This is a genomic window from Pseudomonas sp. PB120, assembly GCF_009761815.1.
Taxonomy (GTDB): Bacteria; Pseudomonadota; Gammaproteobacteria; order Pseudomonadales; family Pseudomonadaceae; genus Aquipseudomonas.
Genome location: NZ_RWIN01000001.1, coordinates 1 through 47,224 on the forward strand (window position 1 = coordinate 1; position 47,224 = coordinate 47,224).

Below are 47,224 nucleotides of genomic sequence, written 5' to 3' on the forward strand. Positions count from 1 at the left end.
CGCGCACCGCCGCCAGCAGGCTGACGCCGCTGGTGGTGCCATGGGCGGCGTACAGTCGTTGCGGGTCGACGGGCAGTGTCAGCGGTCGGACCTGATGGCCGAGTTCGCGCAGCATCTCGACCGTCTGCTCCAGCACCGCCGCAATCTCCGGGTGCAGCGCTGCGCCGGTCATGTCGGCACTGACCACGCCGATGCGCAGCGCACCGGGGGCACGTCGTACCTCTTCGCTGAACGGGCGCGCCGGTTCGGCCAGCCAGTAAGGACTGCCGCGTTCATGGCCATGGCTCACGTCCAGCAACAGCGCCGAATCGCGCACGCTGCGCGACACCACGTGGCCACAACTGGCGCCGAACCAGCCTTCGAAACTGGCCGGGCCCTGAGGGTTTCTGTAGCGCGTAGGCTTCAGGCCGAACACGCCGCAGTAAGAGGCCGGGATACGAATCGAACCGCCGCCATCGGTGGCATGGGCCACCGGCACGATGCCGGCCGCTACGGCGGCGGCCGCACCCCCCGACGAACCACCGGCGCTGAAGTCCAGGTTCCAGGGGTTCATCGTGCGCCCCCATTGGGCGGATTCGGTGGTGGTGGTCATGCCGAACTCGGGGCTGGCGGTCTTGCCGAACACCAGCGTGCCGGCGTTCAGGTAGCGGTCCACCAGGGTGCTGTTGACGCTGGCGGGCGGGGTGTCGGCCAACAAACGCGAACCGTTGGTAGTGACGGTGCCTGCCAGATAGGTGTTCAGGTCCTTGAGCAGGAACGGTACGCCGGCCAGCGCGCCCTGGCGTTCGGTGCCGGCGGCCTGGCGGGCACGCAGCTGGGCAAAGGCAATCTCGTCATGGCGCATCACCACGGCGTTGACCTGCGGGTCGAGTTGGTCGCAGCGCTCAAGGGCGGCGCGCAGCAAGGCTTCGGGCGCCAGGGTGCCGTTGCGCACGCCTTCGGCCATGGCGGTGGCATCCAGCGCCAGATAGTCGGCCTGGGACAGAAAAAGACTTGCGTCAGTGGTCATTATTATTTCCTCGGGTTGCAGTTGCCCGTTCCAGAGAACCATGAGGCTGGAAACAGGGGGCTTGAGTCAAAGGGATGTGACGTGCGGCGGTACTCAGAACAGGAAGTTCAGCGACTCCTGCAGCAACAGCGCGTCACTGTGCACCGGGGTGAATACCGGGTTGTGCGTGTAGGTCAGGCCGCTGATCAAATAGATGCCGGGGGTCAACCGTGCCGCGTACGAGGCCGTCGCTGCCAGCGTGTAGCCAGCGGTGTCCATGTGGTAGCCGGCGTACACGTCGCGCAGTTCCTTGCTGTAGTAACTCTTGGTCACGCCGAACGCGAGCATGTCGGCCGGCCGGGTGACAAAGGGCCCGACGTTGAACGCGGTAGCCTGCACGGCCTTGTTGATGGCGTTGACCGAATCCGGCGAATAGTCGAACTTGCTGTCCAGGTACCAGCCCCGCGCATCGCCCCAGGGTTTGCTGACCTGCACGGTGCCGGCCAGGTACATTCCGTAGTTGTTGTCGGATTTCTCGCGGGTCTTGAACTCAGTGTATTGGGTGGTGTTGTACAACGCGCCGGCACGAAACCACGCGGCATTCTCGGTGGCGCTGGCGGCGCGCTTGTAGCCGAGCTCGTCGATGAACAAGGCCTTGGCATCCGGCACATTCAGGCGGAAACCGCTGGGGTTGTCCTTCACATCCTGGGCGATACCGCCGGGGCTCACGCTGCGTGTCACCGCCAGGCTGTTGTAGAAGCGCAGCGATTTGTCTCGCACAATCACGTCCAAAGTGGGCGTGGGTTCGGTGGCTGACATGCCCACCTGGAACGGCACCACGCTGCTTGGACCGAGGGCCGCCGTCGAGGCGTTGCCCCCCAGCGCGATGCCGTAGAACAGGCGCACGCCGGTGATGTAGCCGTATTCGAGCTCAAGCTGGTGATTGAAGAACGACTGGTTGATCGCAAACACGGTCATGGTGGTGACACGCGGGTTGGCCGGCGTGTAGTTGGCGCCCACCCACTGCGCGGCCAGCGTGAACTGCGCGTCGTTGGCAAAGCCAATGCGGGTCAGGTCGTAAGTCAGATAGGTATTAAGGGACGCGTTGTAGCTGGGGTTCTGCCCGTTGTACACCTGCGGATTGTCATTGTGCCCAAGCACGTCGTAGGTGTAGCCATTGTAGGACGTCGCAGTAAAGCCAAAGCCGTGCTCGGCCAGTGCTTCACGCAGGCCGCCAAGTTCCGGGCTGATACGGCCGCAGATCGGCACGGCCTTGATCACGATTTCAGCGCGGGTCAGGTATTGGTCGTAGTTCATGCAGGTGGGCTTGCCGGGTGCAACGGTCGGGCTGTCGCCGCTGGCGGCGTGCGCGCTGGCACAACCGGCCCAGGTCAACGCCATCAGGCAGGCTTTCATCGTGTACGGCATGGATCGCATCTTCAACATTTCCCCATCCTGTATCAGTCAAGTAGGACGACACCCGACAGTCTTCGCCGCCGGGTTGCAGCACGAGTATCTGTGCATATTCGTCACCAGCGCATGGCGCCAACGGGATCTATCGATGGGGCCAGTGAAAGCCACGTTTTATAAGGGGAAGAGGTGAGTGCAAGGGTCGTTGGATCGCTCCCGGCGATTAGGGAAATGGCGACTTGCGCGGGAATGGTGCGACGCGCTGGGGTGATGCGTTTGGATAGAGCGCACACGACGATTTATAGGCCCGATAACAGATGGGAGAGACATGTGATAAACACGCGGGACTCGGTATACCACTGGTCGATGTCCAGTGCACCTAACCCTTTTTCCTATGCGATGCTGAACCAACAGTCCCTGATCAGGGCCTCAATCAGCTATAGTTGTCAGACACTGACATTAGGGTGCCGAGTATGGAAAAGCTGAGTTTGCAGACCAAGAAAGCGTGGTTCGCCAAGCACCGTAAAGCCAACTTTGCGGCCAGCCTGCGGTTGGAGGGCTTCGTGCCATCACCCAGTGACGGCGAGATCAAGTTGCCCACTCGAGAAGCCGCTCTGAAAGCTGTCCGGCTCGTTAAAGCTTGAATCGCGACAAATACGGTACTGATCAAGCCCCGGATTGCTATCCGGGCACAGATGTACTTATTAATCTTCTTGACCTACGTGACGCCGATGACCTTGACGAGGCTGAGCGTTACCTTAACGAAGTCGCTGCTACGCGGTTAGAGTTCGTCGCGCCGCCCTATAGTGTGATCACCCTTAAGGAGATACACCGCACGTTGTTCGGCAAGGTCTACGGTTGGGCTGGGGAAATCCGAACCCTGGCGATCAGCAAAAGCAACACGCGGTTTTGCAGCCCAGAGTTCATTGAGTCGCAAATCGATAGAGGGTTTTTTTTAAGATCGCCAATGTGGGTTGGTTTGAAGGCTATTCGCGTGACCAGCTTGTTTCGGCTATCGCCGAGTCTTATGGCACGCTCAACGTTGCGCATCCGTTCAGGGAAGGCACGGTCGAACTCAACGCATCCTTTTCGAATGGATCATCCTCAACGCAGGCTACTCAATCGACTGGCAAGCCGTTGGCCGTCAGGAGTGGGTCGACGCCTGTATCTACTCTTACCATGTAGATGACAAGCCTCTCGCCGGTATTTTTGATCGATGCATCGGAACAAAGATCCAAGAAGAAATGGATGTTTGATCGAAGCAAAAAAATCAATGCTCTTCATTAGGGCCCTTGGAGGAATCTCCAAGACGCCAGCTATTAACGCTCGATTTTCTTCAGCGTTTCCACCGCAACCAATGCGCCCTGATCACCCGGCTCAATTCTTCGATGCCGGGGACGATGGCGTCCATGGCGATCGAGCCGAAACCCAGGCGAATCGACGGATTGCTCACCCAGGCGGCGGGGTCCAGATAGAACGCCGTGCAAGGGTCGAACAGCACGCCTTTCGCCTGGCCTTCCATGTACAACTGCGTCAGGTCGTGGCAATGGGGCAAGCGCAACCATAAGGTGGCGCCGCCGGTGGGGACTGTGAAATCCGCCTCGGGCAAATAATCACGCAGCGCCTGGGTGATCAGCGCGACGCGCTGGCCGAGCCGTTCCCGGGCTTGCTGCAATAAACGGTCGTAGTGACCTTGCTCGATGAACAGTGCTGCGGCCACCTGGTTATTGCCGGGGATCTGCCGGATCATCAGCCGTTGCAGCTGGCGCAGTTGTTCGATGACCGGGGCCGGGGCGACGATGTAGCCGATGCACAAACCCGGCGACAGCAATTTGGACAGGCTGCTGAGGTAGATCACCCGGTCGTTGCGGTCTTGCGCTTTGAGCGCCGGTAGCGCGTGGCCGTCGTACTGGGTTTCCGGGTCGTCATCGTCTTCGATGATCACCTGGTCATATTGCGCGGCCATGGCCAGCAACGTCGCGCGCCGTGCCGGGCTCAGGGTGACACCGGTCGGGCACTGGTAGCCGGGTGTGCAATACAGGTAGTCGCAGTGCTCGTAGTCAGCCGTCGGCACTACGCCATGTTCGTCGACCGGCAGCGGCACCACGTGAGCACCGTTGTAGGCGAATACATTGCGCGGGTCCATGAACCCTGGGTCTTCGAAGCCGATACGCGCACCGTCGCGCACCAACAGCCGGGCCAGCAGGTAAAAGCTTTGTTGGCGGCCGAGGGTCAGCATCACCTGGTCGCGGGTGGCGGCGATGCCCCGGCGCGGCAATACCCGGCGAATCAATTGATCGATCAGTTGCGCACTACCGGCATCCTCGCCCTCCAGCCACCAGCGGTCGACGGCCTTCAGTTCATTGGCCTGACGCGTGCACTGACGCCATTGCGACAACGGAAACTGGCGGGGTTCGAACTGGCCGTAAACGAAGGGGTAGCGCACCCGTCGCCAGATGTTCGGACGGTCGGCCCAAGGCACCACTTCGCATTGGGCTTTCAGGCGCTGGTTCCAGTCGGGCTGGGCGCTGGAGGCGGGCAGCTGTTCTTCGGCGATCTGGGTGGGCGGGATGTCGCCGCAGACAAAAAAACCGTCGCGCAACCGCGATTCGATATAGCCCTCGGCGCTCAGCCGTTCATAGACCAGTACCGCCGTGTTGCGCGACACGCCGGTCAACTTGGCCAGGTCTCGACCCGACGGCAGCCGCGCACCCGCAGGCAGTCGCCCGTCGAGTATGGCGGTGACGAATGCCGTGCACAGTTGCACCTGCAGGGGCTCGTCATTGCGGCGGGCCTTGGGGAGCAATTGGCGCCACATCAAGTCATGCTTGCCGGCGCGGGTCAGAGTCGGGGTCAAGGGGTTCGGGTCAACAGCGGTGGCGATGCTTGCCACCCTAACCCAAGACTCTTGTGCAGCGCTACGTAGTCCTTGAGCAATTGCGCCTGGCGCTGGATCAGGTCCTGTTGGGCGCTGTAGCGCGTCCGTTCGGCGTCCAGCCAACCCAGCGCGGTGCTGGTGCCGGCGCGGTAACGTTGTTGGGTCAGGGTCGCGGCGCGGCTGGCCGATGCTTCGACCTGAGCCTGGGCGACGATGTTCTGCCGGTCGATGCCAAACCGCGAAAGCGCCACGTTGGCGTCGCGCAGGGCGGCCAGCACGACGCCGGCGTAATGGGCCTGGGCTTCATCGCGGCGCGCTTCGGCCTGATTGACCCGGGCGGCGTTGCGGCCAAAATCCAGCACGTCCCATTGCAGGTAGGGCACGCCCAGCCAGGCGAGGTTGTCCTTGCGCAGCAGCGAGCCGCCGTCGGTGGCGGCCAGGCTCAGGCTGCCAAACAGGCTGACCTTGGGAAAGGCGCCTGCCCGCTGCTGGCCGATGTTGGCGGTGTAGCCCGCCAGCTCACGTTCGGCGGCGCGAATGTCGGGGCGTTGGCGCAGCAGTTGCGCGGGGTCGCCGATGGCCAGGTTGGCCGGCAAGCCGGGCAAGGGTTGCGGAATGCTCAGTTGGACGTCGAGGGCCGCCGGCGCCTGGCCGCACAGCAGCGCCAGTTGATCGAGGGATTCGAGCACCTGGCCGTCCAGCGTGATGATCGCCGCGCGAATGGTTTGCACCTGAGTCTGGATGCGCTCAACGTCCAGTTGCGAGGCGGTACCGCCGGCACGTCGCTGCTCGGTGAGCACCAAAGTCTGTTCTTCCAGCGCCTCGGACTGGCGGGCGAGGGCGGCGCGTTGTTGCTGGTCGCGCAGGCCGAGGTAATTGAGCGCCACTTCGGCGCTCAGTTGCACCTGGGCATCGGCCACGTCGTGTTGTGCCGCTTGCGCCTGGGCCTCGGCGCCTTCGACGGCGCGGCGGTTGGCGCCGAACAGGTCCAGCTCCCAACTGGCGTCGAACGCACCCAAGGTCAAGTCGGTGTCGGCGCTGTCACCCGCGGAACCGGCATGCAGATACGCGGCGCTCGCGCCTGCCTTGGGCATCCCCTGACCGCGTTGCAACGCTGCACCGGCGCGGGCCTGGCGCAGTTTGGCGAGCGTCACTTGCAGCGTCGGACTGTCGCGCAGGGCGGTGTCGATCAATGCATCAAGCGTCTTGTCGTTCAGGCTTCGCCACCAGGCACTGGCCTGGGGTTGTGCGTTCGACAAGTCGGCGGGGGCGCGGGCGAAGCCTTGTTTGAGTGCCGCCGGGGCGACACTGTCTGGGCCATGATAATCGGGGCCCAATGTGCAGCCGGCCAGAAGCAGGCAGCCGAGGGTGAGGCAGGTCGCGGCGTTGATGGAGGTCATGGTGTCAGTGCCCTGCCGTCGGGGTGCCCGGGGTCGGCATTTTCAAAAGAAGCGCCAAAGGAATGCACAGCAGCAGCAACAGGCTGAGCACATGGAAGGTTTCCGAGTAGGTCATCACCAGCGCTTGCTGGGCGATCTGGTTGGCGAATTGCGCCAATGCCTGCATACCCGCGTGAGCCGCATCGCCGTGCTGGGCAAAAAAGCCCTGGGCCATGTCGGCAACGTACGCCTGGCCCGATTGCGAATTGGCCGTCACGGCTTCGCGCAGACGGTCATCGTGGAGTGCGTTGCGCTGTTCGATAAAGGTGCCCATCAACGCCAGCCCCACGGAGCCACCGAGGTTGCGGGCCATGTTGTACAGGCCGGCGGCATCGGCGATCTCTTCGCGCGGCACCGCACCCATCGATGCGCGATTGAGCGGCATCATCGCCATGATCTGGCCAAGTCCCAGCAGCAATTGCGAGCGGGTAAAGTCATGGCCGACACTGGCGGCGGTCAGGCTGCTGGCAATGACGCAACTGATCGCCAGACAACCGAGGCCCGTGATCACCAACAGGCGAGCATCGACCCGACCCAGCAGGCGCGGCAGGACCGGGATCATCAGGAACGCCGGCAACCCGGACATCAGCATCACCGCACCGGATTGCTGGGCGTTGTAGCCCGGCACCAGGGCCAGAAACTGCGGCAACAGATAAGCCACGCCGTACAACCCGCCGCCAATCACGAACACAATCACGATCACACTGGCAAACGCCGGGTTCAGCATGAGCCGCAGGCACACAATCGGTTGTTTGGCGAGCTTCTGCCCGAACAGCAACATGACTGCGCCCGCCACGGCCAACAGGCTCAGTTCGATGATCAGCATCGACTCGAACCAGCGCTCGCGGTGGCCTTCTTCCAGCACCACGGTCAGCGCACTCAGGCCCAGGGTCAGGCCGATGATGCCCAGCCAGTCCGCGTTGAAAAACGCCGGCCAATGCACGCGCACTTTGGGCAAGCCAAGGTTGAGCAATACCAGCAACACCGCGCACGGCCCCAGGTTGACGAAGAAGCACCAGCGCCAGTCGAGGTTTTCGGTCAGCCAGCCGCCGAGCACCGGGCCCAGCAACGGGCCGAGCAACACGATCAGGCCGAACACCGTCATGCCGATGGGCATCTGGTGGGGTGGCAGGCGCGTGGCGACGAGGACTTGTGCGGTGGGGATCATCGCGCCGCCGGTGAAGCCTTGGCCCAATCGGCCGATGATCATCTGCGGCAGGCTTTGCGATAGCCCGCACAACACCGAGAACAGGGTAAACAACACGGCATTGCCGATCAGGAAATTACGCAGACCGAACACCCGGCTCAACCAGGCGGCGAGGGGGATCATGACGATTTCGGACATCAGGTACGCCGTCGAGATCCAGGTGCCCTCGGTGCCGGTTGCGCCAATCTGCCCCTGAATCTGCGGCAACGCGGCGTTGGTGATGGAGATGTCCAGCGTCGCCATCAGGGCGCCAAGGGCGCCGGCGGCGACGGCAATCCAGTCACTGCTGCTGGCTTTGGCGGCGGGTGCCGCCGACGCGTTAGTCACGGGTGTCGACTTCGACGGTGAGCGACAAGCCCGGCATCAGGCTGTCGCGCCATTGCGGGTCGGCTTGCAGCTGGATTCGCACCGGCACCCGCTGCACGATCTTGGTGAAGTTGCCGGTGGCGTTCTGCGGCGGCAACAAGGCGAACTGCGAGCCCGTCCCCGGCGCCAGGCTGTCGACGCTGCCGTGCAGCACCACGCCGGGCAGGGCATCGACCCTGATCGACACCGATTGGCCCGGACGCATGGCGCCGATTTGCGTTTCCTTGAAATTGGCGGTGATGTACAGCTGGTCAAGCGGCACCACGGTCATCAGTCGAGTCCCCGGTTGCACGTACTGACCGACGCGAACGCTGCGGTCCGCCACTCGCCCGGCCAGGCTGCTGCGCACGATGGTGTCTTGCAGGTCCAGTTGCGACTGGCGCTGTTTGGCGTCCGCGCCTTCGAACTGCGCGCGGGCCTGCTGGAGGGTCGCCTGCAACGTGGCCAGGCGCCGTTCTGCCACCTGAACCTGGGCGGCTCGGGCGTTGCGGCTGGTGGTCGCCTGCTGCCATGAATTGCGCAATTGCTCCATGCGTTCCTCGGTTTCGGCACCGGTGCGGGTCAGTGGTTCATAGCGTTTTATTTGCGCGGCGGCATACGCCTGGTTGGCGATTTCACCTTGCAGCTGCGCCTGGGCCTGGACGATGTCGGCGCGCTGTTGCGCCAGTTCGGCCTCGCCACGGGTGATGTCGGCCTTGCGGGCGGCCAGGGCGGCGGCGGACTGATCTTGCGCAGCCTGGAAGGTGCGGCTGTCAATGCGCACCAGCCGCTGGCCGACGCTGACGGTCTGGTTATCGGTGACGTAGACCTCGACCACCGAACCGCCGACCCGGGGCACCGCGGCCATGCTGTCGGCCTGCAGGTAGGCGTCATTGGTGCTCTCGATGAAGCGCCCGGTGGTCCACCAGTGCGCGCCCCACAGCACCAGGCCGATGACGGCGGTGGAGCCGGCGAGCCAGACCCACTGGCGTTTGCGGGTGCGCTGGGGCGGGGTGGCCAGCGCTGTTTCGTCAACAGCCAGTATCGCGGTCATGTGAACCTCAATTTTTATCAGTTGATATAATTATTACGGTCGGTAAAATTATGTCAACTGATATATTTTCAGGCACACTGCCGTTCTGTCTTGCCCAGGAGTCGTCCATGACCAACACCCCCCGGCGCCGCCCCACCAGTGAAGGTGGGTATTCGTGCGGTGATGAAACCAGCGCCCGGATTATCGACGCGGCCCTCAGCCTGTTCGGCGAGAAGGGCTTCGAAGGCGCGTCCACCCGTGACATCGCCGAGCGTGCCGGGGTCAATGCCCCGGCGCTCAATTACTATTTCAAGAACAAGGAAGGGGTTTACCTGGCGTGCACCGAACACATGGTCGCGTGCATCTGGGCCCATCTCGCCGAAACGGTTGAGCGCGCCCAAGCGGTGCTGGAGAGCGAGTCCGATGCGCCGACGCTGATCGAGGCGTTTTGGTCCATCCAGCTGCGCGCCGCCGAATACATGCTGATGTCCACCGAAGCCCGGCCATGGCGGCAACTGTACGCCCGCGAACAGGCGGGCCTGGGGCCGACCTCCGGCATGGAACGGGTCAGCGAACGCATCGGCAAACCGATCATGGCGGTCAACACGGCGATCATCGCCCGGCTGCTGGGGCGCACGACGGTTGACGACGAATGCGCGATCCGTGCCGTCACCCTGCATGGTCAGGTGCTGCCGTTCCATCAGACCCGTCGCAGCACGATGGACGCGATGGGCTGGAAAACCATGGACCGGGAACGCTTCACTTGCCTGATGAACATCGTGCGCGAGCAGACGTTCAACCAGCTCGCAGCGTTGCGCCCGGACTGACTTCAGGTCTTCCCTTTCCAGGGCACCAGGCGCCGTTCCAGCCAGCGCATGCCGAGGTCGAACAGCAGGGCCATGGCGCCGATCACCAGGATGCCCATGATCACCACGTCGGTGGCCATGAACTTGGACGCGGTCAGCACCATGAAGCCCAGGCCGGCGGTGGCCGCGACCATTTCGGCGGCCACCAGGGTGGTCCAGCCGAAGCCGATGGCGATGCGCATGCCGGTCAGTACTTCCGGCAACGCCGCCGGCATGATCACGTGGCGCAGCACCTGACCGCGACTGGCGCCCATGGAATAGGCCGCGTGAATCTGCTCAATGGCCACCGACTTGACCCCGGCCCGAGCGCTGAGCGCCAGCGGGGCGAACATCGCCAGGTAAATCAGCAACACCTTGGAACCCTCGCCGATGCCCATCCAGATCACCACCAATGGCAGATACGCCAACGGCGGCAGTGGCCGGTAAAACTCCACCAGCGGATCGAAAATCCCCCGGGCTACGCGGTTCACGCCCATCAGGATGCCCACCGGGATGGCCGTCAGCACCGCCAGCACGAACGCACCGAAGACCCGCAACGCACTCCAGCCGATGTGGTTGAGCAAGGTCGCGTCGGCGAAACCGTCGCGGGCCACGTCCAGCAATTGGGCCCAGACCGCTTGGGGCGAGGGCAGGAACAGCGGTTTGACCCAACCCGCGTTGGTCGCGGCGTACCAGATCGCGAACGTCAGCACCACGGTGACCAGGCTCAGGACCATGCTCGAACCGTTGCCTGGCGCCCCGTACTGCTCTCCCGGACGGGCCGGCGCGGCGCGGCGCAATTCGTTGAGGGCGCGCAGCACGGCGTTGCGTTGTTTCTCGTCCAACAGGCTCATGCGGCCTCCTCATCACCGTGGATAATGCTCAGCACCTGTTCGCGCAGGGCAATGAAGTCCGCACTGGATTTCACGGTGCGGGCGTCCTGGCCGGCGAGAAAACGTCGGCCGAAATCAATCGAAAACTCGTGAGTGATGCGCCCCGGACGCGGCGACATGATGATCAGGCGGGTGGCCATGAACAGCGCCTCCTCAACATCGTGGGTAATGAAAAACATCATTTTCGCGGTGCGCTCCCAGATCTGCAGGATCAGTTCCTGCAAGCGTTCGCGGGTCAGGGCATCGAGGGCGCCGAGCGGCTCGTCGAGCAACAGCATCTGCGGATCATTGGTCAGTGCCCGGGCGATTCCGACCCGTTGCTGCATGCCGCCGGACAACTGGTACACCGCGTGACCGGCAAAATCGGCCAGGCCCGTGAGTTGCAGGAAGTACCGGGCGCGTTCCTCACGCTCAGCCCGGGCCACGCCGCGCAACTTGAGGCCGAAGGCGACGTTGTCGAGCACATTCAGCCAGGGCAGCAACGCGTGTTTCTGGAACACCACGCCGCGTTCGGACCCTGGCCCGGTGACCTGATCGCGCAGTTGTGCCACCGCTGAGGTCTGTTGCGGTACCTGGCCGTGAAAATCGCCCAAGGTGATCAAGCCGCTGCTGGGCTGGATGAAACCGGCCATCAGGTTGAGCAGTGTGGTCTTGCCACAACCGGATGCGCCCAGGGCGACCACAAAATCGCCGCTGGCGATGTCCAGGTTGACCCCGGCGAGGGCGGTCACTCGCTGGCCCTTTTGCTGGCCGGGGTAGTGCACCGACACGTCATGGATTTTCAGGCTCAGGCCCATGGCTTTTTCCTCGTGATGGGGCGGCGCGTACCGCCCGTGGCTGGGGTTACTGCGCGGCCTGGACGAAGCCCGGGTTGACCGCGACGCTGTAGTCGGGCAGCAGCGCCGGGATCTTTTTCTGCTCTTTCAAGAACGCGGCGGTGGCCGCCAACGCCTTGGCCGCGCCGCCGTCCTTGCCGGCGCCCAGCCAGGTGGCACCCGCCTGTTCACCGGCCAACGGGAACTGGTAGAGGGCCAACACCGGCGGTACTTCGTCAGGCTTGGCACCGGACTGACGCGCCACGTTGATCACCTGCGGCGAGGCGGCGGTCCAGCTGCCGGGCGCTTTCACGTAGTCGGCGGTGCTGGCCTGCAACACCTTGGTCAGGGCGAGCATGCCGGCACTGTGATCGGCGGCGAACTTGCGGTCGACCACGATGCCGTCAAAGGTGGCTTTGCCCCATTGGGTCAACTGCCCGGAGGTCAGCAACACGTGGCCGCTTTGTTTGAGACGACCCAGGGCCGGGTCCCAGATGAATGCCGCGTCGATGTCGCCGCGCTCCCAGGCGGCCGGAATGTCTGAAGGCTGCAAGTTGATGACCTTGACCTTGCCGCTCAGGCCGAATTGCTCCAGAGCAAACAGCGCATGAAAGTGCGTGGTGGAAACAAAGGGCACGGCCAGGGTTTTTCCCGCCAGGTCTTGCGGCGCGACGATGCCGCTGCCGTTGCGCACCACCAACGCTTCGGCGTCATTGATGTTGTCCAGGATCCAGAACAACTGCGCGTCCACGCCGCGGCTCACCGCAGCGGCAATCGGACTGCTGCCGGCCACGCCGATCTGCACGTCACCGGAGGCCATCGCCAGCATCACATCGCCGCCGCTGTCGAAGTTGCGCCATTGGATGTCCCAGCCGGTCGCTTTCTCGAATGCTTTCTCGGCGATGGCGTTTTTCCACGGGGCGAACATGCTTTGCACGCCGATGGTCACCGTTTCCGCCTGGGCCGCGGTGGCGAGGCCCAGGGTCAGCGCGGCGGCGGGTAACAGCAGGGAGCGTCGAATCCATTGGTGCAGGGGCTTGAGCATGGTGTGGCTCCTAAGGTTGAAGGCGTTGTTTGGCACCACTCGATCTTAGGGTCGGCCCGTTGCTTGCTTTAGATCCAGTTGCGCCGGGCTTTGGTACCAGCCATCCCGCCAGACCTTGGTGGATAAGGCGTTCAGCGCATCGGGTGCGCCATCGGGGTGCGTCGCAGGAGGAGTCGGAACCATGTTGGAGCGTTATTTTCGTCCGTTCGAGGCCGGGCGCGGTTTGCAGGAGCAACTTCGCGAGAGCCTGCTCAATGCCATCCTCGATGGCGCGTTGCCGCCCGGCGACGCCATGCCGTCGTCGCGCAAGCTGTGCCAGTTGCTCAAAGTGTCGCGTAACACCGTGGTGCTGGTCTATGAGCAACTGGTGCAGGACGGTTACCTCACACCCTCGGACCGTCGCGGTTATTTCATCAACGAAAAGTATTTGCGCCAGCAACTCAACGTCAGCCTGCGCCCCAAATCCCCGGCGCTGTTCGAGCGGCCCGATCATGCGCCGGACTGGGAGCGTCGGCTGCAAACCGAATCGGCGCAGATGCGCGCGATCGTCAAGCCGCGCAACTGGCGTGAATACCGTTACCCGTTTATCTACGGCCAGATCGAGGACGACGAACAGACCGCCGCCCGCTGGCGCGATTGCGCACGGATCGCCGCCACGGGCGCGCACATGCGCAGTTGGGTCGACGATCAGGTGATGCTCGACGACCCGCTGCTGGTGGAGCAGATCATCCAGCGGGTGTTGCCCAAACGCGGCATCCAGGCGCGACCGGAGCAGCTGCTGGTCACCATCGGCACGCAAAATTCCCTGTACATGATCGCGCGCCTGCTGGGTCGCCCGGGCCTGGTGATGGGGCTGGAGGAACCCGGCTATGTCGATGCGCGGAACATTTTCAGCCTCACTGGCTGCACGCTGCGTCCCCTGCGCATCGACCGCCAAGGGCTGGTGGTGGACGAGCAAATGCGCGATTGTGAAATGCTGTTCTGCACGCCCAGCCACCAGTCGCCGACCGGGGTGACGATGCCGCTGTACCGGCGTCTTGAGCTATTGGCCAGTGCCCGTGAACACGACTTCCTGATCATCGAGGACGACTACGAAAGCGAGCAGAACTTCCTGGGCAGCAACCACCCGGCGCTCAAGAGCTTCGACGACAGTGGCCGGGTCATTTACCTCGGCAGCCTGACCAAAAGCCTGTTGCCGGGCGTGCGCTTGGGGTTCATTGCCGCCGATGCCGAGTTGATCCACGAATTGCGCGCACTGCGCCGCTACATGTACCGCCATCCGCCGTCGAACAACCAACGCATTCTCGCGCTGTTCCTGGCCATGGGGCATTACGACGCCCATGCCCGGCGCCTGCGTGACCGGCTGGCGCGCAAATGGCGGGTGATCAGCCGCGCCCTGGCCGAGCACTTGCCCGAATGTCACGCCAGTGGCATGGCTGGAGGTTCATCGATCTGGGTCAGCGGCCCGCCAGCGGTGGATGCCTGGGCCTTGCAGCGTCGGGTGGCCCGGCGCGGCGTGTTGATCGAGCCGGGGGACATTCACTTTCTGGGGGAGGGGCGCACGGGCTGTTACTTCCGCCTGGGCTTTGGTGCGATTGCCGAGTCGTTGATCGAGCCGGGCATCGAAGCGCTGGGCAAGGCCTGGCGCGAGTTGCGCCAGGCACAACCGGCCTAGAGGTTTTCCTGGGAGAGGGTGTTCTTGAGGATCTCGAACATCGCATCCACGTCGCTGCGGCTGGCCACTAGCGCCGGGGCGAAGATGATTGCGTCGCCCGTGGTCTTCACGTGCAGGCCCGCGTCGTACAAGGCGCGTTGCACCCGCGCGCCCTTGGCGCCCGGCGCGGCCCCCGGGGTCAGCTGGATGCCGCTGAGCAGGCCGTAGCCGCGCAGGTCGCTGACTTGGGGTAATCCGCGCAGGCCGCTCAGCGATTCCATGAAGTACGGCGCCAGTTGTCGACCGCGACCGAACAAATCCTCGTCACGGTAGATGTCCAATGAGGCCAGTGCGGCAGCGCACGCAGCCGGGTGCCCGGAGTAGGTGTAGCCGTGGAACAGTTCCGGCCCCTGGCCCTGGCTGGCACCGACCACGGTGTCGTAGATCGATTCATCGACGGCCACCGCGCCCATGGGGATGGCGCCGTTGGTCAAGGCCTTCGCCATGGTGATGATGTCCGGCTTGACCGCGAAACTCTGCGCGGCGAAAACCTCGCCGGTGCGGCCGAAACCGGTGATGACTTCGTCGAACACCAGCAGGATGCCATGGCGGTCGCAGATGTCGCGCAGGCGTTGCAGGTAACCGGCCGGTGGCACGTAGACACCGATGGAACCGGCGATGGGCTCGACAAAGCATGCGGCGATGCTGTCGGCGCCGTGGGTGGCGATGATGCGTTCAAGGTCGCTGGCCAGGTCCGCGCCCTGGGTCGGTTCGCCCAATTGATAGCGCTGTTCTTCCTGCCAGGTGTGGCGCATGTGGCTGACGTGGGGCAGGCCGCCGACGGCGAAGGCCTGACGGTTGCGCATCATGCCCGACAGGGCCACGCCGCCGAAGTTGACCCCGTGATAGGCCCACTCACGGGAAACGAAACGGGTGCGCTGGGGCTGGCCTTTGGCGCGGTGGTACGCCAGGGCGATTTTCATAGCGCTGTCGACCGACTCGGAACCGGAGTTGGTAAAGAACAGCTTGTTCAGGCCGGCTGGCAGCAGCTCGCTCAGGCGCTCGGCCAGTTCGAAGGACAACGGCGAAGCGCGCTGGAAATGCGGGGTGAAATCCAGGGTCAGCAATTGCTTGCACACCGCCTCGGCGATTTCAGTACGGCCATGCCCGGCCGCGCAACAGAACAGCCCCGAGCTGCCGTCGAGCAGCTCGCGACCTTCGTTGGTCCAGTAGCGCACGCCCTCGGCGCGGACAAACAATTGGGGGGCGCGCTGGAACTCCCGGTTGTCGGTGAAGGGCATCCATTGGTGGTTGAGGTTCGTTGCCATGGGGTTACTCCTGAGGGCGGGCACGGATCGGCCGGTTGCCCCGCAGCCTAGCCATGCGGCCTCGGCACGCTTAGATCCAGTCGGGCTTTTCGATGGAGCCAGATCGCCCGCCACTGGACCCATTGAAAAGCCCGTCTGGCTCTAAAGCAGCGGTCACTGCCTGACTAGAGTGGCGCCACTGTCAAAGGAGCGCGCCGTGACCCCGGAATTGAATTGGACCTTGAGTGCCTTGTGCGTGCTGGTTGCCGCTGTCGTGCGTGGCCTCACCGGTTTCGGCTTCGCCGCCATCGCCGTCGTCGGTCTGGCGATGCTCGGCTCCTTGCGCGATGCCGTGCCCCTGGTGCTGTGCCTCGAGGTGGCGTCCAGCCTGATGCTGCTGCGCGACGCCTGGGCCGAGGCCGATTACCCGTTGTTGCGCCGGGTTCTGTTCGCGGCGGCGGTCGGTGTGCCCTGTGGCATCTGGCTGTTGACCGGGCTCGACAGTGACTGGCTAAGCCTGGGCGTGTACGTGCTGGTGGCGACGCTGGCCTTGCTGGGGCTGGCACGGGTGGCGTTGCCTATGGGACGCGGGCCTTGGGCGGCGTGGCTGGTGGGCGGCAGTAGCGGGGCGTTGATCGCCGCTTTTTCCATCGGCGGGCCACTGGTGGTCGCCTGGCTCAGCCATTGCGGGCTGCGTGCCCGGGCCCTGCGCGCCACCCTGATCATGTTCTTTTTCGCAGTCGATCTTGCGGCGCTGGCCGGGCTGGCGTTGGCCAAGGCCATCGGCCCGCAAGTCCCACATCAAGCCCTGACACTGTTGTTACCGCTGCTGGCAGGCCTGTGGATCGGCCAGCGGCTGTTCCTGCACATTCGCGCCGAACACGCGGCGCGACTCACCCAATGGCTATTGCTGGCCTTGGCGGGCTTCGGTCTGCTGGGCCGGTCGTGGTCCTGATCCCTGGAGTTTGATCATGCAACCTACTGTGTTTATCACCGGCGCCACCTCCGGTTTCGGCGAAGCCTGCGCCCGACGTTTTGCCCGGGCGGGCTGGTCGATGGTCCTCACGGGCCGACGGAAAGAACGCTTGCTGAAGCTGGCCAACGAACTCGGCGAGCAGTGCGACGTGTTGCCCCTGGTCCTGGACGTGCGCGACCGTACTGCCATGCAAACAGCGATTGAGCAATTGCCGGAGCGGTTCGCGACCTTGCGCGGGTTGATCAACAACGCCGGCCTGGCCCTGGGCACGGAAGCGGCACAGGCCTGTTCGCTGGATGACTGGGAGACCATGGTCGACACCAACATCAAGGGTCTTCTCTACAGCACTCGCCTGTTGTTGCCGCGGTTGATTGGCCACGGTGCCGGTGCGAGCATCGTCAACCTGGGTTCCATTGCCGGCAACTGGCCTTATCCCGGGAGCCATGTGTATGGCGCGACCAAGGCGTTTGTGCGGCAGTTTTCGTTGAATTTGCGTTGTGATTTGCAAGGTACCGGGGTGAGGGTTACCAACCTGGAACCCGGTTTGTGTGAAAGCGAATTTTCGCTGGTGCGTTTTGCGGGCGATACGCAGAAGTACAACGCGGTGTATGCCAATGCCCAGCCGTTGCAGCCGGCTGATATCGCCGAGACGATTTTCTGGTTGATGAACCAGCCGGCGCATATCAACGTTAATAGTCTGGAGGTGATGCCGGTGACTCAGGCTTGGGGGAATTTTGTGGTTGAGCGGGGTGGGGTGGTTTGAGGGTTTTCTGTGGCGGTGTGTATATCCTTTTCTTTGGTCACGGCGGCTAATGGTTTCGCCCTTACGGCGAGTCACTTTGGAAAAGCCCCAAAGTAACCAAAGGGCTCTTGCCCCTTTCGTTCGGTGCCTCGCCTAGGCTCGGCATGCCCTCGCTCCGGTCCCGCTCCGTGGGCCCGCCGCCATCGGCCATCCATGGCCGGGGGCGGCTAACCCGGCATCCATGCCGGGTTGCCCACTGCGCAGAACCTCCACTCGGCCTCTCGAGGCGGCAAGAAAATCAAAAGCAAAAGCAAAAGCAAGGCGGCCTGACAGCCGACCTGATTCTTCTCGCGTACACATTCCACCTGTGGGAGCCAGCCTGCTGGCGATGAGGGCCTGACAGTCGATTAATCTCTCTCAGGTACACCCCAATCCAATGTGGGAGCCAGCCTGCTGGCGATGGACACCCAGACACCGCGATCATCCAGACAGGGCGCGTTATCGTTGACGACCATCGCCAGCAGGCTGGCTCCCACATTTTTGAACCGGGCACATCCACAAAAAAACCAGGTCGGCTTTCAGGCCGCCTCGCTTTGCTTTTGATTGAGGCGCCCCGTTAACCACGATGGCCGGAGTGAGGGCATGCCGAGCCCTAGCGAGGCACCAAGTGGTGGGGCAAGAGCATTTGGTTACTTTGTGCCGGGCCGCGCAGGCTTTTCAAAGTGACTCGCCGTAAGGGCGAAACCATTACCAGCAGCTACCGAAACAACGGATATGTACTCAAGGCAAATCACAAAACCGAAGCCACATGCCGATACCCACTCCTGGACGCATAGCCAGCCGTCCGCACCAGCAACACCACCGCCCCCAACCCCGGCAAGCTCACCAACATCAACGCATACCGCAGCGACTCCTGACCATAAACCGGCAGCAGCAAATCGCTAAAAAGCCCAACAATCAAAGGCCCGACGCCCACGCCCAGCAACGTACTCACGATGGTTTGCAACGCCATGGCACTCCCACGTCGCCCCGGCGACACCAGCTGCGTCACCAGGTTGAACGACGGCGCCACCCACCACACCGCGAAAAACGAATACAGCGCACACCACAGCATCGCCGTAGGAACCGGCACATCGCCAACACGAATCAGCACCCCATCGGACCAGAGCAAGTACGGCATCAACGCGGACAGTGCCGTCAAATGACCCAGCACCGGAATGGAAATCTGCCAATGCGGATGACGCCGGCACAAACGATCACTCAACCAACCGCTGAACAACCCGCCGATCCCCGCCGAAATCCCACAGATCACCCCGGCCAACAACCCCGCGTGCTGCAGTGACAACCCGTGGGAGCGCACCAGGAAACTGGTGTTCCACATCCCGACGGCGTAGGAACTCAGCGTCGCCAGGCCGCCCGCGAGGATCAGGCACCGATAAGCCGGTGTGGCCCAGAGCTGACGCGCTTCGGCCCTCATCCCCAGTAGCGGGGAGGGCACATGAGCATGAGGCGTGAGGTCCCAGCGACCGCGTTGCGGATCGCGCACGACAAAGGCCAGCAGGAGGCTAAACAGCAATGCCGGCGCGCCAAGGGCAATAAACCCGCTGCGCCACCCATAGTGCTCCACCACCCAGGCGCCGATGCTCAAACCGATGATCGAAGAAAAGGTCGGCGCGGACGTGAAGCAACTGATCGCGAATGAACGCCGATGAGGGGGATAAAGGTCTGCGATCACCGACAACGAGGCCGAAGTGGTCGGCGACTCACTGATCGCCACCAGCATCCGCGCAATGGCCAATGCCCAGAAACCGCCCGCCCACCCGCAGGCCATGGTCGCCCCCGCCCAGAGCAGGCACGACATGGCCAGCAAGCGTGTTCGCGGCATGCGGTCCACCAGGCGTCCCGCCGGCAACCCCATGACGGCATACACCGCCGCGAACGCCAGGCCCGAGATCAAGCCCATGGCGGTATCGCTGACGCCGAACTCGGATTTGATCGGTTCGATCATCACCGCGAGTATCTGCCGCCCGACAAAGTTGTCGGCGAACACCATGGCCAGCAGCAACAGCAGGCCATGGCTGCCCCAGCCGACGCGGGTCGGCGGCAGCGTGCCCGGGCCCGCGTTCATCGTGGTGCCCAGAGGTCCGGCAAGCCAGGGTCACTCACCACAATCAGGCGCTTGAGCAAGACCTTCAGGGCTTGGGCGTCGGCGGGGCCGAGCTTGGCCGAAAGGTCTTCTTCCACGGCCTTGGCCAGCGCCAATTGGTGCAGCGACACCTCCCGGCCCTGGGCCGTGAGGACAAAACGCAGCGCATCAGACGAGCCTTCAATTGCCACCAGACGCTGGTGCTCGAGGAACCGCATGCTGGCCAAGGTCACTTCGCGGCCGGTGTAACTGACGAAGGTGTTGATCTCTTCAAGGGTCAGGTTGTCGCGGATGCACAGGATCGACAGGATAAAAAACGCCATTTCGTCCAGTTGCTGATTGCTCAGCATCTGGCGCAGCGCATTGAGCACCTGATAGTGACCGCGCCCCAACAGGTACCCGAGCAAGTCTTCGGTATAGCTGCATTCCGGAGGGGGTGGCGTGGTGGCCAGGCGCAGCTCACTGCGGGGCTTGCGGGTCGCCAGCGCGTATTGGCCGCTCTGGAACGCCAGCGGTGCACGGTCGCTGTGATCGAACGCGAGCACTTCGCCGACAAAGATCACATGGTCGCCGCCCTCATACTGGAACGCCGTGCGGCATTGAAAGCGTGCGGTGCAGTCTTGCAGCAGCGGGGCTCCGCTGACGCCACTGTCCAGCTGGATCTCGGAAAATTTGTCCTCGCCCTGGGTGGCGAAACGGCCCGACAGGGTTTCCTGTTCGGTGGACAGCACGTGGACGTTCCAGTGCTTGCCGCTGGTGAACACCGGCAGGCTGCGGGCCTGCTTGGACAGGCTCCAGAGCACCAGCGGCGGGTTGAGCGACACCGAGTTGAAACTGTTGGCGGTAATCCCGACCGGCGAGCCGTCTTCGGATTGGGTGGTGATGATCGTGACCCCGGTGGTAAAGGTGCCGAGTGCGGCACGAAAAGCCTGGGGATCGAAACTGGCGTTTGGCATTGCCATGACTGGCCTCATGGAGTGAGATTTTCGTAGGGCCAGTATTGGTCGCAACACGCGGCTGAACATCGTCTCAACGGACTAACAGATTTGCGCGTACCTCGTCCGATCGGACGAGGCGTGGCGGGGGGAGGCGAGGCTAGGGTAGAGCCAAGCGCATCGGGCGCTTCACGGCCATTGGGCCAGTACCTGAAAGGGGCCACGAATGAGTTCTGCCACATCATCCGTCCAAGGACTTGCCAGCCTGTTATCCCGACAAAAAAGCGCATTCGCCAGCGCCGGTGCGGTGAGCGCCGATACTCGCCGACGTCGACTCCAGCAAGTGATCGATCTGTTGGTCCGCCACCACGGGGTGTTGACCGACGCCATCGACCTGGATTTTGGCGGCCGGCCGGCCGGTTTTTCGTTGATGAATGATGTGGTCGGCTCGCTGGCTTCGCTCAAACATGCGCGGGATCACGTGCAGGACTGGATGCACGATGAACCGCGTGCCCCATTCGCGCCTTACGATCAGCTCGGTGCCACGGCCTGGGTCATGCACCAGCCCAAGGGCACGGTGGGCATTCTCGGTACGTGGAACGCGCCGTTGTACACCTTGTTCAGCCCATTGGCCTCGGTACTGGCCGCGGGTAACCGGGCCATCCTCCGGCCGTCGGACGTGGTACCGCGGACCGCCGAATTGCTCGCGCAATTGTGCGCCGAACATCTCGAACCGCTGGAGATCGCCGTCGTCACCGGCGACGTCGAACTGGCCGAAGCGTTCAGTGCCCAGCCATTCGACCACCTGGTGTACACCGGCAGCACCGCGACCGGGCGCCTGGTGATGCGCAACGCGGCACTCAACCTGGTGCCGGTGACGCTGGAGCTGGGCGGCAAGTCGCCCGTCATCGTCAGCGCCAGCGCCGACCTGAAAAAAGCCGCGTTCAGTATTGCCGTGGGCAAAGCCTGCAACGGCGGGCAGATCTGCATCAACCCGGACCTGGTCTACGTGCCCAAGGCCCTGCTCGAATCTTTCCTTGATGCAGTGCGCACCACCTACACAGAACTCAACCCGACGGTGGCCGGCAACCCGGATGTGGTGGCGGTGGTCAATCAACGACACCTGGACCGCGTCGAAGGTTACGTGGCGGATGCCCAGGAACGAGGCGCCCGTGTCGAGAGCGTGCCGGAAGCCTTGGCCGTGAATCCACAGGACCGGCGTCGTCCCCTGCGCGTGGTCGTCGACCCGGCGCCGGACAGCCTGATCATGCGCGAAGAAATCTTTGGCCCGGCCATGGTGGTGCTCACCTACGAGGCGCTCAACGACGTCATTGACGACATCAATGCGCGGCCACGCCCGTTGGCCTTGTATTACTTCGGCGAAGACCTGGAAGAGCAGCAATACGTGCTGGATCGCACGGTGTCCGGCGGGGTGACCGTCAACGACGTGATGATGCACCCGGCGATGCACGATGCGCCGTTCGGCGGCGTCGGCGCCTCGGGCATGGGCCATTACCACGGCCGCGAAGGCTTCCTCGAGTTCAGCCACCAGCGCACGGTGTTCAAGGCGCCGGAGTTTGATCCGCGTCGCCAGTGGGGCCTGCTGCCGCCGTACAGCGAGCACTTCCTGGCGGCCATGCTGGCCAGCGTGACTGCCGACTGACCTGGCGCGGGGCGCATCCCGCGCCCCGCCCGTTGCACGAGACAAGCCATTGTTTATGTTCAACACAATCACTATCGCTCAGCGCTTGTGGCTCTGGGCGCTGCTGGCCACGTTGTTGTTTGTACTGGCGGTCGGTTTTGGCGCCCATGGCCTGCAGCAGGCACGCGACAGCCTGCGCGACATCAACGAGGACAACCTGGCGACGCTGCTGATGTTCGGCGACGTCCAGCACCGTCTCGATGAAAGTCGACGTCAGGTCTTGCTCGCCATCCAGCAAGACCCTGAAGGCCCGTTGGTGGCGGCCTTCGACCGTCCCGTCGAAGCCACCCTGAGCACCATCGAATCCAACAATCAGGCGCTTGAAGAGCGCTGGGCAACCTACCGTCAACGCGCCCTGAGCCCTGAAGAACAACAGGCCGCTGATGCATTCACCGAGCATTACCAGGCCTGGAAGGACGAGCTGCAGATCCTGCTTGAAACCTTTCGCGCCGGGGACTTCAGACTGCCCGGCATCCTGTCATTCCTGCGCATGGCTGAGCCGCAAGGCGATGCGGCCGTGCTTGAACTGGGCAAGTTGCAAGCGATCCAGCAGACCGCGGCAGAACACGCCTATGAAACAGCGCAACAGCGTTATCGCTCGACGCTGATGGCGTATCTGGGACTGGCGGTGGTGGGCGTGCTCGCGGGCAGCCTGACCGCGTTTTCCACCCTGACCCGGCTCAAGCGGGCCTTCGCCCAGGCGGGAGCCAGTGTCCGCGCCATTGCCGGCGGCGACTTGTCCCAAGCCATCGAGGTCAAGGGGCATGACGAATTTGCGCTGATGCTGCGTGACATCGCGGCGATGCGCGAAAGCCTGCACGGGCTGATCTCGCAAATGCGCGCGCTGGTCAAACGCGTCAGCAGCGAAGCGGTGCACATGGCCGAATCGGCGGAGCTGGCCTCACTCGCCACCCAACAGCAGGCGGATGCGGTGCGTGGTATTTCCAGTGCGGTCGAGCACCTGTCGGGCTCTATCGACGAAGTGGAAAACCACGTCGGCGTGTCGCGCAGCATCACTCAACACTCGGCGGGGCGTTCGGGCAAAAGCGAAGGCTTTATCCGCGACATGGCGCAGGAGATGAACCGCATCAGCGATGTGATCAGCGATACCGCCGTGCACATTCGCGAACTGGAAGGTTTTTCCGGCGAGATCAGCCACGTGCTCAACGTCATTCGCAACATTGCCGAGCAGACCAACCTGCTGGCCCTGAACGCCGCCATCGAGGCGGCGCGGGCCGGCGAACAAGGGCGCGGGTTTGCGGTGGTCGCCGACGAGGTCCGGATGTTGGCGCAACGCACCGCCAGTTCGATCGGCGAGATCGACCTCACGGTGCAACGCATTCAGGAAGGCACGCTGGCCGTGGTCGACGGCATGGGCCGGGTGGTCAGCCGCGTGCGTGACGGGGTAAGCCTGGCGCATGAGGCCGGCGACTCGGTGGCGCAGATTCGCACCGGCACCGATGACGTGATCCGCTGTGTGGACACCATCGCTACGGTGATCACCGAGCAGGTGCGCGTGACGCGAGAAATGGTCACGCGGGTCGACAGCGTCTCGGCGGGCACCGGCGCGTTGTCGGCCAGTGCCGGCCGGAGTGCGGTGGCCGCGTCGGATCTGGAACAACTGGCACGAGAGCTGGATCAGCTGTCGGCTCGCTTCAATGTGGTTTGAAGCGACCACTGAAAAATAACACCGTACAAAAAACCCTCATAACAATAAATGACAGGGCGCGAGATGATCATGCAAAACAACGAGCAACGATTTTTAACTGCCGAAACACCTACTCTTACTGACGCAACGCAAAGCGGCTGGCTGCGACGCAGCGTGCTCAAGGCCGGTGCCGTGGCTGCGGGTGTCGGGCTCCTCGGGCGATTCGGCGATGCCCGGGCGGCGGCGCTGTCGGACAGCGATTACCAGGGGCTGGACGCCTGGGCGATGAGCCAGGCCATACGCAATGGCGAGCTGCAATCGGCCGACCTGCTGGCGGCGGCGTTGGCGCGGTGCCAGGCGGTCAACCCCCGGGTCAAAGCGGTGAACATGCTGCACGAGGACTACGCCCATGCGCTGCTTTCCCAGCGGCGTGCTGCCGGCACTGAAAAGCAGGGCGCACTGGCCGGCGTGCCGGTGTTGATCAAGGACCTCAATACCTATCTGAAAGGGACCCCGACCACTAACGGTTGCCGGCTGTTCAAAGACGCTCCGCCCGCCGACCAGACCAGCACCCTGATCAGCCGCTACGAGCGTGCCGGGGCGGTACCTTTCGGCAAGACCACCAGTCCCGAGTTCGGCTTGACCACCACCACCGAATCCATGCTGTGGGGGCAGACGTGCAACCCGTGGAACCTGGCCATGAGCGCGGGTGGTTCCTCCGGTGGTTCGGCCGCCGCCGTGGCGGCCGGGATCGTGCCGGTCGCCCATGCCACCGATGGCGGCGGCTCGATCCGCATTCCCGCGTCGTATTGCGGTTTGGTCGGCCTCAAGCCTAGCCGCTATCGCACGCCAAGCGGGCCGAAGCATTTCGAAGGCAGCTTTGGCGCCAGTGTCGCCAACGTCATCTCGCGCACGGTGCGCGATACGGCGCTGTTTCTCGACGCCGGCCAGGGACGGGAAGCGGGCAGCGCCTATTGGAGCCCGCCGCTGGTGCGTTCATATGTCGAAGAGCTGCAGCGCGACCCGGGTAAATTGCGCGTCGCTGTGGTTCGCCACTCGTTGACCGGTGCAGCGCTGGAGCCGGCGATTGCAACCACCCTGGAACAGACCATCAAGCAATTGCTGGGGCTGGGGCATGAAGTCGAAGAGCTGACGCTGAACATCGATCCCCGCCAACTGTTCGGTGTTCACGGTACCGTGCTCGGCACCGGTTTGCGCACTGCGATCCAGGACCGCGAGCAGGCGTTGGGGCGGGTCGCCACGGCGCAGGACCTGGAGAAAGTGACGCTGGTCAATCTGCAGCGCGCCCAGGCCACCACCGGTGAGGACCTGTATCGCGCCCGTCAGGCGTTCGAAACCATCGGTGCAATCATGGAGCAGCCGTTCGAACGCTTCGACGTGATCCTGTCGCCGGTCACCGCCAGCCTGACCCCGCAACTGGGTCTGCTGTCGCTGGATCAACCCTGGGACAGCTACGCGCATCAGGCCATGGGCAGCGCCGGTTTTACCGTGCTGGCCAACGTCAGCGGGCAGCCGGCGATTTCGCTGCCGCTGGGCCAAAGCGACAACGGCTTGCCAGTGGGCATGATGTTCACCGCGCGCCTGGGCGGCGAAGACGGGCTGCTGCGACTGGCCAGCCAGCTGGAGCAAGACCGCCCCTGGGCGGCCAGACGCGCTGTCCTCTAACTACGCAAACTGACTGTGGCGAGGGAGCTCGCTCCCGCTGGGCTGCGCAGCGGCCCCAAAATCCTGTGAGCGCTGCGCACTCAAGCGGGACGGTGCGGCGATCCGACAAGCTCCCTCGCCACAAAGGTCTCTCTTGCAACAGCAATTTCCATAGCCACAAGAATCTTCTTTACCCCAAGCGTTTCCTTCGCCACAGACCGTGACACATCCCTAGTCCGCTTTGACGATGAGCGCGGCCGGTGCAGCCCCGATCATGGGCTGCACTCCGCCCGCAGTCGCGCAGCGTCGTCGGCGGTTATTTCTGACCTCAGCTAATGGCATAACAAAAAATGACGGCTCAAGATCAGTCTCAGACCCGCTACGACGTGATCGTCGTTGGTTCGGGCGCAGGTGCAATGACATCGGCAGTGTTCCTCGCCGACCAGGGTTTCAGCGTGCTCGTCGTGGAAAAGAGCGACAAGTACGGCGGCACGTCGGCCATTTCCGGCGGTGGGATCTGGATCCCCAACAACCACTATTTCGCCCGCCTGAACGGCAACGACGATTACGACACCGCCCTGCGCTACCTGAAAGCAGCGGCGGGTGAGCATGTCGATGAAACCCGACTGCGCACCTACCTGGACAATGCACCGAAGATGATCAAGGAGCTGGCCAAGACCAGCCGCGTGCGCTACGCGGTGGCCGCCAAATACCCCGATTATTACCCGCACTTGCCGGGCGCGTTGGCGGGTGGCCGGACCCTCGATCCGGAGTTCTTCGACACCAGCCTGTTGGGTGACGAACTGGCCAACCTGCGCAAGCCGTCGCCGTCGACCTTGCTCATGGGTTGCATCGCCTGGACCGCCCGCGATGCGCACAAGGTCATGGCGCGCAGTTTCGGCTGGCGCCTGCTGATCATGGGCCTGATGCTGCGTTACAAACTGGACTTCAAATGGCGCCGTAAAAGCAAGATCGACCGCCGTGCTTCGCTGGGCAGTTCGCTGGTGGCCGCGTTGCGACGTTCGTTGATGGACCGCAACGTACCGCTGTGGCTTAACACCGATTTTTCCGGGTTGCTCAGCGAGGGCGGGCGGATCAACGGCATCACCGTGCGCCGTGACGGCGCCGACGTGAACTTGTACGCCCGTCACGGGGTGATTCTGGCGTCCGGTGGGTTTGAACAAAACCAGGTACTGCGTGAAAAATACCTGCCGCAACCGACCCGCATGGGCTGGAGCGCAACCCCGCCGGGGAACAACACCGGCGCGGCACTGGAAGCCGGGCTGGCCCAGGGCGCAGCTACCGCGTTGATGGATTGGGCCTGGTGGGCGCCGACCATCGCGGTACCGGGCGAGGAAAAGCCCCGGGGGATCTTTGCCGAGCGTGCCTTCCCGGGCGCCATCGTGGTCAACAGCCTGGGGCAGCGCTTCGTCAACGAGGCTGCGCCGTACCTGGAATTCGTCGACGCCATGTACCGAGACAACGGCCTCACCGCCGGCAAATCCGTGCCGGCCTGGGTGATTTTCGACGGGCATTTCCGCTACAACTACGCGATGGGACCGTTGATGCCGGCGCAGATCATGCCCGACAGCCGCTTGCGCAAGGAATGGCTGAACACCCTGTACTGGAAGGATGATTCGTTGACCGGGCTGGCCAAGCAGATCGGCGTCGACCCCGTCGGCCTTGAAGCCACCGTGGTCAAGGTCAACGACTATGCACGCACGGGCAAGGACACGGACTTCGGGCGCGGCGGCAATGTGTTCGACCGTTACTACGGCGACACCAACGTCAAACCCAACCCGTGCCTGGCGCCGTTGCGCAAAGGCCCGTACTACGCGATGCGCCTGGATGCCGGGGACATCGGCACCAAGGGCGGCCTGCTGACCAACGAACATGCGCAAGTGGTCCGTGAGGATGGCGAACCTATTGCCGGCCTGTATGCGATCGGCAACTGTTCGGCCTCGGTGATGGGCACCAGTTACCCGGGTGCCGGCGGTACGTTGGGCCCGGCGATGACCTTCGCCTATGTCGCCGCCAATCACCTGGCCCGCGAACGATAGGAGGTGGTATGGCAACCGTCGAAGACAGCTTCTGCACGCCGGTTCAGACCCCTTTGCAAGTCGCCGACAGCGGCGCGCTGGTGTGGGATGAACATTGCGACGTGCTGATTATCGGCTGGGGCGCCGCCGGGGCTTGCGCGGCGCTGGAGGCTCGGGCCCAGGGCGCCGATGTGTTGATTGCCGACCGCTTTACCGGCGGCGGCGCCAGTGCCAAGAGTGGCGGGGTGGTCTACGCCGGTGGCGGCACCCGTCATCAGCAGGCGGCGGGTTTCAGTGACACCCCCGAAGCCATGTTTGACTACCTCAAGCATGAAACCCAAAGCGTGGTCAGTGACGACACGCTGCGGCGTTTCTGTGCCGACAGCGTCAGCAATCTCGACTGGCTGGAAAGTCACGGCGCGCCTTACGGCAGCCGGATGCCACCGGGCGGTAAAACCTCGTATCCGCCGGACGGTTATTTTCTCTACTACTCCGGCAACGAACTGGTCCCGCAGCACGGCGGTCCTCTGCCGCCCGCACCCCGTGGCCATCGCACTGTCGGCAAAGGCCAGTGCGGCGCGGTGTTGTATGGACACTTGAAGAGCGCGTGCCTGCGTGCGGGGGCTCGTCCTTTGCTGCAAGCGGCGGCCAAGCGCCTGGTGGTCGATGCTCAGGGGCGGGTGGTCGGTGCCGAGATCTGGTGCATGCCGCCCGGCAGCCGGGAAGCGAAGTTGCATGCACGCCTGGCCGATCGTGCCGAGCGCTTGCAGAATTTCGCGCCGGGGTACTGCGCGAAGCTGCGTGAGCGGGTCGGCCAGCTCGAGCGGGAGTTCGCCCGGCCACGTCTGGTCCGCGCCCGTAACGGCGTGATCCTCAGCACGGGCGGGTTCATTTTTAATCGCGAACTGATCAAGCGCCATGCGCCTAAGTTCCAGCGCAATTTCAAGGTGGGGGCCACCGGTTGCGACGGCAGCGGCTTGCGCCTGGGCACCAGCGTCGGTGGTCAGGGCGCGGGGCTGGAACGGGTGTCGGCGTGGCGTTTTATCAATCCGCCGTACAGTTGGCACAAGGGCATTGTGGTCAATCGCGAAGGCCGGCGTTTCTGCAACGAAGAAGTCTACGGCGCGACCCTGGGTCAGCCCTTGATGGAAGAACAGGGCGGCAGGGCCTGGCTGGTGCTGGATGCGCCGTTGCGCAAGAAAGCCATCCGCGAGGCCTTGTTTGGCGGTTACTGGTGGTTCCAAAGCTTCCCGGCCCTGGCGCTGATGCTGTTCAAAGTGCGCAAGGGCCAGCACCTGAGCGAGCTGGCCGCCACCACCGGGATGAATTCGGCGGTGTTGCGCGAATCAGTGCTGGCCGCCAATGCCGCCGCCCGTGGCGAGGCGCCGGAGCCGTTCGGTAAATCCGAGAAGGGCCGTCAGGTGCTCGATCAGGGGCCGTTTTACGCCTGCGACATTTCCGTCTCCAACCCGGTTTTTCCGCTGGGGGCCTTGACCCTCGGCGGGCTGCGCGTGGACGAAGGCAACGGCGCGGTGCTCGACGGGCAGGGGCAGCCAATCCAGGGCCTGTTTGCCGCCGGGCGCACCGCGCTGGGCATTCCTTCGCACCTCTACATCAGCGGTTTATCCCTGGCGGACTGTGTGTTCTCCGGACGGCGCGCGGGCGCGGCCGTCTCCCGGCTCCTGACTCAACAGCTTCATCCGACCACCGCACAAGAGACGACATGATGACGAACAACCACAACAACAAAAACGGCCGGGTACACGGCAAGGTTGCACTGGTAACCGGCGGGGCCAAGGGTATCGGCCGGGCGAGTGTGCGCCTGTTGGCGGCGGAAGGCGCCCAGGTACTGATCAGCGACGTGGACGTTGCGGCGGGCGAGGCACTGGCCGCTGAAATCGGCCCGGCCGCAACGTTTATCCGGCATGACGCCAGCAGCGAGAGCGATTGGCGCCACGTCATGGCCCATTTGCGCGAGCACCATGGCCGGCTGGATATCCTGCTGAACAACGCCGGCATCCTGCTCCCTGGCAGCATCGAGGACGCGACCCTGGAGGAGTGGCACACGATCATGCGGGTGAACGCCGACAGCGTGTTTATCGGGTGTCGCGAAGGCATCGCGCTGATGAAGGAAACCGGCGGTTCGATCATCAACCTGTCGTCGATCGCGGCCCTCGCCGGGCGCGACGACTACTTGGCCTACAGCGCCTCGAAAGGCGCGGTGGCGGCGTTGTCGCGTTCCGTGGCCGCGTTCTGCCGGCGTCGAAAATACCGGATCCGCTGCAACACGTTGCACCCGGATGGCGTGCTTACGGATATGACCAGCGCCAGCTTGCCCGAGGGGCTCGACCCGACACGCCTGACCATCGACACCGACCCGATGAACCGCATGTGCCTGCCCGAAGATGTCGCGGGCAGCGTGCTGTTTCTGGCCAGCAACGAATCGCGGGCGATCAATGGTGTCGAGTTGCGTATCGACAGCGGGCAGATGGTGATGTGTATCTAACCCGTCGTATTTACGTGGGGAGACAGAAACCTGTGGCGAGGGAGCTTGCTCCCGCTTGAGTGCGTAGCACTCACAAAAATTAGAGTGACTGCCGGATTTTTGGGGCCGCTGCGCAGCCCAGCGCGAGCAAGCTCGCTCGCCACAGGGAGTACGAAGTTGCTAATCCAGTGGGGCGGAGGATTGCTGCTTCATTCCCCCGTAAACTCTGCCGGGCGTTTTTCGATAAACGCTTGCATGCCTTCCTTCTGATCACGCGAGGCGAACAACAGCGCGTTGGCCTTGCGCTCCAGGGCCAGGCCAGCTTCCAGTGGCGCGTCCATGCCCGCCAGGATCACTTCCTTTATTTGCTCTGCCGCCAGGGCCGGCATGGCCGCGATCACGCGCGCCAGTTCCAGGGCGTGGGCCTGCACCTGGTCATCGTCCACCAGGTCGCTGACCAGTCCGGACACCCAGGCTTCCTCGGCACTGATCGGCTGGCCGGTAAGCGCCATGCGCATCGCCTTGACCTTGCCCACCGCACGCACCAGCCGCTGGGTGCCGCCGATGCCGGGCATGATGCCGATGCGGATCTCAGGCTGGCAGAAGCGCGCGCTGCGTCCGGCCACAATCAGGTCGGCGTGCATCGCCAGTTCGCAGCCCCCGCCATAGGCGTAACCGCAGACCGCCGCGATCACCGGCTTGGGGCAATGCTGGATCGGCCCCCAGACCCGCTCGGTGTGACGCTTGTAAATATCGATGGCGCCGACCCCGGCCATGCTGGTGATGTCGCCGCCGGCGGCGAACACCTTGTCACCGCCCGTCAGCACGATGCAGCGCACCTCGGGATCGACCGCCAGTTCACTGAAATAACGCGACAGCAGCGCCTGCAATTCCAGGCTCAAGGCATTGGTCGCCTGCGGCCGGTTGAGCCGCAACAGCGCCACGCCCGGCAGAGGACGTTCGAGCAGAACCGGTGCAACGGATGAATCGGACATGGGCATCCTCAAGGACCAGGCAACGTGTGAATTCCCGTCAGTGTCCTGTTCGCAGCGTTTGATTTTCATCGTCCGTTCAGACGTAGTTTGGCCCCGGGTTCGTCCCTAGAGTGATCCTTGTCAGTAGAAAAGGAGCACATGATGGAGCTGCATTCAGGTCTTGATTACAGCGGCAAGGTGGTGCTGGTCACCGGTGGCACCAAAGGCATCGGCGCGGGTATCGCGCTGGGTTTCCTGGCCGCGAACGCACGGGTGATCGTCTGTGCTCGGCGCGAGCCTGAACAGGTGCCGTCGCACGGTGGCAAGAGCGCGACGTTCGTTGCCGCCGATGTGCGTGACCACGATTCCCTGCAACGACTGTTCGCCACCATCGAACGCGACTTCGGCCGCCTCGATGTGGTGATCAACAACGCCGGCGGCAGCCCCAACGCCGATGCAGCCACGGCGTCGCCGAGGTTTCATGAAAGCATCATCGGCCTGAACCTGATCGCACCGCTCAACGTTGCCCAGCACGCCAACCGGCTGATGCAGGCACAAGTCCAGGGCGGTTGCATCGTCTTCATCGGCAGCATCAGCGCACTGCGTTCCTCGCCAGGTACCGCCGCCTATGGCGCGGCCAAGGCCGGGGTGTTGGCGCTGGTGCAATCGCTGGCGGTGGAGTGGGGGCCCAAGGTCCGGGTGGTCACGGTCAGCCCGGGCCTGGTGCTGACCGAACAGGCCCATCTGCACTACGGCTCCGAAGCCGGTATTGCCGCCGTTGCTGCGGGCATTCCGGCGGCACGCATGGCGGTCGCCGAAGACATTGCCAACGCCTGTCTGTACATCGCATCGCCGCTGGCCAGTTACGCCAGCGGTTGCAACCTGTTGCTGCATGGCGGTGGTGAACGTCCGGCCTTTCTCGGGGCGGCCGCGCAGGTTCTGCCCACCTGATCGACCCGTGGCGGCGGCCGGGTCCGGTCGCCGCCTTCAATTTAAAGGAGACGACTTTGGCTGATCCACAATTGCTATCCGACGCGCGCGCCCTGGTGGGGCGCCAATACGGCCGCGTGTACGCCTGGGATGAGGTCAACGCACCGATGGTCCGCCAATGGTGCGAGATCATGGGCGTGGACAACCCCGTCTATACCGACCCTGCGTTCGCCCTCGGCACCCGGCATGAAGGGCTGATCGCCCCGCCGGGCATGTTGCAGGTCTGGACCATGGAAGGTTTGCACGCCAACAACTATCCGCCGGGCTCGACCGATGAGAACCCCTATGAGGTGCTCAAGATCATGGAGGCGCATGGCTTCATGTCCACCGTGGCGGTCAACTCCGAACTGACCTTCAACCGGCCGCTGCGGATGGGCGAAAAGCTCTACTACACGACGCGCCTGGAGTCGGTCAGCGATGAAAAAACCACGGCCCTTGGCACCGGTTTTTTCGTCACGCTGGTCATGAACCATTTCGTGGAAAAAGCCGGCGGCGATGAACCGGTCGGCGAGTTGTTGTTCCGCGTCTTCAAATTCCGCCCGGCCAATGCCCAGGCCCCCGCAAAAGTAGAGGCCGCACCGGCCAAACCCAAGCGTCCATTGCCGGGCATGAGCGATGACACGCGCTTTTTCTGGGAAGGCTGCGAGAAGGGCCAGCTGCTGATCCAGCGTTGCACGGCGTGCAAGACCCTGCGTCATCCACCGGCGCCGGTGTGCATCGAGTGCCACAGCTTCGACTGGGACACCGTGCAAGCCAGCGGCCGCGCCACGCTGTATTCGTTCGTGGTCATGCATTACCCCGAAGTTCCGCCGTTCGACTACCCCAACCCTATCGGGCTGATCGAACTGGAGGAGGGCGTGCGCCTGATCGCCGGACTGGTCGGTGTCACACGCGAGCAAATCCAGATCGGCCAGCGCTTGCAGGTCGAGTTCCAGCACTTCGATGACCAGCAGACCCTGCCTATGTTCCGGCCGGTAGACGCCTAGGAGCCAGTCACATGGATTTCGAATTAAGTGAAGATCAGCGCGCCATCGCGCAGATGGCGGACGGCCTGTTCGTCGACCATTGCAATGAAGACTACATGCGCCAGTGGGACACCAGCGGCGAGCCGATGATGGCGCCGCTGTGGAAGCTGTGCATCGAGACCGGCCTGCAAGCGCTGGCCATTCCCGAAGAACACGGCGGCAGCGGCCTGGGCATGACCGAGCTGATGCTGGTGTTGCAGGCCCAGGGCAAGGCGCTGGCCCAGGTGCCGTTGTGGCGCCATCAACTGGCGGCCGCGACACTGGCCCGTTTCGGCGCCAGTGACAATAACGGCTGGATCGCCAAGGCCGCCACCGGCGAGGCGCTGTTCAGCGTGTCGCTCGACGGGTTGAACAGCGCGCTGGGGATTGAGCTGCAAGCCAGTGCCAGTGCCGACGGCTGGTTGATCAACGGCCGGGTGGCGGCCCTTTCCCTGGCCGATCAGGCCCACGCCGCGCTGGTGGTGGTGCTGGCCGAAGGTAAACCACGTTTGTTGCTGCTGGACTTGTCAGCGCCCGAGATTCAACGGGTGTCGGGCGTGTTGACCCACGGCGAAGCGGTGGCCGACCTGCACATCGAAGGCTTGACCGTGAGCGCGAACGCGCTGTTACCCGCCGAGGCGGTTGACTGGCTGGAACTGCGCAGCGTGGCCGCGTTGGCCGCCTTGCAACTGGGCGTCAGCGAAGAGCAGATCCGCCGCACCGTGATCTACGTCGGCGAGCGCCAGCAGTTCGAACGCGCCATTGGCAGCTTCCAGTCGGTGCAGATGACCATGGCCGACACGCACATCGCCGTCGAAGCCTTGCGCACCGCGCTGTGGCAACTGGCGTATCGCATCGATGCTGGCTTGCGGGCGCCTTCCGAATCCCTGGCCACCGCGTGGCTGGCCTGTGAAGCGGGCCACCGAATCGGTCACACCGCACAGCACGTGCACGGCGGGATTGGCGTCGACCTGACGTACCCGATCCACCGTTTCCTGTACTGGAGTCGCGGCATCACCGTGGCCCTCGGCGGTTCGGCGGCAAACCTGGAACGCCTGGGCGACTGGCTCAACGATAACGACAAGCTGGGATGGAAATATGACCTCCAAGAACACCAAGCGCTTTGAAGACGTGCGCCCCGGCGAAGCACTGCCGGAACTGGCGGTCCCGGTCACGGTGACCCTGATCAATGGCGGCGCGATTGCCACCCGTGACTATTTTCCCGGTCACCACGACGCGGACGCCGCGCGTGAACTGGGGTCGCCCCATGTGTTCATGAACATCCTCACCACCAACGGGTTGGTGCAGCGGTTCATCGAGCAATGGGCCGGGCCGCTGGTGGAGTTCCGCTCGCTGAAAATCAAGCTCGGCGCACCGAACTATCCCGGTGACTGCATGACCTTCAGCGGCAGCGTCACGCGCCTCGACGCCGACACCCGCACGGTGGAAATCACCCTCGGCGGCAAAAATTCCATGGGCAACCACGTGACCGGTACGGTCGCGGTAGTCCTGCCCTGACAGCCGGAGAGACACAGATGACTGATTCATCGATTTCCGGGCGCGCCGCGATCGTTGGCTTGGGCGCAACCGAATTTTCCAAGAACTCCGGACGCACCGAATTGCGCCTGGCCATGGAGGCCACCTTGAGCGCGCTCAAGGACGCCGGCATCGACCCGAGCGAAGTGGACGGTTTCAGCTCCTATTCCGTGGACAAGGTCCCGGAATACGAAATCGCCCGTTTGCTCGGTTGCAAGGACGTGAAGTTTTTCTCGCAAGTGCCCCATGGGGGCGGTGCGGCCTGCGGACCGGTGATGCACGCGGCCATGGCCGTGGCCACTGGCGTGGCGAAAACCGTGGTGGTGTATCGCGCCATGAACGAACGCTCCTGGTACCGCTTCGGCACCGGTAGCTACGGTTTCGCCGCGACGCCGACCTTCGACAACGTCAACTACGGCTGGTACATGCCCCACGGCTTCCACACGCCGGCGGCCTGGGTCGGGATGTTCGCCCAGCGCTACATGCACACCTACGGCGCGACCTCCGAGGACTTCGGCCGGATCGCCGTGGCGGCGCGGGATTTTGCCGCGACCAACCCCCAGGCGTTTTTCCATGGCAAGCCGATCACCCTGGAAGAACACCAGGCGTCGCGCTGGATCTGTGAACCGTTGCACTTGCTCGACTGCTGCCAGGAATCCGATGGCGCCGTCGCGATGGTCATCACTTCCGTCGAGCGTGCCCGTGACCTGCGGCAGAAACCGGTGACGATCAAGGCCGGCTCCCAAGGCATTAGCCACGGCCAGCAGAGCATGACCTCGTTCTACCGCGACGACATCACCGGGCTGCCGGAGATGGGCGTGGTCGCCCGCGAACTGTATCGCCAGTCGGGCCTGGGCCCGGAGTCGTTCCAGACCGCCGTGATCTACGACCACTTCACCCCGTTCGTGCTGCCGCAGCTGGAGGAATTCGGCTTCGTCAAACGTGGCGAAGCCAAGGAGTTCATCCGCGCCGGGCACCACGCCCGTGGCGGCAAACTGCCGATCAACACCCACGGCGGGCAACTGGGCGAAGCCTACATCCACGGCATGAACGGCATCGCCGAAGCCGTGCGTCAGGTGCGCGGCACAGCGGTCAACCAAGTGGCGGATGTGCAGAACGTGCTGGTCACGGCCGGCACCGGCGTACCCACCAGCGGCCTGATTCTCGGCGCAGCGTAAGGAGCAGCATATGTTCGTTGACCTCACTCCCGAACAACATGCCCTGCGCCACAAGGTGCGGGACTATTTCCAGGCCCTGATGACCCCGGACATGCGCGACCAGTTGCGCGGCCAGGAAGGCGGCGAACTCTATCGCCAGACCATCCGCCAGATGGGGCGCGACGGCTGGCTGGCCGTCGGCTGGCCCAAGGCCCATGGCGGCCAGGGCTATGCCGCCACCGAACAGTTGATCTTTTTTGAAGAAGCCAACATCGCCGGGGCGCCGCTGCCGTTCGTGACCATCAGCACCGTCGGCCCGGCCTTGATGGCCCACGGCAGCGAGTTGCAAAAAGAACGTTTCCTGCCCGGCATTGCCGCCGGCGAAATCATGTTCGCCATCGGTTACTCCGAACCCGGCGCCGGCAGCGACCTGGCGGTGCTGAAAACCAGCGCCCGCCAGGACGATGAAGGCTTCGTGGTCAATGGCAACAAGTTGTGGACCTCGGGCGCCGAGGCCGCTGACTTCGTCTGGCTGGCGGCCCGTACCGATCCGACCCAGGCGCGGCACAAAGGCATTTCGCTGCTGATCGTCGACACCCTGACCCCGGGTTTTTCTCACACGGTGATTCCGACCACCAGCATTCCGACCACGGCCACCTACTACGACAACGTGCGGGTGCCCAAAGAAATGCTGGTCGGGGAGTTGAACGGCGGCTGGAAGCTGATCACCTCGCAACTGAACCACGAACGTCTTGGCCTCGGCACCTGGTCGGACAAGGTGGTGGCGCTGTTCCGCCGGGTTTACCTCTGGGCGCGTGCTCGTGACGAGCAGGGCCGCCGGGCGATGGACAAGGCCTGGGTGCGCAGCTCGCTGGCCGAGTGTTATGCCCGCCTGGAAGCAATGCGCCTGATCAACATGCGCATCGCTTCTGACCTGGAACATGACCGCCTGAGCGTGGCGCTGAGTTCGACCACCAAGGTGTTCGGTTCGGAGTCGGCCATTGAAATCCTGCGCAAGCTGGCGGCGATCGTCGGGGCGAATGGCTCGATGCGCAGCGGCTCGGCGGCCACCTTGCTGCAAGGCGAACTGGAATTCGAGTTGCGCTGCGTGACGACACTGACCTTCGGCGGCGGTACCAATGAAATCCAGCGCGAACTGATCGCTCAGTTTGGCCTCGGCATGCCGCGCGCCCCACGCTGACGCTCGTCCATCAAAAACAAAAACCGTACTCGCCCCTCAACCGGGGCGGGTTGAAGGGGACTTTCATGAGCACTATCGAGCAATTCCGGCACGACACCCGTGCCTGGCTGGAAGCCAACTGCCCGCCGTCGATGCGCACCGGCATGGCTGAAGGCGATGTGGTGTGGGGCAGCCAGAACCCGCAATTTCCTTGCGAAGACGCACGCCTGTGGTTCGAACGCATGCGCGACAAGCGCTGGTTCTGCCCGGAGTGGCCGGTGGAATACGGCGGCGCAGGCCTGAGCGACGAAGAACTGTCCGTGCTGGAAAGCGAAATGCGCCGGATCAAATGCCGTCCGCCGCAAATCAACCTGGGCATCTGGATGCTCGGGCCGGTGTTGCTGGCGTTTGGCAGCGAAGAGCAGAAACGTGACCTGTTGCCGCCGATTGCCCGGGGCGAAGTGCGCTGGTGCCAGGGCTTCTCCGAGCCGAACGCCGGTTCCGACCTGGCCAGCCTGAAAATGGCGGCCCGGGATGCCGGTGATCATTTCGTGGTGGATGGCAGCAAGATCTGGACCTCCTACGGCGACAAGTCCGACTGGATGTACGCGCTGGTGCGCACCGACTTCAGCGCCGCCAAGCACGAAGGCATCAGCCTGATCGTGCTGGACATGCGCAGCCCCGGCGTCAAGCCGCAGCCGATCGATTTGATCAGCGGCAAATCGGCGTTCTGCCAAGTGTTCTTCGATGGCGTCAAGGTGCCCAAGAGCCAGTTGATCGGGCCGTTGAACGGCGGCTGGAACCTGGCCAAGTACCTGTTGCAGCACGAACGCAAGGCGATGTCGAAATTCGGCGAGTTCAGCCTGCCGTCGCACTTCGACCTGCTGGCCTTGATGCGTGAATACGTACCGGCACCCCAGAGCCAAAGCGAGTACGCGTTGCAGGCGCGGGCCACGGCCTGTGCGATGAACGAGCACGCCTACAACCTGACCGTGCAGCGCATGGGTGAAGAGGCTAGGGCCGGCGATGACATCGGCGGCCTGATGTCGATCATGAAGCTGGTGCACACCGAGCAGGAGCGCGACAAGTTCGAAGTCTTGCTCGATGCCATGGCCGGGCATGCCTTCGGTTGGGACAACCCCGCGTTCAGCGAGCAACAACTGGCGATTACCCGCGCCTGGCTCAACAGCTACGCGCTGACCATCTCGGGCGGCGCCTCGGAAATCCAGCTCAACGTCATCGCCAAGCGCGTGCTTGGTTTGCCTGAAGCGAAGAAGTCTGCCGTGAAAACAGGAGCACCGTCATGAGCCTGCGTTATAGCGATGAACACCGTTTGCTGGCCGACAGTGCGCGGGACTTTCTTGCGGCCCGCAGCCCGGTCAGCGCCCAGCGTCGACTGCGCGATGACGCGGTGGAATTGGGCTTCGATGCGCAGCTGTGGCGGGACGCCGTGGACCTGGGCTGGAGTGCAATACCGTTTCCGGAAGCGCTCGGCGGTCTGGATTTTGGCTGCAAGGGCCTTGGGCCGATCTTCGAATCCATCGGTCGCAACCTGTCTTCCACGCCGTTGCTCTCCAGCGTGGTGCTGGGCGGCTCGTTGCTGCACCTGGCGGGCAACTCGGCACAGCAGGCGCAATGGTTGCAAGCGGTGATCGGCGGTGCACAGCGCGTGGCCCTGGCCGTGGATGAGCGTTCGCGCCATGCACCGAACCACGTCGCCCTTGAAGCGAAAGCCGAAGGGCAGGGCTATCGCCTGCACGGCGACAAGTTCTGGGTGGTCGACGGCCTGGGCGCTGATGCCTATGTAGTGGCGGCGCGCACGTCCGGGCAGCCGGGCGACACGCAGGGCATCAGCCTGTTTTTGGTGCCTGCCAATACGCCGGGCCTGACGGTGAGCGCCTTGCCGCTGATCGATTCGCGCAACAGCGCACGCCTGCAATTGAACGGCGTGCAACTGGGAAGCGATGCGCTGCTCGGTGCGTTGGGCGAAGGCTGGGCTGCACTGGAAACGGCGCTGGACCGGGGGCGCACCTGCCTGGCCGCCGAGCTGTTGGGGATGGCCGAGCAATTGTTCGAAACCACCTTGGAATACCTCAAGACCCGCGTGCAGTTCGACACGGCGATTGGCACCTTCCAGGTCCTGCAACATCGCGCCGCGCAAATGTACATCGACCTGGCCCTGAGCCGCAGCGCCCTGATGGCCGCGCTGGCGACCCTCGATGACGCCGGCCACGACGCCCGCACTCGCGCGCGACTGGTCAGCCTGGCGAAATGGAAGGCCGGCGACACGGCCATCAAGGTCGCCAACGAAGCGGTGCAGATGCACGGCGGCATTGGCGTCACCGACGAGCTGGATGTCGGCCTCTACCTCAAGCGCGCGCGCGTTGCGCAGAGTTGCCTGGGTGACCGGGACTTCCACTGCGAACGGTATTCGGCCCACGCGTAAACCCCTGTAGGAGCGAGCCTGCTCGCGATGGCGGCGTGTCAGGCGATGAAGATGTTGAATGTGCCGGCCTCATCGCGAGCAGGCTCGCTCCTACAGGGAATCGAGGGGAGCCCGGCATTTGGGTACGACGCATCACCCTTGTAGGAGCGAGCTTGCTCGCGATGGCGGAGTGTCAGGCAACGAGGATGTTGAAGCTGCCGGCCCCATCGCGAGCAGGCTCGCTCCTACAGGGAATCGAGGGGAGCCCGGTATTTGAGTACGACGCATCACCCTTGTAGGAGCGAGCTTGCTCGCGATGGCGGCGTGTCAGGCAACGAGGATGTTGAAGCTGCCGGCCCCATCGCGAGCAGGCTCACTCCCACAGGTAACCGAGGGGAGCCCGGCATTTGGGTACGACGCATCACCCTTGTAGGAGCGAGCTTGCTCGCGATGGCGGCGTGTCAGGCAACGAGGATGTTGAAGCTGCCGGCCTCATCGTGAGCAGGCTCACTCCCACAGGTAACCGAGGTGAGCCCGGTATTTGGGTACGACGCATCACCCTTGTAGGAGCGAGCTTGCTCGCGATGGCGGAGTGTCAGGCAACGAGGATGTTGAAGCTGCCGGCCCCATCGCGAGCAGGCTCACTCCTACAGGGAATCGAGGTGAGCCCGGCATTTGGGTACGACGCATCACCCTTGTAGGAGCGAGCTTGCTCGCGATGGCGGAGTGTCAGGCAACGAGGATGTTGAAGCTGCCGGCCTCATCGCGAGCAGGCTCACTCCCACAGGTAACCGAGGGGAGCCCGGTATTTGAGTACGACACAAGTCCCCTGTGGGAGCGAGCCTGCTCGCGATGGCGGCGTGTCAGGCGATGAAGGTGCAGGCCACTCCCACAAGTCTTTCAGCTGTTCTGGAGAAAACAATAATGAGCATTGAACGCTGGCAAACGGCGTGGCGCCAACTGATCGCCCCCGGTTCACCTTTTGAAGTGGTGACACCGGAAGATGGCGCGCCGCGCTACTTCCGAAACGCCGCACATGACCTGCTGCAGATGATTGATGCGGGTCGTGTCCACGGTGATCGTGAGTTTCTGGTCTGGCAATCGCAACGCCTGACCTTCAATCAGTATTACGACCAGGTTGATCGCCTGGCCGGGCAGATGGTCGCCCGCTTTGGCCTCAAACCCGGTGAGCGGGTGGCAATTGCCATGCGTAACCAGCCGGCGTGGCTGGTGGCCTTCGCCGCGATCCTGCGCTGCGGCGCGGTGTGTGTACCGCTCAACAGTTGGGGCCTGCGTGATGAGTTGCAATACGCGTTGCAGGACAGCGGCTCGCGCTTGCTGCTGTGCGACGAGTCGCGCCTCGACACCCTGCGCGAAGACCTGGCCCGTGAGCAGCGGGCAACCATCGTCGTCGGTACCCAAAGCGCTGTGCCCGAATACTGCCTGCGTTACGAAGACCTGATCAGCGCACCGCCAGCCCCGGTGCCTGCGCTGCAAGTCGACCCCGATGCACCGGCGATGATTCTCTACACCTCCGGCACCACCAGCCGCGCCAAGGGTGCGTTGTCCAGCCATCGGGCGATCTGCCAGGCACTGACCGCGCTGGATTTCCAGGGCGCGTTTTGCGCCATGAGCTCGCCCGAACGCATCGGCGTGGTGATCAACAGCGGCTTTGCGCCCACCACGTTGTCGGCAGTTCCCCTGTTCCATGTCAGCGGCCTGCACGCGCAGTTTCTGTCGGCCTTGCGGGGCGGTCGGCGCCTGGTGCTGATGTACAAATGGGACGTCGAACGCGCCATCGACCTGATTCGCGATGAGCGTTGCACCCAGTTCAACGGGGCGCCGGTGATGATGCAGCAGTTGCTCGCCTCGCCGCGTTTCGGCAGTGAGCACACCGCCAGCCTGTTCGGCCTGGGCCTGGGCGGCGGCGCATCGTCCGCGAACGTGCTCAACGACATGCTCAGGATCAAGCCTGACGCCATTGGCGGCGCCGGCTTCGGCCTGACCGAAAGCAACGGCATTGGCGCAGCGATTGGTGGCGATCAGTTCGTCTACAAGCCGGCGACGGCGGGGTGGGCGTTGCCGATTGTCGATATTCGCATCGGTGACAGTCCCGACCAGCCGCAGTCGGCCGGCACGCGCGGGGTGATCTGGCTGCGCTCGCCGACGTTGATGAGCGCTTACTGGAACCTGCCCGAAGCCACCGCACACAGCCTGCGCGATGGCTGGCTCGACACCGGCGACATCGGTTACCTCGACGATGAGGGATTCCTCAGCATCACCGGTCGGGTCAAGGAATTGATCAACCGTGGTGGCGAGAAAATCTCGGCCGCTGAAGTCGAGACCTGCATCCTCGACATGCCCGGCGTGCTCGAAGCAGCGGCGTTCGCCATTGCCGACCCGCTGATGGGGGAAACCGTAGGGCTGGCCGTGCATGGCCAGGCCTCGACGCTGCCCCATGAAGCACAAGTCTGCGCATTCATCGCCGAGCGTCTGGCGGCTTACAAAGTGCCCACTCACGTCTTCCGGGTGCTCGCGCCGTTGCCGCGCAATGCCACCGGCAAAGTGCTCAAGGCGCAACTGCAAGAAAGTTTGGGCGCATGACGCCTGCGTAGTCTTTCCGGACGATGTTCGGGCCGGCAGAACACGAACAATGGGTCCCATACCACACAGCCTTATCAGCGAAGGAGGCAACACATGAAAATAACAAGAACAGGTCTCATGCTCGCGGTCGCAGTCACAGCCAATAGCGGGTTTATTGGTTTTGCGCACGCCGAGGTGTCACCTCAGGAAGCCGCCAAGCTGGGCAAGGAGCTGACCTGCGTCGGCGCCGAGCAAGCCGGGAATGCCGAGGGCACGATTCCGCCGTTCTCCGGCAAATACCTGGGTGAAGTGCCAGGCTGGAATCACGTGAAGTTCTCTGGCGACCAACCGGTTGACCCGTACGCGGCAGAGAAACCGATCCTGGTGATCACCGCGCAGAACATGAGTCAGTACGAGTCGAAGCTGACCGAAGGCCAGAAAGCGCTGCTGAAGAAATACCCGACCACCTACAAGATGAACATCTATCCGGGCCATCGGGATTTCCGTTACCCCGACTACATCTGCCGCCGCGCGATGGACAACGCACTGCATGCCAAGATCGTCAACGACGGCGCCGGCTTCACCGGGATCGGCCTGATCCCGTTCCCGATCCCGAAAAACGGCATGGAACTGCTGTGGAACCATCAACTGTCGGCAAAAGCCTACACCGAGGAAAAAACCACTGACCTGGCGTCGGTCCTGCCCAACGGCAGTATCGGTTGGGGCCGTGCCTACGCACGCAACATGGCGATGGGCAGCTCACCGACCGTCGACTCGAAAAGCGAAGACCTGATTGTTTCCTATAGCAACAACATGACCCTGAAGCCCGCCCGGGACAACGGCACCATGAGCATCTCCCACGAACCGTACAACTTTGGCACCGGCACGCGTCAGGCCTGGTCTTACAGCCCGTCGACCCGACGCGTTCGGCAACTGCCGGGGTTTGGTTTCGATCAGCCGATGATCGGTACCAACGGCACCATGACCATCGACGAAGACCGCATGTTCAACGGTTCGCCGGAGCGCTTCACCTGGAAGCTGATCGGCAAGCGCGAGATCTACGCCCCGGCCAACGCTTACAAGCCCAACACGGCTTCCGTCAAATACGCGGACATCCTGACGCCTAACCATCCCAACCCGGAGTACATGCGATATGAGTTGCGTCGCGTGTGGGTGCTCGAAGGCGACCTGAAGGACGGTTATCGCCATGTCTACAGCAAACGCGTGCTGTTCCTCGATGAGGACTTCTGGAACGCGGTTCTGGCTGACAACTACGATGCCCGCGGGCAGCTCTGGAAACATGCCATGGCCAACTACTACTACCACCCGGACATGAGCGGCTGGCAAGTGGGTTCGCAGTTCTTCATGGACTTGAACTCCGGCCAGTACACCGGCTACGGCATGACCAACGAAGCTAAAAAGGGCCCGATTCTCAACGAAGGCAAGTTCTCCCCGGATCAGTACACCGCCGACGCTGCGCGTGCGATAGGTCGCTAAAACCTCAGCAACACGAACGACACGTGAAGGCCTCGCCGGACAACGGCGGGGCTTGTTGCCCACCTGATGTTTAAGGAAAGACGTTATGCCTATTACAGCTGTCAGCGGTTCTGCTTCCGGTATGGGGGCGGCGGTCTGCGCAGTGCTGCGCGCGGCCGGGCACCAGATCATTGGCATCGACCGCGCCAACGCCGAAGTCATTGCTGATTTGTCCAGCCCGTCCGGCCGGCAAGCGGCCATCGCCAGCGTGCTCGAACAGAGTGGCGGCGTGCTGGACGGTTTGATTTGCTGTGCCGGGGTCGGTGTCACGGCGCCTTCGCCCGGCATCATCCTGTCGGTCAATTATTTTGGTGTCAGCGAGTTGCTCGACGGCCTGGTCGATGCCCTGGCCAAAGGCAAGCAGCCGGCGGCGTTGGTCATTGGTTCTGTAGCTGCCACGCTGGCCAATCCCGATCAGCCCATGGTCGCGGCCATGTTGGCCGGGGACGAAGCCCAGGCCCTGGAACTGGCCAACGCCCTCGGGCAGCCACAGACCGCTTATGCCTGCTCCAAGTACGCGGTCACCTGCAGCACCCGGCAGAAGTCCGTGGCCTGGGGCAAGCAGGGCATTCGCTTGAATGTGGTGGCGCCGGGCAACGTGGAAACGCCTCTGTATCAAGCGTCCCTGGACGATGCGCGGTTCGGTCAGGCGGTGCGCGATTTCGTCGCGCCGTTGAAGCATTTTGCCCAACCTGAAGAAATCGCCGCGCTGGTGGCCTTCGTGCAATCGCCCCAGGCCAGTTTCATCCATGGCAGCGTGATCTTTGCCGATGGCGGTATGGACGCGATGGTTCGTCCAACGCGCTTCTGAACACAGGCGTATCTGGAGCGGGCGTATGCCCGCTTTTTGGAGACTGAAGATGTACAAGTGCATCGCCTTGCTGAAAAAAAGAGCTGATCTGAGCCGCGATCAACTGATTGATTACTATGAAAATAATCACGCGCCTCTGATCAAGAGCCTGTTCCCGGGCATCAAGGAGTATCGCCGCAATTTCCTGGACCTGGAGGGGGCTTTTCTGTCGCAAACGGCGTCCATCGATTTTGATGTGGTAACGGAAATCTGGTTCGAAGACCGCGCTGCGTATGACGTCTTTATTGCCGAGAACAGGAAGCCCGATGTCGCGCGCCGCATCGCTGAAGACGAACTGAATGTGTTCGATCGCAACGCAACACGCATGTTCGTCGTGGAAGAAAAGTCCAGCCCCAAGACCTGACGGACAAGCGACAAGTCAAGCGCAGGCCCATCAACCGCACAATAAAAAGAAGGATGGCAGCATGATTGATTTCACAGGCAAGACAGTTCTCGTCACCGGGGGTGGCGTGGGAATAGGCCGGGCAATCGTCGAGGCCTTCGGCCGCGCGGGGGCTCGCCTGGTGGTGGCCGAAGTCGATGCCGAACGTGCCGCGCAAGTGCGCGACTGGCTGGACACCGCCGGGGTCGATTCGCTGGTGGTGGAGGGTGACATCACGCGCAAGGATCGGGTGGACGCCTTGGCCGAACAGGTTGAGGCGCGATTCGGCGGGCTCGACGTGCTGGTGAACAACGTCGGCGATTCGCTGATGATCTTCAAGCCCTTTGATGGCTACACCGACGAGGACATTGATCGCCTGTACGCCGTCAACCTGCAGCATATTTTCCGGGTCACCCGGGCCATGTTGCCGTTGCTGCGCCGCCAAGGTGCCGGTAGCAGCATCATCAGCCTGTCGTCGATCGAAGGCTTCCGCGGCATCCCTAACTGCAGCGTGTACGCCGCGTTCAAATCCGCCATTGGCGGTTTCACCAAAAGCCTGGCGCTGGAGTTGGGCCCGGTGGGTATTCGCGTCAACCAGATCGCCCCCGAAACCACCGAGACGCCACAAGTGCCATTGGCCGTGATGATTGCTGCCGAGCACCGCGAGCAGATCCCGAACTGGGTACCCCTGGGCCGCTTCGGCAAGGTCGAGGACATGGCCGGCGCGGCGCTTTACCTGGCCAGCCCGTTGGCCGCCTGGGTGACCGGCACCACCCTGCACGTGGACGGCGGGGCACTGGCCGCCGCGGGCTGGTACCGCGACCCGCGTGGCACCTGGACCAACATGCCAGTGCTGACTGGCAACGGCTTGAACTTCTGAGTTCCCGTGCCCTGGACACCCTGGGCACGTCCACTGAACAGGCCCGAATCCGGGCTCAAGCAAGAGTGAACACCCGATGAAGATTCTCGTGATTGGCGGGACCGGCCTGATTGGCGGTCATGCCGCGCTTTACCTTCAGGACAATGGCCACGACGTGACCATCGCCGGGCGCAAGCCTGCCGCCGCCGGCAGTGCCCTGGCCGGGTTGAAGCAGCTGCAAGGTGACTACGTCGCCGGCACATTCCGCCGTGAAGACCTGACCGGTTTCGACGCCCTGGTGTTCGCTGCCGGCAATGACATTCGCCATGTACCGCAAGACGGCGACATCGACGCTCACTGGCAACGCGCCAACGTCGAGGCCATTCCACGCCTCTTCGAACTGGCACGCAGCGCGGGTATCCGGCAGGCAGTGCTGGTCGGCAGCTTCTACCCGCAAGTGGCGCCGGAGCTGATTGCGACCGTGCCTTACGTGCGCTCGCGGCACCTGGCGGACGAGGCCGTGCGTGCCTTGGCCAACGCCGATTTCAAAGTGTGCAGCGTCAACGCGCCTTTCGTGGTCGGCGCGGTGCCGGGGCTGAAGGTCGACATGTTCGAAGCCTACACCCGTTATGCCGAAGGCCAGTTCGCACCAATGCCGTTCTACGGCCCGGCCGGTGGCAGCAACTTCATTTCCACCCGATCGCTGTCCCAGGCGATCCTCGGTGCGCTGCTGCGCGGTGAGTCGGGCAAGGCGTATCTGGTGGGGGATGAAAACCTCAGCTACGCGCAATACTTCGAGGGCTTCCTGCGTGCGGCCGGCAACGATGCAGCGGTGCCGGCGCTGGATCAGGAACACCCGATGCTCCCGGACTCCGCAATTTATACCGGTCGCGGCAGCACCGTGAGCTACGAGCCCGACGCGACGGAAACCGCGTTGCTGGGTTACGTGCGCGGCGACATCCAGCGGGCGATTGACGAGGTGGTCCGCCAATACCGTGCATAAATAAGGCGCGGCACTCAAATTGTGGCGAGGGAGCTTGCTCCCGCTGGACTGCGCAGCAGTCCCACCTTCTTTTGGGCCGCTGCGCGCCCCAGCGGGAGCAAGCTCCCTCGCCACAGGGTATGCGTCGCATGTTGTATCTCGTAACTGACTGGCGTTCAGGCGTTTCCCGTCTGTATTTCGAAGGCCGACAGGCTCAAGTCTGTTCCGTCAGTACCGCGCATGAATAAGGCGCGACACTCAAATTGTGGCGAGGGAGCTTGCTCCCGCTGGACTGCGCAGCAGTCCCACCTTCTTTTGGGCCGCTGCGCGCCCCAGCGGGAGCAAGCTCCCTCGTCACAGGGTATGCGTCGCATGTTGTATCTCGTAACTGACTGGCGTTCAGGCGTTTTCCGCCTGTATTTCGAAGGCCTACAGGCTCAAGCCTGTTCCGTCAGTACCGCGCATGAATAAGGCGCGACACTTGAATTGTGGCGAGGGAGCTTGCTCCCGCTGGACTGCGCCGCAGTCCCATCTTCTTGGGCCGCTGCGCGCCCCAGCGGGAGCAAGCT

General features: G+C 63.5%; 38 protein-coding genes. 25 read left to right on the forward strand and 13 right to left on the reverse strand.

The window, feature by feature from the left end:
* Together EJA72_RS00005 and EJA72_RS00010 are read right to left on the reverse strand one after the other, a co-directional pair.
* A partial coding sequence (locus tag EJA72_RS00005) for an amidase (RefSeq protein ID WP_157709513.1) occupies window positions 1-1,009 on the reverse strand: 1,009 nt, incomplete at its 3' end.
* A gap of 93 nt (window positions 1,010-1,102) precedes the next feature.
* The gene (locus tag EJA72_RS00010; RefSeq protein ID WP_178128940.1) at window positions 1,103-2,434 is read right to left on the reverse strand and encodes a carbohydrate porin; all 1,332 of its coding nucleotides are present in this window, start codon (window positions 2,432-2,434) and stop codon (window positions 1,103-1,105) included.
* 437 nt (window positions 2,435-2,871) lie between these two features.
* Here EJA72_RS00010 and EJA72_RS00015 point away from each other — a divergent pair, with 437 nt between their 5' ends.
* Window positions 2,872-3,042 carry a YhfG family protein gene (locus tag EJA72_RS00015; protein ID WP_157709514.1) on the forward strand — a complete coding sequence of 57 codons (171 nt, stop codon included), beginning with the start codon at window positions 2,872-2,874 and terminating at the stop codon, window positions 3,040-3,042.
* A gap of 692 nt (window positions 3,043-3,734) precedes the next feature.
* Here EJA72_RS00015 and EJA72_RS00020 read toward each other — a convergent pair.
* From EJA72_RS00020 to EJA72_RS00035, 4 genes are read right to left on the reverse strand one after another with little or no spacing between them, the layout of a single operon-like run.
* Window positions 3,735-5,255 carry a PLP-dependent aminotransferase family protein gene (locus EJA72_RS00020; RefSeq protein ID WP_218574344.1) on the reverse strand — a complete coding sequence of 507 codons (1,521 nt, stop codon included), beginning with the start codon at window positions 5,253-5,255 and terminating at the stop codon, window positions 3,735-3,737.
* Window positions 5,252-6,676 carry an efflux transporter outer membrane subunit gene (locus tag EJA72_RS00025; protein WP_157709515.1) on the reverse strand — a complete coding sequence of 475 codons (1,425 nt, stop codon included), beginning with the start codon at window positions 6,674-6,676 and terminating at the stop codon, window positions 5,252-5,254. The genes EJA72_RS00020 and EJA72_RS00025 overlap by 4 nt, the downstream gene beginning before the upstream one ends.
* A 4-nt stretch (window positions 6,677-6,680) precedes the next feature.
* The gene (locus EJA72_RS00030; protein WP_178128941.1) at window positions 6,681-8,249 is read right to left on the reverse strand and encodes an MDR family MFS transporter; all 1,569 of its coding nucleotides are present in this window, start codon (window positions 8,247-8,249) and stop codon (window positions 6,681-6,683) included.
* Window positions 8,242-9,321, reverse strand: coding sequence for an HlyD family secretion protein (locus EJA72_RS00035; RefSeq protein ID WP_157709516.1), 1,080 nt, complete (start codon window positions 9,319-9,321; stop codon window positions 8,242-8,244). Before EJA72_RS00035 ends, EJA72_RS00030 begins: the two co-directional genes overlap by 8 nt.
* A gap of 107 nt (window positions 9,322-9,428) precedes the next feature.
* Here EJA72_RS00035 and EJA72_RS00040 point away from each other — a divergent pair, with 107 nt between their 5' ends.
* On the forward strand, window positions 9,429-10,127 hold the full coding sequence (locus EJA72_RS00040; RefSeq protein ID WP_157709517.1) for a CerR family C-terminal domain-containing protein: 699 nt from the start codon (window positions 9,429-9,431) through the stop codon (window positions 10,125-10,127).
* 2 nt (window positions 10,128-10,129) lie between these two features.
* On the opposite strand, the gene EJA72_RS00045 is transcribed toward EJA72_RS00040, so the two are convergent.
* Genes EJA72_RS00045 through tauA form a run of 3 tightly spaced genes read right to left on the reverse strand, consistent with a single transcriptional unit; the run spans window position 10,130 to window position 12,898 of the window.
* On the reverse strand, window positions 10,130-10,999 hold the full coding sequence (locus EJA72_RS00045) for an ABC transporter permease subunit (RefSeq protein ID WP_157709518.1): 870 nt from the start codon (window positions 10,997-10,999) through the stop codon (window positions 10,130-10,132).
* A complete protein-coding gene (locus EJA72_RS00050; protein ID WP_157709519.1) occupies window positions 10,996-11,835 on the reverse strand; it encodes a taurine ABC transporter ATP-binding protein in 840 nt (279 codons plus the stop codon). The genes EJA72_RS00045 and EJA72_RS00050 overlap by 4 nt, the downstream gene beginning before the upstream one ends.
* A gap of 46 nt (window positions 11,836-11,881) precedes the next feature.
* Complete coding sequence (tauA, locus tag EJA72_RS00055; protein WP_157709520.1) at window positions 11,882-12,898, reverse strand: taurine ABC transporter substrate-binding protein; 1,017 nt, start codon at window positions 12,896-12,898, stop codon at window positions 11,882-11,884.
* A 181-nt stretch (window positions 12,899-13,079) separates the two neighbouring features.
* Here tauA and EJA72_RS00060 point away from each other — a divergent pair, with 181 nt between their 5' ends.
* A complete protein-coding gene (locus tag EJA72_RS00060) occupies window positions 13,080-14,573 on the forward strand; it encodes a PLP-dependent aminotransferase family protein (protein ID WP_157709521.1) in 1,494 nt (497 codons plus the stop codon).
* Here EJA72_RS00060 and EJA72_RS00065 read toward each other — a convergent pair.
* Complete coding sequence (locus EJA72_RS00065) at window positions 14,570-15,880, reverse strand: aminotransferase class III-fold pyridoxal phosphate-dependent enzyme (protein WP_157709522.1); 1,311 nt, start codon at window positions 15,878-15,880, stop codon at window positions 14,570-14,572. The two genes, EJA72_RS00060 and EJA72_RS00065, sit on opposite strands and share 4 nt — an antisense overlap.
* Window positions 15,881-16,076: 196 nt before the next feature.
* Between EJA72_RS00065 and EJA72_RS00070 the strand changes: the two genes are divergently transcribed.
* The gene (locus tag EJA72_RS00070; protein WP_178128942.1) at window positions 16,077-16,814 is read left to right on the forward strand and encodes a sulfite exporter TauE/SafE family protein; all 738 of its coding nucleotides are present in this window, start codon (window positions 16,077-16,079) and stop codon (window positions 16,812-16,814) included.
* 16 nt (window positions 16,815-16,830) lie between these two features.
* Window positions 16,831-17,598, forward strand: coding sequence for an SDR family oxidoreductase (locus EJA72_RS00075; protein WP_157709523.1), 768 nt, complete (start codon window positions 16,831-16,833; stop codon window positions 17,596-17,598).
* A gap of 769 nt (window positions 17,599-18,367) precedes the next feature.
* Here the strand turns inward: EJA72_RS00075 and EJA72_RS00080 are convergent.
* Both EJA72_RS00080 and EJA72_RS00085 read right to left on the reverse strand, forming a co-directional pair.
* Window positions 18,368-19,705: an MFS transporter gene (locus EJA72_RS00080; protein WP_157709524.1), complete on the reverse strand. Its 1,338-nt coding sequence runs from the start codon at window positions 19,703-19,705 to the stop codon at window positions 18,368-18,370.
* Window positions 19,702-20,685, reverse strand: coding sequence for a flavin reductase family protein (locus tag EJA72_RS00085; protein WP_157709525.1), 984 nt, complete (start codon window positions 20,683-20,685; stop codon window positions 19,702-19,704). Before EJA72_RS00085 ends, EJA72_RS00080 begins: the two co-directional genes overlap by 4 nt.
* A gap of 199 nt (window positions 20,686-20,884) precedes the next feature.
* On the opposite strand from EJA72_RS00085, the gene EJA72_RS00090 reads away from it, so the two are divergent.
* The 6 genes from EJA72_RS00090 to EJA72_RS00115 all read left to right on the forward strand — a co-directional run bounded on the left by EJA72_RS00090 (window position 20,885) and on the right by EJA72_RS00115 (window position 30,218).
* Window positions 20,885-22,321, forward strand: coding sequence for a coniferyl aldehyde dehydrogenase (locus tag EJA72_RS00090; protein ID WP_157709526.1), 1,437 nt, complete (start codon window positions 20,885-20,887; stop codon window positions 22,319-22,321).
* A 55-nt stretch (window positions 22,322-22,376) separates the two neighbouring features.
* Window positions 22,377-24,029, forward strand: coding sequence for a methyl-accepting chemotaxis protein (locus tag EJA72_RS00095; RefSeq protein WP_157709527.1), 1,653 nt, complete (start codon window positions 22,377-22,379; stop codon window positions 24,027-24,029).
* 69 nt (window positions 24,030-24,098) lie between these two features.
* Window positions 24,099-25,694, forward strand: coding sequence for an amidase (locus EJA72_RS00100; protein ID WP_157709528.1), 1,596 nt, complete (start codon window positions 24,099-24,101; stop codon window positions 25,692-25,694).
* Window positions 25,695-26,023: 329 nt separating this feature from the next.
* Window positions 26,024-27,733, forward strand: a complete 1,710-nt coding sequence (locus tag EJA72_RS00105; protein ID WP_157709529.1) for an FAD-dependent oxidoreductase — start codon at window positions 26,024-26,026, stop codon at window positions 27,731-27,733.
* Between the two features lie 8 nt (window positions 27,734-27,741).
* The gene (locus EJA72_RS00110) at window positions 27,742-29,439 is read left to right on the forward strand and encodes an FAD-binding protein (protein ID WP_157709530.1); all 1,698 of its coding nucleotides are present in this window, start codon (window positions 27,742-27,744) and stop codon (window positions 29,437-29,439) included.
* On the forward strand, window positions 29,436-30,218 hold the full coding sequence (locus tag EJA72_RS00115; protein ID WP_157709531.1) for an SDR family oxidoreductase: 783 nt from the start codon (window positions 29,436-29,438) through the stop codon (window positions 30,216-30,218). Before EJA72_RS00110 ends, EJA72_RS00115 begins: the two co-directional genes overlap by 4 nt.
* A gap of 188 nt (window positions 30,219-30,406) precedes the next feature.
* Here the strand turns inward: EJA72_RS00115 and EJA72_RS00120 are convergent, their stop codons facing one another.
* Complete coding sequence (locus EJA72_RS00120) at window positions 30,407-31,192, reverse strand: enoyl-CoA hydratase (protein WP_157709532.1); 786 nt, start codon at window positions 31,190-31,192, stop codon at window positions 30,407-30,409.
* Between the two features lie 141 nt (window positions 31,193-31,333).
* On the opposite strand from EJA72_RS00120, the gene EJA72_RS00125 reads away from it, so the two are divergent.
* The 14 genes from EJA72_RS00125 (at window position 31,334) to EJA72_RS00190 (ending at window position 46,676) form a co-directional block, all read left to right on the forward strand.
* Window positions 31,334-32,122, forward strand: coding sequence for an SDR family oxidoreductase (locus EJA72_RS00125; RefSeq protein ID WP_157709533.1), 789 nt, complete (start codon window positions 31,334-31,336; stop codon window positions 32,120-32,122).
* A 56-nt stretch (window positions 32,123-32,178) separates the two neighbouring features.
* Complete coding sequence (locus EJA72_RS00130; RefSeq protein WP_157709534.1) at window positions 32,179-33,147, forward strand: bifunctional MaoC family dehydratase N-terminal/OB-fold nucleic acid binding domain-containing protein; 969 nt, start codon at window positions 32,179-32,181, stop codon at window positions 33,145-33,147.
* Window positions 33,148-33,158: 11 nt separating this feature from the next.
* Window positions 33,159-34,292: an acyl-CoA dehydrogenase family protein gene (locus tag EJA72_RS00135; protein ID WP_157709535.1), complete on the forward strand. Its 1,134-nt coding sequence runs from the start codon at window positions 33,159-33,161 to the stop codon at window positions 34,290-34,292.
* A complete protein-coding gene (locus EJA72_RS00140) occupies window positions 34,264-34,683 on the forward strand; it encodes a MaoC family dehydratase (RefSeq protein WP_157709536.1) in 420 nt (139 codons plus the stop codon). Before EJA72_RS00135 ends, EJA72_RS00140 begins: the two co-directional genes overlap by 29 nt.
* Window positions 34,684-34,700: 17 nt before the next feature.
* The gene (locus EJA72_RS00145) at window positions 34,701-35,879 is read left to right on the forward strand and encodes a lipid-transfer protein (RefSeq protein WP_157709537.1); all 1,179 of its coding nucleotides are present in this window, start codon (window positions 34,701-34,703) and stop codon (window positions 35,877-35,879) included.
* Between the two features lie 10 nt (window positions 35,880-35,889).
* Entirely contained in the window at window positions 35,890-37,059 is a 1,170-nt protein-coding gene (locus tag EJA72_RS00150; protein WP_157709538.1) for an acyl-CoA dehydrogenase family protein, read from the forward strand.
* A gap of 65 nt (window positions 37,060-37,124) precedes the next feature.
* Window positions 37,125-38,345 (forward strand): acyl-CoA dehydrogenase family protein, encoded by a 1,221-nt coding sequence (locus EJA72_RS00155; RefSeq protein ID WP_157709539.1) that lies wholly within the window; start codon window positions 37,125-37,127, stop codon window positions 38,343-38,345.
* Window positions 38,342-39,484 (forward strand): acyl-CoA dehydrogenase family protein, encoded by a 1,143-nt coding sequence (locus EJA72_RS00160; protein ID WP_157709540.1) that lies wholly within the window; start codon window positions 38,342-38,344, stop codon window positions 39,482-39,484. Before EJA72_RS00155 ends, EJA72_RS00160 begins: the two co-directional genes overlap by 4 nt.
* A gap of 903 nt (window positions 39,485-40,387) precedes the next feature.
* Entirely contained in the window at window positions 40,388-42,067 is a 1,680-nt protein-coding gene (locus EJA72_RS00165) for a class I adenylate-forming enzyme family protein (RefSeq protein WP_157709541.1), read from the forward strand.
* A gap of 93 nt (window positions 42,068-42,160) precedes the next feature.
* The gene (locus EJA72_RS00170; protein ID WP_178128943.1) at window positions 42,161-43,543 is read left to right on the forward strand and encodes a DUF1329 domain-containing protein; all 1,383 of its coding nucleotides are present in this window, start codon (window positions 42,161-42,163) and stop codon (window positions 43,541-43,543) included.
* Window positions 43,544-43,628: 85 nt separating this feature from the next.
* Entirely contained in the window at window positions 43,629-44,393 is a 765-nt protein-coding gene (locus tag EJA72_RS00175) for an SDR family oxidoreductase (protein ID WP_157709542.1), read from the forward strand.
* A 49-nt stretch (window positions 44,394-44,442) separates the two neighbouring features.
* Window positions 44,443-44,796, forward strand: coding sequence for an EthD domain-containing protein (locus EJA72_RS00180; protein WP_178128944.1), 354 nt, complete (start codon window positions 44,443-44,445; stop codon window positions 44,794-44,796).
* Window positions 44,797-44,857: 61 nt separating this feature from the next.
* The gene (locus EJA72_RS00185) at window positions 44,858-45,694 is read left to right on the forward strand and encodes an SDR family NAD(P)-dependent oxidoreductase (RefSeq protein ID WP_157709543.1); all 837 of its coding nucleotides are present in this window, start codon (window positions 44,858-44,860) and stop codon (window positions 45,692-45,694) included.
* Between the two features lie 76 nt (window positions 45,695-45,770).
* Entirely contained in the window at window positions 45,771-46,676 is a 906-nt protein-coding gene (locus tag EJA72_RS00190) for an NAD(P)-dependent oxidoreductase (protein WP_157709544.1), read from the forward strand.
* The last annotated feature ends 548 nt before the right edge of the window (window positions 46,677-47,224 follow it).

Excerpts from the sequence above, each read along its gene's own strand:
- EJA72_RS00010 (WP_178128940.1), bottom strand. The coding sequence starts at position 2,434 with ATGTTGAAGATGCGATCCATGCCGTACACGATGAAAGCCTGCCTGATG.
- EJA72_RS00015 (WP_157709514.1), top strand. The coding sequence starts at position 2,872 with ATGGAAAAGCTGAGTTTGCAGACCAAGAAAGCGTGGTTCGCCAAGCAC.
- EJA72_RS00025 (WP_157709515.1), bottom strand. The coding sequence starts at position 6,676 with ATGACCTCCATCAACGCCGCGACCTGCCTCACCCTCGGCTGCCTGCTT.
- EJA72_RS00035 (WP_157709516.1), bottom strand. The coding sequence starts at position 9,321 with ATGACCGCGATACTGGCTGTTGACGAAACAGCGCTGGCCACCCCGCCC.
- EJA72_RS00040 (WP_157709517.1), top strand. The coding sequence starts at position 9,429 with ATGACCAACACCCCCCGGCGCCGCCCCACCAGTGAAGGTGGGTATTCG.
- EJA72_RS00045 (WP_157709518.1), bottom strand. The coding sequence starts at position 10,999 with ATGAGCCTGTTGGACGAGAAACAACGCAACGCCGTGCTGCGCGCCCTC.
- EJA72_RS00050 (WP_157709519.1), bottom strand. The coding sequence starts at position 11,835 with ATGGGCCTGAGCCTGAAAATCCATGACGTGTCGGTGCACTACCCCGGC.
- tauA (WP_157709520.1), bottom strand. The coding sequence starts at position 12,898 with ATGCTCAAGCCCCTGCACCAATGGATTCGACGCTCCCTGCTGTTACCC.
- EJA72_RS00060 (WP_157709521.1), top strand. The coding sequence starts at position 13,080 with ATGTTGGAGCGTTATTTTCGTCCGTTCGAGGCCGGGCGCGGTTTGCAG.
- EJA72_RS00065 (WP_157709522.1), bottom strand. The coding sequence starts at position 15,880 with ATGGCAACGAACCTCAACCACCAATGGATGCCCTTCACCGACAACCGG.
- EJA72_RS00075 (WP_157709523.1), top strand. The coding sequence starts at position 16,831 with ATGCAACCTACTGTGTTTATCACCGGCGCCACCTCCGGTTTCGGCGAA.
- EJA72_RS00080 (WP_157709524.1), bottom strand. The coding sequence starts at position 19,705 with ATGAACGCGGGCCCGGGCACGCTGCCGCCGACCCGCGTCGGCTGGGGC.
- EJA72_RS00085 (WP_157709525.1), bottom strand. The coding sequence starts at position 20,685 with ATGGCAATGCCAAACGCCAGTTTCGATCCCCAGGCTTTTCGTGCCGCA.
- EJA72_RS00090 (WP_157709526.1), top strand. The coding sequence starts at position 20,885 with ATGAGTTCTGCCACATCATCCGTCCAAGGACTTGCCAGCCTGTTATCC.
- EJA72_RS00095 (WP_157709527.1), top strand. The coding sequence starts at position 22,377 with ATGTTCAACACAATCACTATCGCTCAGCGCTTGTGGCTCTGGGCGCTG.
- EJA72_RS00100 (WP_157709528.1), top strand. The coding sequence starts at position 24,099 with ATGCAAAACAACGAGCAACGATTTTTAACTGCCGAAACACCTACTCTT.
- EJA72_RS00105 (WP_157709529.1), top strand. The coding sequence starts at position 26,024 with ATGACGGCTCAAGATCAGTCTCAGACCCGCTACGACGTGATCGTCGTT.
- EJA72_RS00110 (WP_157709530.1), top strand. The coding sequence starts at position 27,742 with ATGGCAACCGTCGAAGACAGCTTCTGCACGCCGGTTCAGACCCCTTTG.
- EJA72_RS00115 (WP_157709531.1), top strand. The coding sequence starts at position 29,436 with ATGATGACGAACAACCACAACAACAAAAACGGCCGGGTACACGGCAAG.
- EJA72_RS00120 (WP_157709532.1), bottom strand. The coding sequence starts at position 31,192 with ATGTCCGATTCATCCGTTGCACCGGTTCTGCTCGAACGTCCTCTGCCG.
- EJA72_RS00125 (WP_157709533.1), top strand. The coding sequence starts at position 31,334 with ATGGAGCTGCATTCAGGTCTTGATTACAGCGGCAAGGTGGTGCTGGTC.
- EJA72_RS00135 (WP_157709535.1), top strand. The coding sequence starts at position 33,159 with ATGGATTTCGAATTAAGTGAAGATCAGCGCGCCATCGCGCAGATGGCG.
- EJA72_RS00140 (WP_157709536.1), top strand. The coding sequence starts at position 34,264 with ATGACCTCCAAGAACACCAAGCGCTTTGAAGACGTGCGCCCCGGCGAA.
- EJA72_RS00145 (WP_157709537.1), top strand. The coding sequence starts at position 34,701 with ATGACTGATTCATCGATTTCCGGGCGCGCCGCGATCGTTGGCTTGGGC.
- EJA72_RS00150 (WP_157709538.1), top strand. The coding sequence starts at position 35,890 with ATGTTCGTTGACCTCACTCCCGAACAACATGCCCTGCGCCACAAGGTG.
- EJA72_RS00155 (WP_157709539.1), top strand. The coding sequence starts at position 37,125 with ATGAGCACTATCGAGCAATTCCGGCACGACACCCGTGCCTGGCTGGAA.
- EJA72_RS00160 (WP_157709540.1), top strand. The coding sequence starts at position 38,342 with ATGAGCCTGCGTTATAGCGATGAACACCGTTTGCTGGCCGACAGTGCG.
- EJA72_RS00165 (WP_157709541.1), top strand. The coding sequence starts at position 40,388 with ATGAGCATTGAACGCTGGCAAACGGCGTGGCGCCAACTGATCGCCCCC.
- EJA72_RS00170 (WP_178128943.1), top strand. The coding sequence starts at position 42,161 with ATGAAAATAACAAGAACAGGTCTCATGCTCGCGGTCGCAGTCACAGCC.
- EJA72_RS00175 (WP_157709542.1), top strand. The coding sequence starts at position 43,629 with ATGCCTATTACAGCTGTCAGCGGTTCTGCTTCCGGTATGGGGGCGGCG.
- EJA72_RS00180 (WP_178128944.1), top strand. The coding sequence starts at position 44,443 with ATGTACAAGTGCATCGCCTTGCTGAAAAAAAGAGCTGATCTGAGCCGC.
- EJA72_RS00185 (WP_157709543.1), top strand. The coding sequence starts at position 44,858 with ATGATTGATTTCACAGGCAAGACAGTTCTCGTCACCGGGGGTGGCGTG.
- EJA72_RS00190 (WP_157709544.1), top strand. The coding sequence starts at position 45,771 with ATGAAGATTCTCGTGATTGGCGGGACCGGCCTGATTGGCGGTCATGCC.